This window comes from Streptomyces sp. NPDC043896 (genome assembly GCF_056435605.1).
In genome coordinates, this window is sequence record NZ_JBWKEE010000014.1 from 167,471 (window position 1) to 214,264 (window position 46,794).

At 69.6% G+C, this 46,794-nt stretch carries 48 protein-coding genes and 4 pseudogenes; 30 read left to right on the plus strand and 22 right to left on the minus strand.

Annotation, left to right across the window (positions count from 1 at the left end; genetic code table 11):
- The first annotated feature begins 129 nt into the window (after positions 1-129).
- Complete coding sequence (locus AC069X_RS21735) at positions 130-765, plus strand: alpha/beta hydrolase family protein (protein ID WP_478730409.1); 636 nt, start codon at positions 130-132, stop codon at positions 763-765.
- Positions 766-1,041: 276 nt separating this feature from the next.
- Here AC069X_RS21735 and AC069X_RS21740 read toward each other — a convergent pair whose 3' ends face one another.
- Complete coding sequence (locus tag AC069X_RS21740; RefSeq protein ID WP_478730502.1) at positions 1,042-1,926, minus strand: aminoglycoside phosphotransferase family protein; 885 nt, start codon at positions 1,924-1,926, stop codon at positions 1,042-1,044.
- A 1,214-nt stretch (positions 1,927-3,140) separates the two neighbouring features.
- On the opposite strand from AC069X_RS21740, the gene AC069X_RS21745 reads away from it, so the two are divergent.
- On the plus strand, positions 3,141-3,686 hold the full coding sequence (locus AC069X_RS21745; protein WP_478730411.1) for a hypothetical protein: 546 nt from the start codon (positions 3,141-3,143) through the stop codon (positions 3,684-3,686).
- Positions 3,687-3,783: 97 nt separating this feature from the next.
- On the opposite strand, the gene AC069X_RS21750 is transcribed toward AC069X_RS21745, so the two are convergent.
- The gene (locus AC069X_RS21750) at positions 3,784-4,551 is read right to left on the minus strand and encodes an FG-GAP repeat domain-containing protein (RefSeq protein ID WP_478730413.1); all 768 of its coding nucleotides are present in this window, start codon (positions 4,549-4,551) and stop codon (positions 3,784-3,786) included.
- 68 nt (positions 4,552-4,619) lie between these two features.
- Here AC069X_RS21750 and AC069X_RS21755 point away from each other — a divergent pair, with 68 nt between their 5' ends.
- The 8 genes and pseudogenes from AC069X_RS21755 to AC069X_RS21790 all read left to right on the plus strand — a co-directional run bounded on the left by AC069X_RS21755 (position 4,620) and on the right by AC069X_RS21790 (position 9,416).
- On the plus strand, positions 4,620-5,453 hold the full coding sequence (locus AC069X_RS21755) for a hypothetical protein (protein WP_478730415.1): 834 nt from the start codon (positions 4,620-4,622) through the stop codon (positions 5,451-5,453).
- On the plus strand, positions 5,360-6,589 hold the full coding sequence (locus AC069X_RS21760; RefSeq protein WP_478730417.1) for a tyrosine-type recombinase/integrase: 1,230 nt from the start codon (positions 5,360-5,362) through the stop codon (positions 6,587-6,589). The genes AC069X_RS21755 and AC069X_RS21760 overlap by 94 nt, the downstream gene beginning before the upstream one ends.
- A gap of 7 nt (positions 6,590-6,596) precedes the next feature.
- Positions 6,597-7,085 carry a DUF4265 domain-containing protein gene (locus AC069X_RS21765; protein WP_478730504.1) on the plus strand — a complete coding sequence of 163 codons (489 nt, stop codon included), beginning with the start codon at positions 6,597-6,599 and terminating at the stop codon, positions 7,083-7,085.
- A gap of 42 nt (positions 7,086-7,127) precedes the next feature.
- On the plus strand, positions 7,128-7,394 hold the full coding sequence (locus AC069X_RS21770) for a hypothetical protein (protein WP_478730419.1): 267 nt from the start codon (positions 7,128-7,130) through the stop codon (positions 7,392-7,394).
- A 15-nt stretch (positions 7,395-7,409) separates the two neighbouring features.
- Complete coding sequence (locus AC069X_RS21775; protein ID WP_478730421.1) at positions 7,410-7,961, plus strand: hypothetical protein; 552 nt, start codon at positions 7,410-7,412, stop codon at positions 7,959-7,961.
- Between the two features lie 41 nt (positions 7,962-8,002).
- Positions 8,003-8,089: pseudogene (locus AC069X_RS21780) on the plus strand (DUF6192 family protein); the annotation flags it as partial.
- A gap of 2 nt (positions 8,090-8,091) precedes the next feature.
- Complete coding sequence (locus tag AC069X_RS21785; protein WP_478730423.1) at positions 8,092-8,511, plus strand: RacP protein; 420 nt, start codon at positions 8,092-8,094, stop codon at positions 8,509-8,511.
- Between the two features lie 68 nt (positions 8,512-8,579).
- Positions 8,580-9,416: an IS5 family transposase gene (locus AC069X_RS21790; RefSeq protein WP_478730425.1), complete on the plus strand. Its 837-nt coding sequence runs from the start codon at positions 8,580-8,582 to the stop codon at positions 9,414-9,416.
- Positions 9,417-9,446: 30 nt separating this feature from the next.
- On the opposite strand, the gene AC069X_RS21795 is transcribed toward AC069X_RS21790, so the two are convergent.
- The 3 genes from AC069X_RS21795 to ku form a co-directional block, all read right to left on the minus strand.
- On the minus strand, positions 9,447-10,139 hold the full coding sequence (locus AC069X_RS21795; protein ID WP_478730427.1) for a hypothetical protein: 693 nt from the start codon (positions 10,137-10,139) through the stop codon (positions 9,447-9,449).
- A gap of 88 nt (positions 10,140-10,227) precedes the next feature.
- Complete coding sequence (locus AC069X_RS21800) at positions 10,228-10,719, minus strand: hypothetical protein (protein ID WP_478730429.1); 492 nt, start codon at positions 10,717-10,719, stop codon at positions 10,228-10,230.
- Positions 10,720-10,864: 145 nt separating this feature from the next.
- Entirely contained in the window at positions 10,865-11,872 is a 1,008-nt protein-coding gene (gene ku / locus AC069X_RS21805) for a non-homologous end joining protein Ku (RefSeq protein WP_478730506.1), read from the minus strand.
- 643 nt (positions 11,873-12,515) lie between these two features.
- Here ku and AC069X_RS21810 point away from each other — a divergent pair.
- Positions 12,516-12,617 carry a DUF6233 domain-containing protein gene (locus tag AC069X_RS21810; protein ID WP_478730508.1) on the plus strand — a complete coding sequence of 34 codons (102 nt, stop codon included), beginning with the start codon at positions 12,516-12,518 and terminating at the stop codon, positions 12,615-12,617.
- Positions 12,618-13,022: 405 nt separating this feature from the next.
- Here the strand turns inward: AC069X_RS21810 and AC069X_RS21815 are convergent, their stop codons facing one another.
- The 3 genes from AC069X_RS21815 to AC069X_RS21825 form a co-directional block, all read right to left on the minus strand.
- A complete protein-coding gene (locus tag AC069X_RS21815; protein ID WP_478730431.1) occupies positions 13,023-13,232 on the minus strand; it encodes a hypothetical protein in 210 nt (69 codons plus the stop codon).
- A gap of 489 nt (positions 13,233-13,721) precedes the next feature.
- Entirely contained in the window at positions 13,722-14,411 is a 690-nt protein-coding gene (locus AC069X_RS21820) for a hypothetical protein (RefSeq protein WP_478730433.1), read from the minus strand.
- Positions 14,412-14,513: 102 nt separating this feature from the next.
- Positions 14,514-14,714: a hypothetical protein gene (locus AC069X_RS21825; protein WP_478730435.1), complete on the minus strand. Its 201-nt coding sequence runs from the start codon at positions 14,712-14,714 to the stop codon at positions 14,514-14,516.
- Positions 14,715-15,014: 300 nt separating this feature from the next.
- Between AC069X_RS21825 and AC069X_RS21830 the strand changes: the two genes are divergently transcribed.
- The 9 genes from AC069X_RS21830 (at position 15,015) to AC069X_RS21870 (ending at position 21,167) form a co-directional block, all read left to right on the plus strand.
- Positions 15,015-15,281, plus strand: coding sequence for an ATP-binding protein (locus AC069X_RS21830; protein ID WP_478730437.1), 267 nt, complete (start codon positions 15,015-15,017; stop codon positions 15,279-15,281).
- A gap of 56 nt (positions 15,282-15,337) precedes the next feature.
- Positions 15,338-15,814, plus strand: coding sequence for a DUF6924 domain-containing protein (locus tag AC069X_RS21835; RefSeq protein WP_478730439.1), 477 nt, complete (start codon positions 15,338-15,340; stop codon positions 15,812-15,814).
- A gap of 340 nt (positions 15,815-16,154) precedes the next feature.
- Positions 16,155-16,286, plus strand: a complete 132-nt coding sequence (locus AC069X_RS21840; RefSeq protein WP_478730440.1) for a hypothetical protein — start codon at positions 16,155-16,157, stop codon at positions 16,284-16,286.
- Between the two features lie 577 nt (positions 16,287-16,863).
- A complete protein-coding gene (locus AC069X_RS21845; protein ID WP_478730442.1) occupies positions 16,864-18,105 on the plus strand; it encodes a helix-turn-helix domain-containing protein in 1,242 nt (413 codons plus the stop codon).
- A gap of 122 nt (positions 18,106-18,227) precedes the next feature.
- Positions 18,228-18,821 carry a hypothetical protein gene (locus tag AC069X_RS21850; RefSeq protein ID WP_478730444.1) on the plus strand — a complete coding sequence of 198 codons (594 nt, stop codon included), beginning with the start codon at positions 18,228-18,230 and terminating at the stop codon, positions 18,819-18,821.
- Positions 18,818-19,132 carry a hypothetical protein gene (locus AC069X_RS21855; protein ID WP_478730446.1) on the plus strand — a complete coding sequence of 105 codons (315 nt, stop codon included), beginning with the start codon at positions 18,818-18,820 and terminating at the stop codon, positions 19,130-19,132. The genes AC069X_RS21850 and AC069X_RS21855 overlap by 4 nt, the downstream gene beginning before the upstream one ends.
- A gap of 201 nt (positions 19,133-19,333) precedes the next feature.
- On the plus strand, positions 19,334-19,609 hold the full coding sequence (locus tag AC069X_RS21860) for a hypothetical protein (protein ID WP_478730448.1): 276 nt from the start codon (positions 19,334-19,336) through the stop codon (positions 19,607-19,609).
- Positions 19,599-20,423 carry a recombinase family protein gene (locus tag AC069X_RS21865; protein ID WP_478730449.1) on the plus strand — a complete coding sequence of 275 codons (825 nt, stop codon included), beginning with the start codon at positions 19,599-19,601 and terminating at the stop codon, positions 20,421-20,423. Before AC069X_RS21860 ends, AC069X_RS21865 begins: the two co-directional genes overlap by 11 nt.
- 195 nt (positions 20,424-20,618) lie before the next feature.
- On the plus strand, positions 20,619-21,167 hold the full coding sequence (locus AC069X_RS21870) for a hypothetical protein (protein WP_470800796.1): 549 nt from the start codon (positions 20,619-20,621) through the stop codon (positions 21,165-21,167).
- A 384-nt stretch (positions 21,168-21,551) separates the two neighbouring features.
- Here AC069X_RS21870 and AC069X_RS21875 read toward each other — a convergent pair.
- Positions 21,552-21,917, minus strand: a pseudogene (locus tag AC069X_RS21875) (NF041680 family putative transposase); the annotation flags it as partial.
- 55 nt (positions 21,918-21,972) lie between these two features.
- Here AC069X_RS21875 and AC069X_RS21880 point away from each other — a divergent pair.
- Complete coding sequence (locus tag AC069X_RS21880; RefSeq protein WP_478730452.1) at positions 21,973-23,994, plus strand: polymorphic toxin-type HINT domain-containing protein; 2,022 nt, start codon at positions 21,973-21,975, stop codon at positions 23,992-23,994.
- A 52-nt stretch (positions 23,995-24,046) separates the two neighbouring features.
- Positions 24,047-24,520 carry a hypothetical protein gene (locus AC069X_RS21885; RefSeq protein WP_478730454.1) on the plus strand — a complete coding sequence of 158 codons (474 nt, stop codon included), beginning with the start codon at positions 24,047-24,049 and terminating at the stop codon, positions 24,518-24,520.
- Between the two features lie 256 nt (positions 24,521-24,776).
- Here the strand turns inward: AC069X_RS21885 and AC069X_RS21890 are convergent, their stop codons facing one another.
- The 3 genes and pseudogenes from AC069X_RS21890 to AC069X_RS21900 form a co-directional block, all read right to left on the minus strand.
- Positions 24,777-25,403 (minus strand): hypothetical protein, encoded by a 627-nt coding sequence (locus tag AC069X_RS21890; RefSeq protein ID WP_478730456.1) that lies wholly within the window; start codon positions 25,401-25,403, stop codon positions 24,777-24,779.
- Positions 25,404-25,712: 309 nt separating this feature from the next.
- Positions 25,713-26,845: pseudogene (locus AC069X_RS21895) on the minus strand (IS630 family transposase).
- 144 nt (positions 26,846-26,989) lie between these two features.
- A complete protein-coding gene (locus AC069X_RS21900) occupies positions 26,990-27,424 on the minus strand; it encodes a nucleotidyltransferase domain-containing protein (RefSeq protein ID WP_478730510.1) in 435 nt (144 codons plus the stop codon).
- A gap of 115 nt (positions 27,425-27,539) precedes the next feature.
- On the opposite strand from AC069X_RS21900, the gene AC069X_RS21905 reads away from it, so the two are divergent.
- Positions 27,540-28,432 (plus strand): IS5 family transposase gene (locus tag AC069X_RS21905; RefSeq protein WP_478730458.1). Its coding sequence is split into 2 segments (ribosomal slippage): positions 27,540-27,887 and positions 27,890-28,432, totalling 891 coding nucleotides; the frame shifts between segments, so codons are not numbered across the junction.
- 46 nt (positions 28,433-28,478) lie between these two features.
- On the opposite strand, the gene AC069X_RS21910 is transcribed toward AC069X_RS21905, so the two are convergent.
- Positions 28,479-28,805, minus strand: a complete 327-nt coding sequence (locus AC069X_RS21910; RefSeq protein WP_478730460.1) for a TfoX/Sxy family protein — start codon at positions 28,803-28,805, stop codon at positions 28,479-28,481.
- Positions 28,806-29,108: 303 nt separating this feature from the next.
- Between AC069X_RS21910 and AC069X_RS21915 the strand changes: the two genes are divergently transcribed.
- Positions 29,109-30,395, plus strand: a complete 1,287-nt coding sequence (locus AC069X_RS21915; RefSeq protein WP_478730462.1) for an aminotransferase class V-fold PLP-dependent enzyme — start codon at positions 29,109-29,111, stop codon at positions 30,393-30,395.
- A gap of 78 nt (positions 30,396-30,473) precedes the next feature.
- Here the strand turns inward: AC069X_RS21915 and AC069X_RS21920 are convergent, their stop codons facing one another.
- The 4 genes from AC069X_RS21920 to AC069X_RS21935 form a co-directional block, all read right to left on the minus strand.
- The gene (locus AC069X_RS21920) at positions 30,474-31,073 is read right to left on the minus strand and encodes a dihydrofolate reductase family protein (RefSeq protein WP_478730464.1); all 600 of its coding nucleotides are present in this window, start codon (positions 31,071-31,073) and stop codon (positions 30,474-30,476) included.
- Positions 31,074-31,172: 99 nt separating this feature from the next.
- Positions 31,173-31,850, minus strand: a complete 678-nt coding sequence (locus tag AC069X_RS21925; RefSeq protein WP_478730466.1) for a DUF5701 family protein — start codon at positions 31,848-31,850, stop codon at positions 31,173-31,175.
- Between the two features lie 76 nt (positions 31,851-31,926).
- Complete coding sequence (locus AC069X_RS21930) at positions 31,927-32,298, minus strand: cupin domain-containing protein (RefSeq protein ID WP_478730468.1); 372 nt, start codon at positions 32,296-32,298, stop codon at positions 31,927-31,929.
- A gap of 111 nt (positions 32,299-32,409) precedes the next feature.
- Positions 32,410-33,462, minus strand: a complete 1,053-nt coding sequence (locus AC069X_RS21935; RefSeq protein ID WP_478730470.1) for a GNAT family N-acetyltransferase — start codon at positions 33,460-33,462, stop codon at positions 32,410-32,412.
- A 96-nt stretch (positions 33,463-33,558) separates the two neighbouring features.
- On the opposite strand from AC069X_RS21935, the gene AC069X_RS21940 reads away from it, so the two are divergent.
- Positions 33,559-36,273 (plus strand): helix-turn-helix transcriptional regulator, encoded by a 2,715-nt coding sequence (locus AC069X_RS21940; RefSeq protein ID WP_478730472.1) that lies wholly within the window; start codon positions 33,559-33,561, stop codon positions 36,271-36,273.
- A 56-nt stretch (positions 36,274-36,329) separates the two neighbouring features.
- Here AC069X_RS21940 and AC069X_RS21945 read toward each other — a convergent pair whose 3' ends face one another.
- Positions 36,330-37,151 (minus strand): SDR family oxidoreductase, encoded by an 822-nt coding sequence (locus AC069X_RS21945; RefSeq protein WP_478730474.1) that lies wholly within the window; start codon positions 37,149-37,151, stop codon positions 36,330-36,332.
- A 92-nt stretch (positions 37,152-37,243) separates the two neighbouring features.
- Here AC069X_RS21945 and AC069X_RS21950 point away from each other — a divergent pair, with 92 nt between their 5' ends.
- Positions 37,244-37,408 carry a hypothetical protein gene (locus tag AC069X_RS21950; protein ID WP_478730476.1) on the plus strand — a complete coding sequence of 55 codons (165 nt, stop codon included), beginning with the start codon at positions 37,244-37,246 and terminating at the stop codon, positions 37,406-37,408.
- A gap of 139 nt (positions 37,409-37,547) precedes the next feature.
- Here the strand turns inward: AC069X_RS21950 and AC069X_RS21955 are convergent, their stop codons facing one another.
- The 3 genes from AC069X_RS21955 to AC069X_RS21965 form a co-directional block, all read right to left on the minus strand.
- Positions 37,548-39,056, minus strand: a complete 1,509-nt coding sequence (locus AC069X_RS21955) for an FAD-binding oxidoreductase (RefSeq protein WP_478730478.1) — start codon at positions 39,054-39,056, stop codon at positions 37,548-37,550.
- A 397-nt stretch (positions 39,057-39,453) separates the two neighbouring features.
- A complete protein-coding gene (locus tag AC069X_RS21960; RefSeq protein WP_478730480.1) occupies positions 39,454-40,095 on the minus strand; it encodes a carbonic anhydrase in 642 nt (213 codons plus the stop codon).
- 231 nt (positions 40,096-40,326) lie between these two features.
- Positions 40,327-41,295 (minus strand): SDR family NAD(P)-dependent oxidoreductase, encoded by a 969-nt coding sequence (locus AC069X_RS21965; protein WP_478730482.1) that lies wholly within the window; start codon positions 41,293-41,295, stop codon positions 40,327-40,329.
- A 769-nt stretch (positions 41,296-42,064) separates the two neighbouring features.
- Between AC069X_RS21965 and AC069X_RS21970 the strand changes: the two genes are divergently transcribed.
- Positions 42,065-42,538 carry a nuclear transport factor 2 family protein gene (locus AC069X_RS21970; RefSeq protein WP_478730484.1) on the plus strand — a complete coding sequence of 158 codons (474 nt, stop codon included), beginning with the start codon at positions 42,065-42,067 and terminating at the stop codon, positions 42,536-42,538.
- A gap of 122 nt (positions 42,539-42,660) precedes the next feature.
- Here AC069X_RS21970 and AC069X_RS21975 read toward each other — a convergent pair whose 3' ends face one another.
- Positions 42,661-43,098 carry a DUF4259 domain-containing protein gene (locus tag AC069X_RS21975; RefSeq protein WP_478730486.1) on the minus strand — a complete coding sequence of 146 codons (438 nt, stop codon included), beginning with the start codon at positions 43,096-43,098 and terminating at the stop codon, positions 42,661-42,663.
- Positions 43,099-43,451: 353 nt separating this feature from the next.
- On the opposite strand from AC069X_RS21975, the pseudogene AC069X_RS21980 reads away from it, so the two are divergent.
- The 3 genes and pseudogenes from AC069X_RS21980 (at position 43,452) to AC069X_RS21990 (ending at position 46,341) form a co-directional block, all read left to right on the plus strand.
- A pseudogene (locus tag AC069X_RS21980) lies at positions 43,452-44,738 on the plus strand (IS256 family transposase).
- Between the two features lie 148 nt (positions 44,739-44,886).
- Positions 44,887-45,750 (plus strand): hypothetical protein, encoded by an 864-nt coding sequence (locus AC069X_RS21985; RefSeq protein ID WP_478730488.1) that lies wholly within the window; start codon positions 44,887-44,889, stop codon positions 45,748-45,750.
- Between the two features lie 174 nt (positions 45,751-45,924).
- On the plus strand, positions 45,925-46,341 hold the full coding sequence (locus AC069X_RS21990) for a hypothetical protein (protein WP_478730490.1): 417 nt from the start codon (positions 45,925-45,927) through the stop codon (positions 46,339-46,341).
- Positions 46,342-46,794 lie beyond the last annotated feature (453 nt).

Genomic DNA, 46,794 nt, shown 5'->3' on the forward strand with positions numbered 1-46,794 from the left:
TGGACGGACGGGGCACATCAGGGAGGAGCAAGGACTTCCACGAAGCCTCCTACGGCCGCCTTGCCGACCACGTCGCGGCGCTGCGGCAGCTGGCAGAGGACCGGCCGTGGATGGACGGACCGGGCGGGAGTGTTCGGCCACTCCGGAGGGGGGTTCGCGGCGGCCCGCGCGATGCTGGACCACCCCGAGGCGTTCAAGACCGGGGTCGCCCTCTCCGGCTCGCACGACGCCCGCCACTTCAACGCCGGCTTCGTGGAGAGCTACGACGGCGCGGACGACCCCGAGGCTTGGGCCCGCACCTCCAGCGTGGACCTCGCCGACCGCCTGGCGGGCAAGCTCCTGCTGATCCACGGCGAAATGGACGACCAGGTCCACCCGGACCAGACCCTCCGCTTGACGATCCCCAGCTCCTCCAGCTCGGCGGCCCGCTCCCCGTTCATCTGTCCGGCGCGGGTCGCAGAGCCACCGCCCGAGGGTCGGGCGGTTGAGAACCACATCGAGGGCGGGATCCCCACCGCGTGGACCGGGGAAGACGGATCCCGTCGGCTGGTCCGCGACGCCAGGGAGGCGGTCGAGAGGCTGAACAACGTGTTCCTGCACGACGCGGCGACGCTGTTGGGGCCGGAGGTGTCCGCGACGGTGCAGGTGTTGAAGGAGCTGGTGGAGGGTCTGCCGCAGCCCTTCGACCAGCCGGCCGCCGTCATCGAGCTGCTGGGCGGCCGGGAGCGGGTGGTGATGGACACCGGGCAGGAGGCCGGGCCTTGAGGGAACCGGAGTCCGAGCTGCACGCACTCGGTGTCTTGCTGTTCATCGTCGGCGCGGGCGGCCGCGATTTCGATCTCGGGACGCTTCGCCGGTGGATCGACTGGCGCGACGGGACGAACGCGTGAGCACCAATGGACATGCTCCAACGGAGGATGCGGCTCCGCTGGCAGCTGGTCCGGCGGGAGCCGATCTTCCCCAGGCGGCACCAGCAGACGCCGAAGAGGGGCCCTCCGCTGGGAGGGCCCCTCTTCGGCGTACGCGTCGTGCCGGCCGGGGTCAGGCGGAGGACCCGAGGACCTCCCGGATGACGTGCCGGGCGTTGGCCGAGATGACGGGATTGGTCCTCCGGTAGTACGGCAGCTGGATGACCGCCATGGACAGCGCCCAGCCGCGGCTGCGGGCCCACGTCGCGTCGTCCACATCCACCGCGTCGCGGTACGCCTGCCGTGCCGAGGCGGGCAGCAGGTTCCAGGCCGGGATGAGGTCGGTGGCCGGTTCGCCCATGCCCACAGTGCCGAAGTCGATGACCGCGCCCATGCGGTCGCCGGCCAGCAGCAGGTTGCTCGGCATCAGGTCGGAGTGCGTCCAGCAGGCCGGGCCCGTCCACAGGGGGGCGGCGAGCGCCTCCTCCCAGGCCGCGGTGATCTCGTCGGCATCGAAGGGTTCGTCGGTGCGCCGCAGGGCCTCGATCGCAGCCCGCATCTCGCGGTCCTCGGCGATCAGCGGTTCACCGCGGTGTGCGGGCGGGCCGCCGGGGAGGTCGAGCGTGCGGATGGCGACGGCGAACTCCGCGAGGTCGCGGGCCACCCGCTCGGGCTCGGCCAGGTCGCCCTCAACCGGGGTGCGGCCTTCGATCCACCGGTGCACCGCCCAAGCCAGGGGGTAGCCCTCGCCCGGGTTGCCGGTCGCGACCACCTCGGGGATCGGCAGCGGCAGCAGCGGCGCCAGCCGGGGGAGCAGTCCCGCCTCCATGGCGATGGCTTCGGCGCCTCCGGGGCGCAGCGGCAGCCGGACGGTCAGGTCCTCGCCGAGCCGGTAGATCGCGTTGACCGTGCCGCCGGAGGCGAGCCGGGTGACCGGCAGGTCCGCCCACTGGGGGAACTGTGCGCGCAGCAGCCGCCGGACCAGGCCGGGGTCGGTCTCCGCTTCGTCGGCGTGCATCGTGCCCATGTACCCATCAGCCTTTCGATAGCTGTCCCGATCGTCGCACATTCGGATCGCGACCCGGAGTTGAGAAAGCGGCCGGCCCCAGGGGCCGGCCGCAGGGGACCCCGCATCAGCCGGGTGACCACAGGTGGGAATGGGCCGCCGCCGACCGCAGCCACGGTTTCCATTCACGGCCCAGCCGGTCCACCGCCCGCAGGCCGGTTGGTCAATAGGGCCTATGCCACGAGCTGAATACTTCGTCTCAATTCACGCGACGGCCCAAACTCTGATTGGGTTTGAGCCTCGGCGGGTCCTGACTGTGTGTTACCAAGTGCCAATAGAGGAGTGGGGCACGACCGGCCCCCTGGCACCCGCCCTCGTAGCCAGCGCCCGCGAAGCGGGGCCCCGGCCCGCCCCGAGCGAAGCGCGGGGTCGGCCTCACACTCCGTCACATGGCGGCGCAGCGGCCGCTATCCCTACCCAGCGCGCAGCGCTTGGGGACCCGCTCCGGGCCGTCGCCCGGAGCGGCCCGCCTATCCCGTCCGGGTCGACGGTTTCGGCGTGCGCGACGCCGGACAGGACGGCGAGGGTGGTGACCACGAACAGGGCGGGCAGGAGGAGCGTCCGGCCGCGCGGCAGGCGCCGGCTCATCCGACCTCCCGGCCCCGTTCGATCCTGGCCCGGCCGCCACGCTCGTTCCCGAGGAGCACCGGGCCGCCTGGTCGGCGCTGTGGGCCGTCCACGCGGCCAAGACGCGCCCACCGCGGTCCTCGCGCACCGCCTGGAGACGCAGCTCGAAGCGGAGTACGGGCCGACCCACCCGGATACCATCACCGTCCTGACGGCCCGAGCCTGGCCGACCTTGATCCAGCGCACCGAACCCCGCGCCACCGCCGAACTTCTGATCACCACCGCGCTGCGCAGCCAGGGGGTGCGGGCCCGGCCGGAGGCGGACACGGTGCGCGCGGCCCGCAACGCGCACGCCGTGTGGCGGGTGCTCGTTGCCGAGGACCCGGCCGGCGCCCGTGAACTGGCCGAGCCTCTGGCGGGCATGCTCGCCAGAGGCTCGGCGAGGACGTCCGCCGCCGTGACGTCCTCGACTGGACCGCGGTGGCGCCCGCCGGCTGACCGGCGGCCCGTGTCCGGACGCCTGGGGGAGAAGGTCCCTCATCAGGGGCGGTTTCAAGACCGGGCGGTGTCGCCCCCGGCGGTACCGGCATTGACCGGGCATGAACATCATCAAGCGCGCGGCGGTGACCGCGCTGGCCGTCGCGGCGGTGGCGGCGCCCACAGCGCCCAGCGCCACGGCCGCGCCGGCCTACAAGTGCGCGTCAGCACGCAGGATCGACGACAGCAACTATGACGGGCCCTGGTCGGACAACTGGAAGATTGCGATCAAGACGTGCGCCGGCCCGCTCCGGGAACACCGTGTACGCCACGCCGAAGCGAAGTGGGACGGCACCGCGTTCCGCGAAGTGGACGATGTGGCGATCTTCGACGGGGCCAAACTGCGGTTGCAGATCAAGCAGTCCCGCGACGGCACCGACCCCGTGGTGATCGAACAGCCGTGGCTGTGGCTGTGGCTGTGGCTCCGGCGGCCGCGGCGGCCAGGTGGGGTGCGGGGTCGGGCAGGGGCTGGACCACGGCTTCGCCCGGTGTCTGGTCGAGGGAGCGCAGATGCCGCAGCGGCGGGGACACAGACCCGGGCGCTCTGTCGTGGGCGGTCGGCCGGTCGGGGGCGGGGATGGCGGGCGCCGGCACCAGAACCAGGCTAATGCGGCCACCAGCTGCCGGCCTGGTTCGAGGCATTGAAGGAACGCGTGCCCGCCCGGGAGCTCCGGCCGGGCACGCGTTTGCGGTGTGGGTGTCGGTTCAGCCGATGGTGCGGGTGGTGTTCCAGTCGTCTTCTTCGACGCGCCAGCTGGCAGCGGCTGCCGTTCGGCCTCCGTTGATGAGGTGGAGGGTGCCGTCGTTGCGGGTGGCGTAGAAGTCGGGGATCTGGTCGTTGTTGATGTCGGGGGTGCCGTGCAGGAGGGGCCAGGTGGTGCTGTCCCAGCCGGTGGTGGCGTAGGTGAGGTCTTTGCCGTCGGCAGAGTTGATGGCGAGGGCGAGGGAGTTGATGTCGGCTCCGCCGCCGGTGCCGGGCTTGCCGCGGCGTAGGGCGAGGCCCCGGTCGGGCGTGGCGTCGTCGCGGAACAGCAGGTCGGGTACTGTGTCGCCGGTGATGTCGCGGACGTCGATGATGTCGCGCTTGGTCCAGCTGGTGGCGGCGAGCTGACGGGCTTCGGTGATGGTGGCGCCGTTGTAGCCGGTGAGGATCCACAGGCTGTCGCCCGCGGTGGCGAAGATGTCCTCCATCTTGTCTCCGTTCATGTCGGGGACGACGACGATCTGGGAGAACGTGGCCGGGGCGGGCGCACCAGGCGGCAGAAGGACCTCGGTGCGGCGGCTGATGTCGAAGCGGGCGTTGCCGTCGCCCTGGTAGACGTAGAGCTTGCCGTCGGGCATGCGGGCGATCAGGTCCGTGACGCCGTCGCCGGGGTACCAGTCGTGGGAGTGCGCGATCAGTGCGGACTTGCCGCTGGCGTCCTTCCAGTAGCCGGCCGGTACGGGCTTGCCGTTGTCGGTGGCTGCCGGCATCCAGGCGTCCACGTCACCGATCCGGTCCCGAGGCCCGCGACCCCGACGGGTTCGGCCAACTGGCGCACATGGCCGCCGCTCAGCCGCATTCCAGCAAGGACGCCCAGATCGCCGCGACCCGGATCGCGATCATCCTGGCCTGCAAGGGCGGGCTGATCCGGGACATCACCGTCGGAGACTGCGTGGAACTGTTCGACACCCAACGCCGCGTCCACGTCCGCGGCGGTCAGCACAAGGTCGACTTCTACCTGCGGCTGCGGACAATGGGCGTCTTCTCCGACGACGCCCCGGCCACGATCCGGGCGTTCGGCCAGGCCCTGGGCCAGCTGAGCATCGAAGAGCTCGTGGACCGCTATCCGATCCGGTGCCGCCCGATTCGGGACCTGCTGGTGGAGTACCTTCGCGAGCGGCAGCCGTCGCTGGACTTCGCCAGCTTGGACGCGGTCTCACGGACTCTGGCGGGGCTGTTCTGGGCGCGGATCGAAGCGCTCTCACCGGGCATCGACACGTTGCTGTTGCCACCTGCGCTGGCCCGCGCCGGGAAGGAAGACTTGAGCACCAAGCGGCGCACCATCACCGGTCCCGACGGGGCCGCGATCGAGATCACTGGCCCCCGGCTGAATGCCAAGGGCGAGTTGATGCGGGTCCGGGCGTTCTACCTCACCTCGCCCACTGGGCCGCGGAGGAACCGGGTCGCTGGGGACCGTGGGTGGTTCGCTGCCCGATCAGCGACGACGAGATCCGCAAGGTCAAGGAACGCAAGCACCGCAAGGCACGGATGGATCAGCGCACCCGAGAGCGTCTTCCCGTGCTTCCCGTCCTGGTCAACACGGCCAACCGTCGCAGGCTCACGGCCGCCGAGCTGCTCCGGTCCGCACAGGCCACCGGGCCCGGGGCGGTGATCCCCGGCACCGAGGGATTGCTGCGCCGAGCCGTCACGACCAAGGCCGCAGGGCACCTCACCTGGGCCGAGGAGACCTTCACCGGGCGTCGACGGAACCTGTCCTTCGAGGAGGAAGAAGCGTTCTGGGCGTTCGCCGCCGTCGAGGTTCTGCGCCTGACCGGCATCCGCAACGAGGAACTCCTGGAGCTGCGTCACCACAGCATCACCGAATACCGGCTGCCGACGACCGGGGAGGTCGTGCCGCTGCTACAGATCGCCCCGTCGAAGACCGACACCGAGCGGCTCTTGCTGGTCAGCCCAGAACTGGCGGACGTCCTGTCCTCCGTCGTCCGCCGACTGCGCGGCTCGGCTGGCGCAATCCCGCTGGCGCCGTTCTACGACGTCCGCGAGAAGGTCTGGAACCCGCCGATGCCACTGCTGTTCCAGCGGCAGATCGGCACCGAGCACCGGGCCTTCACCCCTACGTTCCTGCGCACGCTGCTAATCGGCGCGATCGCGTGCACCGGGCTCACTGACGCCGGCGGCGCACCACTCACGATCTCTCCGCACGACTTCAGGAGAATCTTCGTCACCGACGCCATCATGAACGGCCTGCCTCCGCACATCGCCCAAGTGATCTGCGGCCACAAGAACATTGATACGACGATGGGCTACAAGGCCGTCTACCCGGCCGAGACGATCGAGGCACACAGGGCGTTCATCGCCCGCCGCCGGGCCACTCGTCCCAGCAAAGAATACCGGACCCCCAGTGACGAGGAGTGGGACGCCTTCCTGGCGCACTTCGAGAAGCGCAAGGTGTCGGTCGGTACCTGCGGCCGCGCATTCTCAACCCCTTGTGTTCATGAGCACGCTTGTGTCAGATGTTCACTCCTCAGGCCAGACCCTGCGCAACGCCCCCGCCTCGAGGAGATCCGCGACAACCTCATCGCCCGCATCACCGAGGCCGAACGTGAGGGCTGGCTCGGCGAGGTCGAAGGGCTCCGCGTCAGCCTCGCCGGCGCCGAGGACAAGCTCGCCCAGCTCAACGCCCGGCACAACCGCAGCTCACCGACGGTCCTCCTCGGAACACCGCCTCCCGATCAGATCCGTGCTCGTGATGCTGGCGCTTCCGATCCTGCCGACTGCCAGCAATGATGGCGCGGTGACCAACATCAGCGACGACCACGTGAAGCTCCACTTCCGAATGGAGGTGGACGAGGACGGCTGGCCGCCCGCAAGCGTCGAAAGCCTGTGGGCGGTGGACCTGGGCGATGGAACCGTCCGCCTCGACAACACCCCGTGGTTCGTCCGAGGAGTCGCGAGCGACGACATCATCCGAGTGCAGGTCGACGAGGACGGCCTGTGGTGGGCTGGAGAGACGGTTCGGGCCTCGAACAACTGCACCATTCGGCTAATCGTGCTGAAGGACGGTGGATCAGAGGCTGCACGGCAGACCGTGCTGGAGACCTTCCACCGGCTCGGCACCACGGGTGAGGGAATCGAGCAGTTCAGAATGGTCGCGCTGGATGTCCCCCCGTCCGCGGACCTTCGCCGGATCCGCAAGCTGCTGGAACACGGCGAGGCCAAGGGATGGTGGCACTGGGAAGAAGGGTGCGTCACCGCCGGCTGGCATGCCACGGACCCAGACTGAGGTCACCTCCGCAGGTTCAGAGAAGCCTGCATCCGGTGCTCGATGCTCAGGCCCGACCCGGCACAGCGCGAGCGGCTCGTCGAGATCCGCGACAACCTCATCGCCCGGATCGCCGAGGCCGAGCGCGAAGGCTGGCTCGGCGAAGTCGAGGGTCTCCAGGTCAGCCTCGCCGGCGCCCAGGACAAGCTCACCCAGCTCGATACCGAAGCAACCCGCCGAACCACCACAGTCAGCCTTGGCATGCCGACGTTCGGCCAGATCGCCGCCCGCACTGAAAACCCGACCCCGATCCCTGGCCCAAGAGGCTGACCTTAGGCTTTGGCCATGCTGCTGATCTACGACGGCGAGACCACTGCCGACGCGCCCACGCCGCGCACCGGCGGAGTCCCGCTGGTCCCCGGTGAATTCGTCTGGCCGAGGTGCCGCGAGTGCGGTGGAGCCATGCAGTTCCTCGTCCACCTCCCCCTCGACATCGGCGTGGTCGCGGTGTTCTTCTGCCAGAACGATCCTGGGATGTGCGACGACTGGGACGCCACTGCCGGCGCCAACCGCGCCTACCTGTTCTCCGGTGAACTCACCCCGGCCGCTGTCCCGGCCGACGGCGAGACGCTCTTGGGCGCGGTCGCCGCTCTTGGCCTCCATCCCGCTGACGAACCCACGGAGGAGCCGGTCCTCGGACGGCTGGGCGGCGAGCCTGACTGGATCCAGGGTGACGAGACTCCCGACTGTCCCTCGTGCGCCACCCGCATGACGTTCACGGCCGAGCTGGAGGAGGGCCACGACTTCGCCACCTCCGCGAACTTCGGTGGCGGGGGCCGCGGCTACCTCTTCAACTGTCAACCCTGCCGTCAGGCCGCGTTCCTCTGGCAGCGCTGAGAGCCCTCCCAAGAGCCATGCCGCGTGCGTAGTTCAGAGAAGCCACCCTCGACTGGATCGAGAACGCCGTCGACACCGGCAAGGTCGACATGGACGACGAGCTCGCCGCTCTTCTCCGAGGCCAGTAGCCATGCCCCGCGCCTCACGGCGCCGGGGCGACGCCGCTCTGCGGCACGCCGACACCCTCCGGTTCGTGCTCTTCGAAGCACGCCCGGCCGGACTCCTCTTCCACCAGCTCACCCGCGCCAGCGACCTCACCCCCAGCCAGGTGAGGTCCGGGCTGGCCGCCCTGCGGGACGTCATCGCAGACCAGGGATGGCCCCCGCTGATCTGGACCAGGGCCGACGGCTACCAGCTCGGAGCCGAACGGGCCGCGCTGGAAGCCTACGAACGAAAGGTGATCAAGGAGAAGCTCACCGAGTTCCGCCGGTTCATCACCGGCACCGTCGCTCCCCACGCCGCCGCCCACCCGGGCGACAAGTGGGTCCGTCACATCACCGCCCAGCTCAACTCGATCGAGTCCACCCTCGACCTCGTCAACAGCTACTGACCCCTTCGCTGCCCGGGGCCCGGCCTTCGGCCGGGCCCCGGGCCGCACCGGTTCGAAGGCCAGCCGCCATGCGCCGACGCCGCTATGCCTCCGACACCACCGACGCCGAATGGGGCCTACTCGAACCCCTGCTGCCCGTCCCGGCATGCGAAACCACCGTCGGCGGCCGGCCCGAGAAACACGAGCGTCGCGAGATCGTCGACGCGATCCGCCACGTCGTCGACACCGGCTGCAAATGGCGGGCCCTGCCGGCGGACTACCCGCCCTGGCGTACCGTCTGGGGATTCATGGCCCGCTGGGCCGCCCGCGGCACCATCAACCAGATCCGCGACGTCCTCGCGCAACGGGTCCGCCGCGAGATGGGCAAAGGCCCCCGCGCGGTCGCCACCGTCATCGACTCCCAGTCCGTCAAGGCCGCCGAGACCGTCGGCAAGGACTCACGCGGCTACGACGCGGGCAAGAAAATCAACGGCCGCAAACGCCACATGGTCGTCGACACCCGCGGTCTTCCCCTGCTCGTCATGGTGACCCCCGCCGACCTCCACGACAGCCACGCGGCCAAGGAAGTCCTCTTCCGCCTCCGCCTCATGTACCCCGAGATCACCATCGTCTGGGCGGACTCCGCCTACGCGGGCAAGCTCGTGACCTGGGCAAAGAAGTACCTCAACCTGACGATCAAGACCGTCAGCAGACCCAAGGACGCCTCCGGCTTCGTCATCCTGCCCCGTCGCTGGGTCGTGGAACGGACCTGGTCCTGGATGATGCGGGCCCGCCGGCACGCACGCGACTACGAACGGCTCGTCCAGCACTCGGAAACCCTCATCACCTGGGCCGCCATCACCCTCATGACCCGCCGGATCACCAAGGCACGCAAGCCCCCAGAGCGGTTCTCACCCTCGCTCTGACCAGGAGCTCTTCGTTTCCTCGCGCTGCCGTCAGGAAGTTGTCAGTGCGGAGGCGACCTGGGCCAGGCGGGCGGTCGGCCAGGCGAAGCGGTTGGCAGGGTTACGGAAGGAGTAGCCACCGTCGTTGATCAGGTAGCCGCCCTCGGCCGTCGTCCACCGAGTGGGGCCACACTGCCCCTGATGCTCAAGGAGTGTCGCAGCAAGCCGCTCGGGCTCCTCGACACGGGTGCGGGCACGCAATGCGGCGGTCAGACGCTCGACGGCGTCACCCGGTACGGCATCGTCGCCGAATGCCGGGAGCAGGAGCAGCAGTCGGGCGTCGGGGTTAGTGGTGCTGCCGCCGGGCAGGCCGTTGTCGGCTGCGGCGATCAGCTCGGCCCAGGACAGACCCGGTCCCATGAAGTGCCCATCGTCTTGCGCCAAGGTCTCGGCCGCGTCCCAGCCAGGGTGGTGCACGAGGTAGTCGATGCCGGCCTCCCCCTCCAAGGCGCGATACACCACATACAGGCGGTGTTCACCGGCGAGCGGCACGGTGAACACGGGCCAGGTGTCGCCTCCCAGCAGCTGGGACAGCAACGCTCCCATTTCCTGATCCTGTGTGGTGCCTAGGGGCAAGTGGACCTGCCAGAACAGGTACTCGTCCAGAAGTTCGGGCTGGTGGCGGAAGGGGCCACCGTCATAGCCCGGGATTCGGGCCGGAGGTGTCTGCGAGCTGTTGGTCACGAGCTCATCATGTCCCCAGCTCCCTCACGACTGACCGATGGGGTGAGGCGGCCCGCTGAAGCCCTGGCTCCGAGATCAGAAAAGGCAGTCAGGTGTCGTACTCGCCGTTCCACGGAGCCGAGAAGCCCAATCGATCCGGATAGAGCTCAGCCCAGTCGTGCTCGCCCTCCTCGTCCTCGGCATGGCACTCCGTGATCAGGCCGAAGACCACACCATCAACGGTGAGCTGGAACGGCCGGATGGCAATGTCGCAGTACTCACGATCTGCGAGGCCAGCGAGGCCGGCGGCGAGCCACGCTTCCGCGCGGGCAACCACAGAATGCTCGCCACGCGGACGCTTCATCTGCTCTGCCCAAGTACCGGCACACCAGATATCGGACTCCTGGTGGTGCCCGTCGTGGTCGAACTCGTGGAGCACTGCGAAGAGCCGCTTCTGCTCCTCCCAGCCGTCCCCCATCGCGAACCCATCCGGGAAGGCATAGGTGACCGAAGCCAGAAACTGGCCGCCGCTGAACCGGCCGATGGAGTTCGTCCGATAGTCCGGCTCATGGGCGACAGGGATGATCTCAGGGACAGCCATGCCCGCACCTTAAACACCAGGTGAGCCCCACCTCTCACTGGGTCCGAGATCAGAAACAGGCACTGACGCGCGTGTAGAGCCGATGACGGCGCCGATCGCCGTCACCCGCCGCCTCGGGCAGGAGCCTCGAACCGAATCCCGTCGGTCACTTCCTGCGGCCCGGGCGGGAAAGGGCCTGCGCGAGCTCGTCGTGGTTCATGGACGAACGGCCTGGGATGCCCGCCGCTGCTGCCTTCTCGTACAGCTCCGCCTTCGTCAGCGCCATCAGCTCCCGGCCCTTGGCCGCCGGTGTGGAGCGCGCCCGCTTCTTCGCGGCCGGCGCCTTCTTCCCGCCCGCCGCCCGCGAGCCGGGCGAGGCGGCCTTCTCGCCGGTGTCCTTGGGGCTCCTGGCCCGCTCGACGCTGGCACGCAGGGCCTCCATGAGGTCGACAACGCCGGTCGGCTCCGCCGCCGGTTCGGCCTTCTCCACCGTCTCGCCGGAGGCCTTCGCCTGCACCAGGGCCTCGACCCTCGCGCGGAAGGAGTCGTGGAAGGCCTCCGGCTCCCACTCCATGGCCAGGGCGTCGATCAGCTGCATGGCCATCTTCACCTCCGCCGCCGTGGCCTCGACCTTCCCCGGCAGGTCGGGCACCTCGGCGTGCGGATCGCGCAGCTCATCGGCCCAATGCAGCGTGTGGAGCGTCAGGAGGCCCTCCGCCTCCTCCGCCTTCAGGGCGACCAGGTACTCCCGCCCGCGCATCACGAGGGTGGCGATGCCGGCCTTGTTCGACTCGGCCAGGGCACGCTCCAGGAGGGCGTACACCTTCCCGTACTGGGATCCCCGGGGCCCGAGGAAGTACGTCTTGTCGAAGAAGACCGGGTCGACGGTGTCCAGGTCGACGAAGCCGGCGACGTCGATCGACCGGGACCGGCCCGGGGCGATCTCATCGAGCTCCTGCGGCTCGACGATCACGTACTCGGCTCCGGTGTCGTAGCCCTTCACGATGTCCGCGAGGTCCACCTCGTCGCCGGTGCGCTCGTTCACGCGCCGGTTCCGGATCCGGTCCGCGGTCCCGCGCTGGAGCTGGTGGAAGCGGATCGTGTGGCTGTCGGTGGCCGTGTAGAGACCCACCGGCAGGGTGACCAGGCCGAAGGAGATCGCTCCGGACCAGATGGGACGTCACTTGGACCTCCAGCTCGCACGCCCCCTTCTCCAGGGTCGCACCGGCCCACTTCGCGGGTCGTGAGGTGCCGGGCTGGCCTGACCCTGGGGCGCGTGGCGGATCCGCTCCGGCCGTCTCGGCTCGTGGAGGACCGCGCTGCGGTGCGGCACTGTGACGGGCCTTGGACCAGGGAATCGAACGTGCCCTTTAATAGGTAGTCCCTCCGTACCCACCAGGGAGCCCGCCATGACCACCCCCACTGCCGCACCAGCCAGACCCCAGCCCGTGACCTGGGCGCCGAGCCAGACTGGACCTTGCGCGCGCTGCCACGCTCCCACCTGCCGATACGGGGTGGGAGCCTCCCCTCCCTGCGTGGCCTGCAAGGAGGCGAGGAAGGCCCAGTACGGCAACTGATCATGCGCGCCGAACTCCCCGGCCCGTCCAGGCTGGAGATGCTGCGGTTCCTGGAGAAGGTCCAGGTCCGCGACCTTCAGCGCACCCGGACTGGATAGCCGCCGAAGAGCAGCACGAGGCCGCGGAAGCCGCGCGCCGGCCCGCTCCGCCGCCCCCGGAGTGGCTGATCGAGCACGGGATCGGCAGCGGCCGGCCGGCCGTGCGGGTGCACGTCGGCGGGTGCTGGGACACCCGCTCCCGGTGCAACCCGCCGCCGCCGACCTCATCCGACGGGCGCTCGCCGAAGGTGTGCAGGCCTGCCCGCACTGCCGCCCCGACACCGCTCTCGGTGTGCTGGACTGAGAAGCACACGGGCGTAGCCGTGCAGGCGGTGTCGGTGGTCATTCTCCTGATGGCGATTCCTGGAAACGACCAGGGCTACTCCTCGCCCCACTTGATCCGGTTCTCAAGGGAGTGGGGAGGTTCGGATGAGCCGGGGCCGCCCGCTCGTTCAGTGTTCGGGCCGCGCCGGCCCGTCAAGGGCGCCTTCGGCGTCGCTCACGCGATGCGCTCCGCGCACCCTGGACAGGCCGCCGCGCCCCTGGTGCCGGCTGGCTATCGGGCGGCCCCTCCCTCCTGGCGCCCGGCCGCAGGTCGGCGTGGGTCTGCCTGGGGAATCAAGCCGAGCAACTCTGAGGCCACCCCGAGTACCGGGTGGGGAAATCCAAATAGCCCCATCACTCCTGCGCCGCCGGTGCCACCCCGTGGTCAGCCGCTGAGGCGCAGCTTCACGGAGGCCGAGGTCGTCCCAGGGAACTTGAAGTCGAAGTTCGTTCGCTCACCCATTCCGCGTGCGGCGACCAGGCGCCAGTGGTGGCCGCCTCCCGGCCACACCTCGACGAGCGCGTCCCGGCCGTCCATGCGGGTGTCCTCGACCCAGCCGTAGACCTTGAGCGTGCCGCTGGAGCAGCTCAGCACCCAATGGGCTCGTGCGCCGGGGATTTTCGGGGACGCGGACGAGGGGCAGCTTGCGGCGTGCGCCGGCGCGGCCGTGCCGAGACTGAGTCCTGCGGCAAGGACGGTGGCGGACACGGCAGAGGTGAGCGTCTTCCTGAGTGCGGGCACAGCGCCGCCTTCCTCTCGTGGAGGGGATAGTGACAAGGAGACGGTATGGGCGGCAATGGGCCAGGTAGTGCAGTTTTCCCGGATGGGTGAAGGGGCTCGGTGCAGGGTTGCCGACACGTGGGCCGGGGTACGGGGGCGCTGCGGAAGATCTTCAAGATGAGCCTGGCCCCTTGGGCTCATCTCGGCGATACCCCTTCTTCTTAGGCCTCGGTAGCCGTCGGGACGGTTGCTGCGGGCGCCCCGGCAATGGCGTCAGCCGAACTCGGTGAGTCAGGCGAGCTGACGCTCGACCGGCGTCATGCCCTCGGTGACGGCGGCAAGCAGGTGCGGGTGCCTCTTCGGCTATGGCGTCGTTGCGCCCCAGATCTCCCGTCGGCAGGCCGCCACGAACTGGGCCAGGGCCTCTTCATACTTGACGTTCCCCTCGTCGAAGCGGTGTTGTGCGAGCTGAACCTCCGCGGCGTACATGGCAACAGGCACTCCAGGTTCTACTTCCACTTCCTCGTACTCGGGGTGGGCGAACAGGGCGCGGGACAGCTGGGCGGCGTAGTAGGCGTTCTGCACTGAGGCGGCGCACACTCGGCGGGCCATGACGAACAGGTCGGGGGCAGAGGTCAGCCGGACATCCTCCAGCGCCCGGTTGGCGTCAACGGCCAGCCCCGACAGCTCTCGGGGCATGACCGTGATCAGGTCCGCCGTGTCGAAGGGGTTGTACGGGCGGAACGCGCGTTCCTGAACCTTGTCGCTGGGTGTCTGCGCGAACCGGCGCGCCGCAGAGACCAGGGCATGAACGGCCCTGACAAACGCCTGATGGTCGAGATGCTGAAGCCCCCGGTGCTGCGCAGTGCGCTCGTGCGCGGCCTTGAGGTCCAACTGCGCACCGTCATGTGCGGCCTTCAGTTCCAGCTGTGCGCGCTGCTCTTCGAGGGTCAGAGCGGTCAGCTTCCGTGTGGCGCGCAACTGGATCACGCCCATGATCAGAGTGGTCACGATCGTGGCGAGTGCGCCCACGATGAACGGCGTCGGGTTCATGCTGCGACGTTAGGGTCCACTCCCAACCTGGGCCCGGGAGTTGAGCTAGTTCAGAGGGTCCTGCCGAGGGCGGGGCTCACGCTTCCTACGGGCCGGCGCCTTCTACTTCCGTTCGCCGCCCGAGTGGGTGGCCTGGGTGAGCGGGGCGACCAACCGGGCCAGCTCGTGGAACCCGTCGCGGACGATCAGGTGGTCGGCGGCCGGGAGCCGGGCCCTGTGGCCGTCGCCGACCTCGACCTCCTGGTGTGCGGTCTCCTTCGCCAGCCGGATCGTGGCGGCCCGCCCACCTGCGAGCAGGTGCACTCCGCGAAGCCGCCGCCCCCGTACGGCCTGCCGTGCCGGGCATACCCGCTCGCCGTGATGACGGCCTGGACGTCACGGACGTTCACGCCGCCTCGTCCTCGTCGTCGTAGCAGGCGTTGGGGTCGTAACCGTCGTAGTTGCCGGTCGCGGCCCGCGTCTCCTCGTGCCGGAACCGCAATCGCGGAGGCTGGCCTGTCGGTCCGCTACATCACTACCTCGGCGAGTGAACGAGCTGGCCGAGGCAGAGGCTGGACGAAGACTGTCCTCCGTGATCGACCGCTACGGCAAGGTCGACCTTCTTTGTCTGGACGAGTTCGGCTACCTGAACCTGGACAAGAAGGGCTCTCCAAACTGCTGTCCCAGATCTTCACCGAGCGTGAGGAATGCAAGGCCGCCGCCGTCGCGACGAACTCCCCGTTCGCGGAATGGGACGAGACCTTTGGTGATCCCCGGCTCTGCGCGGCCATCGCGGACCGGGTGACCTTCCGCGGCACGCTGATCCAGACCGGCACAGAGTCCTACCGCTACCATGCCACCCACCGCGAGCGTCAGGCCCACGGGAACTGAGCGGAAGCCGGCGTGAGACAGTCGCAGGGCATATCGCCGAACTGGGGGCCACAGCCATGAGAAGTTTGCCGACCGGCACCGAGCGCGACGGGTTCCACGCTCTGGTCATCAGGACCGACTACGACAGCGAGCACTCATGGCAGGCCGTCACAGCGGAGCTGATGCAGCCGTGGGGCGACGCGGACTACGAGCCTCTCATCCACTTCGTCGATGATCCGGCCTGGGCCGGGGCGACCGTCGATGAGGTCCTTGAAGCCGCCCGCGCCGACCAAGAACTGAGTGTCATCTTCGTCGCCGACTCCGCGACCATGCACTCAGCACACCACGGGCTGCTGGCGGTGACCACCATCCCCAAGGACGAGTACGAGGTCTTCGAGGAATACGAGGGGATCCGCGAGTTCGGGCGGGAGTTCCGCACGATCCCGGTCAGGGTTCACGACATCCACGCCAACCTCTCCCTCGCCAACATGGACTTCGAGGAGTACGCGGCCGCCGCACACGAGGACCCCGACAGGCTGTTCCGGTCCTTCTGACAGCCCGCGCCTGGGATCCCTCACGCAAACGGAGCCGGGCCCTTCCAGACCGCGCCTGTCAGGGACACGGACCAGGAGGACCCGGGACTCCAAGCTATCGGCTGCCCATCTCCGACGCGTCACGGACACACCCGGCTCATCACCGACCCTGGGCAAAGTCACCCCATCGGGTTGGCTCCGGATCTCGCCGCCGATCACGAAGCACACCCGAGTCCATACTCTCCACGAGAGGACCAACTGGCTCCCCAAACCACCACCCCAGTGGCTCCAGTTCATCCCGCCAAAACACACCACTTGTGTGGCGGCGGTGACGGATCCGTCCACGGGCCGAATCCAAGTGATGTCCGAGCGCTGCGCCACCTGCGACTTCCGGCCCCGCAACCGCGGCAACCTCGCCCCCGGGCAACTGGCCACCCTCGTCCGCGAATGCCTGGCAGACGAGGGCCACATCGCCTGCCACGAGACCGGCTAGGACGACGCCCAGCCTGGAGCCGTCTGCGTCGGCTTCGCCGCCCACCCTGACGGACGCTCCCTCGCCCTGCGGATCGCTTCCCTCGGGTGCCTGGAGCGGCAGGATCCGGCGGCCGCCCGGGAGCCGCCCCGTACCGGGCACCGCCGATAGCGCGCTGCCCGGCGCCCCGCGGCGGCTGCCAGACGGTGTCAGGCAGACTCGAAAACCCACCTCCAGGTGCCGCCCATAGGTGTCCGCCAGGCGCGGCGCCGACCCGCCGGCACCCTCCGCCCATCTGCGCCGTCAGATCCGGCCGGGCGCTGGCGGCGACGGACCGACGCCGCACCCTGGCAGTACGTTCGAGACCGGCGAGCAGGCGGTCCGGCCAGTGGATACGGGTGCAGCCGCACCCCGGGTACTCCTCGCAGCGGGCGCCGACAGCCGCTGGGTCCCGGAGGCGTCGCCGAGAACGCAGAGGAGGCTGCCGCCTCCTCACCGTCCGGGTTCCACCTGCCCGTCCCTGTTGAGCAGTTGACATATCCGCAGCTCGACGCGGGGAGTACCGTCCCAGTGTGGAGTTCAGAACGGAGAGGCGGTCATGACCCAATCCCCTGACACCGGAATCGGAGCGCGCGTGCGCGTGGCCCGGATCGCGGCAGGCCTGACGCATGCGGAGATGGCAGGTCTGGTAGGCCGCTCCGAACGCTGGGCTGAGGAAGTTGAAGCCGGCCGCCTCCCGCTGGACCGCTACTCCCTGATCACTGCCGTGGCCACCGTGTGCGAAGTCGACGTCGTCTGGCTCCTCGGCCAGCCCTACCGGCTCCGCCGCGAACAGGGCTCCGCCCTCCCGCATGTGCCAGCCCTTCGGGCCGCACTGCGCCGCTCCTCCCTCATCCTCTGCGGCCACCCCGGTCTCGTACCCTCCGGGCCGGCCGCCGACGCGCAGCGCGTCCGGGAACAGGCGGCGGCCACCAACCGGCACCGCCAGGGCGCGAACCTCCCCGCGGTCGCAGGCCTCCTGCCCGGCCTGCTGGAAGAGCTCAACACCACCATCCTGCTCCACGAACGCGGCACCGCCGAGTGGGACGAGGCCCTGCGCCTGCTCGTCGACGCGGCACGCAACGCCCGCCAGACCCTGAACCAGACCGGGTTGCCCGACCTGGCGTGGGTGGCAGCGGAGGTCGCGGCCGGCGCCGCCACCCAGCTGGACGACCCGATCGTCAAGGCGGCGGTGGCCTGGGACCGGTGCGGAGCCCTGCTCCACCACGGCTCCGCGCGGGAGACCCAGGCGGTCGCGGACGCCGCCCTGCGCGACCTGGAGCCCCTGTCGGCGACGGGGGACACCGACGCCCTCGTCCTCGAAGGCGCCCTCGTCTTGCGCCAGGTTGTCGCCCGCGCCCGCGCTGGCGACGCCGACGGGGCCTGGGACCAGGCCACCCGCGCGGTGGAGATCTCCGAACGCCTTCCCGCAGGCCATCACGATCTGCGGTGGCAGACCGTCTTCTCCCGGGCGAACATCGTCGTGCACACGACGGAGGCCGGCGTCGAGGTGGACGCGCCCGACACCGGGCTCGCCTTCGTCGACGATGTCGACGTGACCGCGATGCCGAGCCGGGAGCGGGTCACCCACTACCGGATTGACGAAGCGCGGGCGATGCACCGCATGGGCCGCTCCGGCGACGCCGTCACGACGCTGCGCGCGGCCGCACAGCGCGCGCCGCACTACGTCCACGCCCACCCCATGGCCCGTGAACTCGTCGGGGACTTGGTCCGACGCGGCGTTCCTTCGCAGGCCACAGCCCTGTCCGCGCTGGTGCGGGGAATGGAACTCGTGTCCTGACCACCGGGGTGCATGTGCCATTTGGGCGGCCTGCAGAAATCCTGTGGGTCGTCCTTCCTCGTGAGCGAGACCCTCATGCCGTGACCATCACCTACGGTTTTCAGGAGGATACGGGGGGCGACATGGGTGACATCCTGCAGGCCCTGCATGGCCGCGACACGATCGAGAGCGCCGCCGCGTACCACCGGCTCGGCTGGCCCGTCGTGATCGGGCACCGCCACCGTACGGGTTCCGGCTGCACCTGCCAGGACGAGTCGGCGATCCCCTGCGTTACCCCGGGAGCCCACCCGGCGGGGGACGTTGCGAAGCCGCTCGATGCCGGCGACCTCGCCGCACGGTTCGAGGCCGCCCCCGGCGCCGGGGTCATCGTCCCGTGCACCCGCTTCGACGCGCTCGTCGTCGCCCACGCCATCGGCTTGGGCGTGATGGTCCGAGCCGACGGAAGCGGCCTTCACCTTCCGTGCCTGACGGCCGGACACAGCACGGCAACCCTGCTCGTCGAAGCTGGCACCGGCCATCTGCTGGCCAACTGCCCCCAGGTAGAGGTCCGCTCCCGGCCGACCGCGTGGGTGGCGATGCCTCCCTCCTACAGCGTGCGCTGGGACACCGTCCCGTACGAGGAGATGCCGCTCCCGCCCGCCCGGGCCGTGCGTCCGTACCTGGCCACGGTGCTCAAGCTCGCCATGGCCGTACACGCTCAGGGGTGGCCAGGGTGACCAGGGTGGCCCGCCGGCCCCGGAACCGTCCGGACGCCGTCACCGTCTCCAGCCTGTTCGGAGAGGGGACTGGCGGACCGGAGCGCGCGTTGTCGCCCTCTCCGCCACCGGGACGCGTCCCGGTCAAGCCGACCTCGCCGGAGGACACGGTGATCCATCGGCGCGACAGCGAGCAGCAACCGTTTTTCGCCCCGCCGCCGGAGCCGAGCCGCCAGCTGCTGGAGCGGGCCGATCACGGCCTGGAGATCTTCATGGCCAGCTGGGAAGAGTCCCGGGAGCAGGATGATGTTGCCGGCCCGGAGAGAGCGTGAGGACAGTCGCCCGCACACGACACGCGGCGAGCGCACCGCATGGGGTGCCGTGGGCGCCGCAGCGTGTCTCGCCGGCTCCGCTGAGGCCCGTGGGCGCCCCCGGAGCCCGTCCCTGGCACGCGAGGGCCCACCCGGGTCTGCGGCAGCCCGCCGAACTGGATGTAAATCCCACCGATGCCGGGACTGACCCGTGGAGAGGCCATGCTCGAACAAGACCCCTTGCAGCCTGTGGAGTACCCGACACGGCCGACGCTGATGGACGGCCTCGTTCTGCACGTCCTGCACGGCGGCAACGACATCCACTACGACCGCGAGACCGGCAGCGCCCTCCTTCCTGTGCGCGTCTGCTTCCGCGACGGAACCGCCGTACGCACCGCACTCCAGCTCCACCCCGGGCAGGTACAGCTTCTGTCCGCCCAACTGGAGCGCGCGCTCATGCTCAGGGCACGTCATGTCACAGAGGGCCTTGAGCCCTAGCCACGACGACCCCGCCACCTCCACCCGGCAGCTCTCCCTCGACCGCACCGGCTTCACCAAGCTGCTGCACGAAGCCGCCGTCGGCGACACCATCCGCATCGCCGACGCCGCCCGGCTCTTCCGCTCCGTGGCCGACATCCTCGCCCTGCGACCGGTGCTGATCCGCCGCGGCCTGCACCTGCGCGTCGAGTCCGGCCTGCTGTCCGGCATCGACCTCGCCTCGGACGACCCCGGCACCAAGATGATGGTCTCCGTCCTCGCCGCCGTGCTGGAGTTCCAGCGCGACATGATCTCGGAGAACACCCGCGAAGGCGTCGCCGCCGCCGAAGTCACCGGGAAGGTACTGGGCCGCCCGACCGCACTGGACGGGGATATGGCCGCCGACGTCGTGCAGGCGTACCAGCAGGGTGCCGCGGTCAAGGCGCTCGCCCGGCTGCACGGCGTAGACCCGAAGACCATCCGCCGAGTCCTGGACTCGGTCGGTGCCCGCCAGCTGCCCGAGCAGCTTGACGTCCTCCCGGACCCGCCCGCCGAGCAGCAGCCGGAGCCGGACCCGGAGATCACCCTCGACCTGCCCGGCCTGCTCGCCGACCACCTCACCGTCTTTGGTGACGAGACCGTCCGCGCGGCACTCGCCTCCGGCCGGACCATCCGCCGCGGCCAAGGCCACTCGCTTCGGATCACCGCACCACTCGGACATCACCGCGCCGCTCTGCAACAGAGCGCCGCCCTTGCAGCCGACACGGCAGGCTCGGCCGAACGCAAAGCGCACCGGGTCTACGCCACCCGAATCACAGCCGCCGAGAGGCCCTGAACTCGTTTGGGGCTCATGACACGGCTGTTAACGGCACCCCACTTTGACGCGGCTCGTTCCGGGCGAAGCCGCGTCCCTCCCTCCTCACCAAAATGACCGCGACGGGTGCATTCGACGCGGGTGTGAACTCCGCGAAGCCGCCCACCCAGAGGCTGAGGCCACAGGTGGGCAGGCCCTGCCGCAGACTGTGTCCCCATGGATGACAGATGGGATGTACGGCCCGACAGCGATCGGCCTCAGTGGGTCGTGGACCCGTATCTGGGTGTGGGACCGTTGCGCTTCGGTATGAACCCTGACGAAGTATCGGCGGTGCTGGCCGACGTGACAGCAGAGGCCCAACAGTGCATTACCACGCACCTCCGTGACGGTCGGCAGGCCAGGGAAGAGGGCCAGTACTGGAAGTCCGGACTGTTCCTCTTCTACAGTCGCGACGAGCAGCTGGAGGGACTCGCTGTTGACGGCCTGCGGGGACCACAGGTCCTCGCCGAAGGGGTACCTCTGACGGGCCGCGCGCCCTCCGAGGTGGAACGGTGGATGACCGCCCGTGCCGCAGAACGGTTCCCCGAAGACGACTTCGAGTTCGGTTACCTGGGAACCGGGATCCCATGCTCGTGGAGCCTCGGATTGGTGGTCAGCGTCCAACGAATGGCTGACCAGCTGGTCACACGCCCGGTGATCTTCGCTGAGCACGTACTGGATGACCCTCGCCACATCCTTCCCCAGCAGGCATGGATCATCTACTAGCTGAGAGCCCCCACTCGTCTTCGCCGAGTCACCGGCCACGGCACGCCGTGTCATGCGCGGCTCAGGAACAGGTACAGCTTGCCGTTTAACCTCGGCGCGAGATGAGTCGGGCGAGCGCCTCCGTGGGCCGGCAGAGCCATCCGAGAAGTGGGCTCATGACCACGAACCAGTGGACGCTGATTCGGCCCTGCTCCTTGTCCAGGATCGCTGGGGCCCCATCCCGGTAGACGTAGCGGAGGTATCGGCGGCGGATGGGTGCTCCGGCTATCAGCAGGACTGGTGAGGTGAGGAGGATGGCTGCCGGGACCAGGGCTCTCGCGGCGGTGAGCTTGGCCTTCTCCTCGTATCGCATGCGCTCAGTGTGCTAATCCTCGATGCCGCTTGTCAGCCTGTTCTGCGGGGTTTGGTGCCGACGCTGTGGTGGGCGGGTCGGGCATACGCCTCGCCGGTGGCGAGGACGCGTCCGACGTCGTAGCGGATAGCGGGCCGCCGATTCTTTGAGCCGGGCGGCCTGCCGGGGCCGGGGCGGGTGGGTTTCGGTGCACCGGCTGGCGTGCCGGTCTTCGCGCGCAGGTTCCTAAACCCGCGGCGGACCCGAGCAGGGGTGAGTCTGTTCGGCTCCGCCGGCCTCTCCCACGGGCGGCGGAGATCACGCGTGAGGGGGCGGGCGAGGCGGAGCTGAGCGTGCGCGGCCAGGACAAGCCATGTCCAGCGGTCGGCGGCCTGCGAGTCCCGAAGCTTGGGCCGGGTCAAGGTTCTGCAGCTGAGTGTCACCAGCCCGCACCCCTCTATCCGTCAGGGTGCGGTGGAGGTGCTGAAGGGCACTCCGCAGCAGATTGCCGACTACTACGCGAAGGGTCAGTACGAGGCGGGCAAGGACGATCTGGCTGTTGCCGTCTCGAAGGTCAACAACATGGGCGGGCCCAGCGTCAAGGAGGCCTCCAAGGTCGCTCTGGCCAGTGGGAACGCCAAGGATCTAGCCTCGTTCCTGGAGATCGGCCAGTACAAGGCCCGTCGGATCGACGAGGAGGTCATCGCTTCCAAGCTCGTGAACGACGGCGGTGGCGAGGTGAAGGCCGCAGCCAAGGCAGCCCTGGACGGAACCCCCGAGAAGCTGCACGAATTCGTCACCGTCGGCCAGTACACGGCCACCCGCAAGGACGACCTCACAGACCATCACCGCTCCCAGATCGACCGCCTCCTCGCCGAAGGCGAGATCATCTCGGCCAAGGCCCAGGCCAACCGCTGGCGAGCCGCCGAAGCCGCCGCCAAGGCCAGGCAGGCCGCCGGAGAAGCCGCCACCGCGGCCGGTGAAGCCAAGAAGTCCGCCGACGCCGCAGCAGGTCACGCGGCCAACGCCAGGAAGTCCGCCGAGGCCGCCGAGGCCAGCTCGGCTAAGGCCAAGCAGTCGGCCACCACCGCACGCAACGCCGCGACGTCGGCGAACCGTGACGCGGATGCCGCCGAGGCCTCCGCAGCCCAGGCAGACTTCTCCGCCAACTACGCCCGCGATTCGGCGCGCAAGGCCGACGACGCAGCCACGCAGTCCTATTCCTCTGCTCGTGCCGCTGGCAAGAGCAAGGACGAGGCCGCGTCCTATGCTGCCCAGGCCTGGGACGACGTCAGGCGCAAGCGGGAGGCGGAGATCGCCGAACTCGCGCGACAGGCCCAAGAGGAATGGAAGAAGCAAGCCGAAGCCGCGAAGAAGAAGCGGCCGAAGTGCATCGTCCCCTCCAACCGGGACAGCCTGCCCCCCTGCGTGATGGGCGCCGATGCCGACGAGATCGTCTTCCCCTACATACCCAACTGGGAAGAAACGAAGCAGCTCGCCGAGATCGCCTGGAAGCTCACATGGGAGATTTCTGGCGGCGCCGACATCGAAAAGTGCATCAAGGAACCCGCCTGGGGCGACTGCGCCATGGCCATTGCGGGTGTCCTGCCCGTCGGCAAGCTCAAGCTTGTCAAGAAGGTGGCCGACGGCGTCGAAGACGCCGTGAAGAGCTCACGCGTCGGGAAGAATCTGCCGGACTGCCCCGTGGTGCCGAAGCACAGCTTCCCCGCCGGTACCCATGTCCTGATGGGCGATTACAGCACTCGTCCGATCGAACAGCTCGCAGTGGGCGACCAGGTACTGGCCGGTGACCCTGAAGCGGGGGTCACCGGAATCCGTCGCGTTGACGCGACCATTTACACTCCGGACGACCGCGAGTTCACGACTCTCACCCTCGAAAAGAAGCGAGGGGGAGGCTCTCTCACAGCCACCGACCACCACCCCTTCTGGTCCAAAAACGACAAGAGGTGGAAGAACGCGGCCGACCTCACCCCACAGGACACGCTCCGTCTCCCCGATGGTGGTGGGGTGGGGATTGCTGACGTCTCCCACTGGACGGGGCTTCGGCCGGCTTACAACCTCACCGTCAACGAACTCCACACGTACTATGTGATGGCCGGATCCACACCAGTCCTGGTTCACAACGCAAGTTGTGGGGTTGGGGATGCCCTCAAGAAATGGAAAAGTCGGAGCTTTTCGTACGGAGACAACTCCTTCGTTCTGAGGAAGCAAGACCTCACGCACATTCTCGAAGGTCATCATCCTGCTTATCTTCGAGGAAACAACGGAGCGAACACCTTGTTCGACGAGCGGATGAGTATCCAGGATGTCCAGGATGCGGTAGAGGCGGTAATGAGGCAGAACCAGAGGAAGCTGAGCAGCCCGGAATACGCGCAAGGGAAGTGGGACAAGATCGAAGGGGAGTATCACGGGCGCCGATACAAACTTGGCTTTGGGGATGGCGTAGTGGGCCAGTTCTATCCACTCCCGCAGTAGGGTATTAAATGGTAGGTGTAATGTGACTCGCGGTAAAGCGGGGAGGGTCGAAGTGAAGACCTTCGTTGCTCCTGAATCTGGTGGGTTGGTGCCGGTGGAAACCTGCGGGATCAGTTTCTCTCGAGATCGGCGAATCCAAGGCGGTATTGAGCTCCGCGTCGGCAATTCTCTGATTATCGGGAGGGGTGATGGTGATACGATCGATGCTCTCTGGTCCTTGATCCTCACCTATCTCGAGAGTTTCATGGAAGGAAGGGGTGGGGTTGGGGTTCTCGGTTTTCCGGAGCGCAGGTTCACTCTTTCGCTCGAGAAGGTGGCGCGCGGAAATGTCCTGGTGAAATTTGTGGACCTGGGGGAGGGGCGTGTGGCCGTGAGCGGCGAAAAAGATATTCTGGGCGCTCTGGTTTCAGGAGCCGTGGAGTTCTTCAGCGCGGTGCTAGAATTCTCGCCCAAGGATGAATGGAGTTACAGAAGAGATCTTAATGCTGCGCTGCGTTTGCGTGAGGAGTGCTTGGCCTTGGGCTGATCGCGTCACTGCTGGCCATCTTTGTCCGGATTAGCGTGAAATGGTGACGCTTTTTAAGGATGTGCTTGCAGGAAGCAGCAGAAGAACGATGTCCCCACCGTGCAGGGCCCGGTGGGGACATCGGTAATGTGAGTTGGGGGTGGTGGCGGGGCTTGGGCGTCACCGGTGAGTGATGGCTGCTGAACTTGAACCCGTGATGTCGCTCGGATCGGGGCAGCGTTACGGCCCGGGCCCCCCAGATGCTGCTGGCTCGGGTTCACGAGGGTGGCTGGAGCCAGCGGCGCGCCGCGGCGAGGAGCCCGATCAACTCGCTCACCCCGCCGTCGGCATTCGAGAAGGCGTAGAAGAGGCTCCCGCCCATCTCGACGCGCAGCGGCAGTTCGGCGCGCAGCCGGTCGCCGAGGGCGACGAGGGCGTCGAGGTCCTCGGCCGACAACCGGCTCTGGTCGGGGTACTGCACCCGGACGACCGCGATCCGCCCGTCGGCCGAGACGAGGCCGCCGCGCACGGCGGTGTCCCCGCCCCCGCCGAGCGCCCCCGCCGGGTCACTCGTCCCCAGCACGTGCGGCAGCCGCCCCACCTCGGCCCGCAGCCGCGTGAGAGCGGTGCGCGCGCCGCCGTCGCCGAGGAACGTCACACCGCCGTCGAGGGGCGTGACGACCACATGGGCGGTCATCCCCTCCTGGCCGGTGCCTGCCCGCTCGATCAGTGCCGCGGCCCGCTGCGAGTCCAGCCCCGGAGCGGTCATCGAGTCCGCGGTACGCCCGCCGAAGGCGACGGCGGCGAGCACGGCGAGCGCGGCGGCGATCAGCCATCCCGCGATCACCCGCCAGGGATGGCGCGCGGCGCTCGCGCCCACCCGCAACAAAACCTTCGAGAGCATCGGGTCCTCCAACCACCTCGCCGGCCGTCCACGTACGGCCGCCGATGCCGAGGCTCGCCGCCACGGCGCTCCACGGCATCGGCCCGCCGGCCGCCGATCCGTCGGCCCCAAGTCGGAGTGCCGGCCCGTCCTTTCGGCCTGTGAGTGGGTGGGGTGGTGGCAGCGGTTGGGCGTCAGCGGGTGTGCGGGGGCTGGCCGGTGTGGGGGCTTGTTGTAGCTCGGTGTTTTCGTGGCAGTGGTCGTCTCGGGTTGTTGATCTTGGCTGTCGTGAGGTGACCAAGCGGCTGCCATGGGGTGGCTAGTGCCGGGTCAGGCAACGTTTGCCCTGTCGACGACGGCGCGTAGGCGCCGGTCGTCGGCGTGGCGGTTTGCCAGATGATGTAGCGGCGGATCATGCTGCCCTGTTCTTTGTGGTCGGCGTGGTCCGTGCCGTCGAGGGCGAAGTAGCGCAGTGCCGTGAACTGGGCCTTGATGCGGTTGAGCCAGGAGCTGTTGGTCGGGGTGTAGGCCATCTCGACGTTGTTCGCTGCAGCCCAGGTGCCGACGCGCTGGCACTTCTTTGTGGTCAGGTGCGGGGAGAAGTTGTCACTGACGATTGCGATCCGGACCTCGGGCGGGTACAGGCTACGCAGGTAGCGGCAGAACTCCAGGAATTGCGTCCGCCTCTTGATCGGCTTGATGTGGCCGTACAGCTTGTCCTTGGCCAGGTCCAAGGCGGCGAACAGGTGCCGCACCCCGCCGTGGCGGTTGTAAGTCGCCCGGCGCCGTCGGCGGGGCTCACGGTCGGGATCCTTGTGCTTGCCTCCGCGTTCGGCCCACTGCCGGCCCGGGTGCGGCATCAGATTGAGGGGTCCGAACTCGTCCATGCAGAAGATGACTTCGGGTTCGCCGTCCTCGGGTAGGACCTCGCCGTCGGAGATCGCGTAGAGGTGCTCGACGCGGGCCTTCTTGGCCGCGTAGTCCGGATCACGGGAGGTCTTCCAGGTCTTCAGGCGTTGAAAGGAGACGCCTTCCTCGCGGAGCAGAATGCGCAGGCCCTCGTGGCTGATGTCGTCGACCACCCCCTCGGCGACCAGGAAGTCCGCCAGCTTGGTCAGGCTCCAGGTCGAGAACGGCAGGTCGTGTTCGGTCGGCTTGGACTTGGCGATCTTCTTGATCTCGCGGCGTTCAGGCAGCGTGAACGTCTTCGGCCGGCCGCCCTTGTACTTCGGATACAGCGAGTCGAAGCCGTCCGCATCGAAGTTGTGGATCACGTCTCTGACTCGATCGTCGCTGGTGAACGACACCTCGGCGATCCTTGCCACCGGCATGCCCTGCGCGGACAGCAGCCCCATCTGGGCCCGCCGCCATGTCACCACCGACCCGGTGCCCCTGCGGATGATCCGCAGTAGCCGCCGCCCCTCGTCGTCATCGATCTCACGGACGCGTACTCGTTCTGCCACTGCCCGACGGTAACGGACGACGGACGGTCGACGCCCAAGAACCTCATTCAGGCCGCTTGCCGCGTGCGCGGAGAGCCGCCTCCAGCCGGGCGATGTCCTCGGCGTCCTTGGTCCGTCGAGGCCGGGAGGGATCCCAGATGGGCATCATCCGTTTGATTTCGATCTGCGCCTGCGGACTGACGATCGCACATTGCAGACCACCGATACGGCCCGGCCCGGCATCGAGCATTCCCTCAGGCCAGGGCGCACCGGCCCAGGGCCCCCGGCGACCACCACACGGCCGGCCGTATCCCGGTCCAGGAGCGTAAAGCTGTTGACCAGACCGTCCTTGGCGAAATCGAGCTGCAGCTCAGGCGGCGGCCCTGGGGCCGGTTGATAACCGTGCAGCAGCAAGCCTTCCGCCAGGGACCCTGCATCGTCCGCCCACGCGAACCAGTCGATGTCTTCGTGGTCTCGCGTGATCTCGCCGAGGAAGAAATCCATGGCCCATCCACCGCGAAGCCACACCGCGACCCCAAGAGCCCCGGCGACCTCCATGGCCTCGGCGATCAGGCGGAGCTGTCGATCAGCACGTCCCATATTCACAGCCAGGCAGGTTACGCGGCAACCGCTTTGCCCAGCACATCATTTGTCCCCCACAGAGCGGGCGAACGTTGTCTGATGCGGCACTAGGCACTGTCTGATAATTGATCTTGTGGTGGGTCGTGGTGAGCTGACGGATGTGGCGTGGGAGCGGATAGCGCCCCTGCTGCCTGGTGTTGACGGGCGTGGGCGGCCGTGGCGGGATCACCGGCAGGTCATCAACGGGGTGTTGTGGCGGTTGCGGACCGGTGCCCCGTGGCGTGACCTGCCGGAACGCTATGGACCGTGGCAGACGGCCTATGAACGGTTCGCCCGCTGGGAGGCGGATGGAACCTGGGCCCGCCTGCTCGAACAGGCCCAGGTCCGCGACGACTCCGCCGGAGCCGTGGAGTGGACGGTGTCGGTCGACTCCACGATCAGCCGGGTTCATCAGCACGCCGCCGGTGCCCGTAAAAAGGGGCGGCGGGGGACGAACTGGAAGATCCGGCACGTCCGTCGGCCGGCCAGGCGCTGGGCCGGTCCCGCGGCGGGCTGACCACGAAGATCCACCTCGCCTGCGACGGCCGGGGCCTGCCCCTGGCCGTGGACCTCACGCCCGGCAACGTGAACGACTCCACAGTCTTCGGCACAGTCATGGACGAGCTGAGAGTGCCCCGGGCCGGCGCCGGGCGTCCCCGCCTGAGGCCTGACGCGGTCATCGCGGACAAGGCGTACTCGTCCCGGGCGATCCGCCAGGCCCTGCGCAGGCGGGGCGTCCGGGCGGTGATCCCGGAGCGAGCGGACCAGAAGGCCAACCGTCGGCGGCGCGGCCAGGCCGGCGGCAGACCGCCAGCCTTTGACCGCGAGCTGTACAAGGCCCGCAACGTGGTCGAACGCTGCTTCAACCGCCTCAAGCAGTTCCGCGCGATCGCCACCCGCTACGACAAACCAGTCACCCGCTACAAGGCCGGCGTCCACCTTGCCGCACTCATCCTCTGGCTCCGCGCCACCACGAGGAACCGCTGACGGGCCACCCGCGTCGCTCCGGGGGCGTCCACCGCCGACCGTCCGGTCACTTGGGCGGCAGCTCGGCCGTCGCGTCCAGGGCCACCCGCAGCCACTCCTCCAGCGCGTCGTCGTCCAGGTCCTCCCCGGCCACGTACACCCAGCCCTTCGACACCCGCCCCTTGACCTCGAACGGCCGCGCCCCGGGCCGGGCCAGCGCGTCGGCCATGTCCTCCTGCGCCACCCGCACGAACAGGTCGTCGCCCTCCACACCGCCCACCGTATTGCCCTGCAGCGGGAACGTGAGCGCACCGAACATCTTCTTCTCGGTCACAGCCCCGTCCGCCTCCAGCCGCTCCCGGACCCGCTCCGCCAACGCCTCGTCGTACGCCATGAACCGACGCTAACGCCACCCGCCGGCCCGCGCCCGCTCCGGACCGCGAGAAGGGCCGGCCCTTCCAGGGCGGACGAGTCGCGGGAGAAGGCGGGGAGAAGGGTGGGGGAGGCGTCCCAGGCCATCGCCCGCATGGTCCGTTCCTGAGGGCGCGCCCGCGTCCGGCTCGTACGATGACCTCATGACCGCCGTCCAGCGCCCGATCGGCCGTCGCTCTGCTGAGCGGGGGTTCGGGCTGCGGCAGAAGGACACCGGACAGCTGTTGCGCCACCGTTTGTCGGTCGCGAGGCAAAGGGGTGCGGGATGTCGATGACGAGTCGACGCGGTCTGCTGGCGAAATCCGCGGGAGCGGTGGCGGTCACCCTCGCGTCCAGCTCCGGCGCGGCACGGCTGAACCCACCGCCGGAGCGGCCGGTCACCACGACGGACGGCCGGGTGGACTGGGACGCCCTGCGGGCGCAGTTCAGGCTGGAGCCGGGGTGGGTGAACCTGGCGTTGTTCTATCTGGCCTCGCATCCGAAGGCGGTGCGGGACGCGGTGGAGCATCTGGCGGCGCAGGTCGACGCCAATCCCCTCGCGGTGCCGGCGGGGCTGACGCTGCCCGACGGCCCCACCGGATGGCTCCGGGTACGCCGGGCACTGGCGGCCTGTCTGGGAGGCCGGGCCGAGGACATCGCGCTGACGGCGAGCACGAGCATCGGGCTCGGTGTCGTCTACAACGGAGTCGTGACCCGTCCGGGTCAGGAGTTCCTGCTGACCGTGCACGACCACATCGCTCACCGCACCGCCGCCCGGCTGGCCGCGGAGAAGCACGGCGGCACGCTTCGGCTGGGCTCCTGGTTCGCCGATCCGGCCACCGCGACGGCGGACGGCATCGCAGCGGCGGTCGGCCGGGCGATGCGGCCGAACACCCGGGTCGTGGGCATCACCTGGGTGCAGTCGAGCACCGGGCTGCGGATGCCGGTGCGGGCGGTGGCCGAGGTGGTGCGCCGGGCCAACGAAGGCCGGCGTCCCGCCGACCGGTGCCTGCTGGTCGTCGACGGCGTCCACGGGCTGGCGGCGGTCGACGAGGACGCCGCCGGACTGGGCGCGGACGTGGTGGTCGCCGGAACGCACAAATGGCTGTTCGGCCCCAGGGGAACGGGGCTGATCTGGGTGGCACCGGACGTCCTCGACCAGCTGCGGCCCACCTTCGTGACCTTCATCAGCGGCGGGGGAGCAGCACCCTTGTCGCCCGGCGGGTTTCTGGCGTTCGAGCACGCCTTCGCCCTCCCGGTGGCGGTGGCCCTGCACGACCAGCTGGGCCGGGCACGCGTCGCCGCCCGCATCACCCAGCTGTCGACGCGGGTGAAACAGGGCCTGGACCGCATCCCCGGCGTCACCGTGCACACTCCCGCCGACCCGGGGCTGTCAGCGGGCATCACCTGTTTCAGCGTGGCCGGACACACCCACCAGCAGGTCGTCGACCACGCCGCCACCCGCCGCGTGCGACTGTCCACCTCGACCTACACCCGGATCGGTACCGCCGCCATCAATACGCCGGCCGAGATCGACACCGCGTTGAACACCCTGGCCGACCTCGCCCGCTGAACGTTCGCCCTCGCCCTCGCCCTCTCCGTGGCGATGCCCGGATCCGCCGCGACCGCCCCGACGGGTCGGTCCAGCCGCTCAGCCGGTGACGCGCGTGTAGGTGAGGAAGAGGGTGCCGCTCGTTTCGAGGACCGTGTGGCCGGTGAGGGTCCAGGTCCTGGGGTCGAAGGCGGCGTCGTGGGAGAAGAGGGGGATCCCGCTGCCGGTGGTCAACGGGGCCACCTTGAGGACGATCCTGTCGATCTCCGAGTAGAGGCTGCGGGCGAGATCCGCTCCGCCGATGAGCCAGATGCCCTTGCCTTCCTGTCGTTTGAGCTCGTGGACCGTGGCCGACGGGTCGCCGGCGAGGATCTCGACGCCCAGGTCTGGGCTGGCGGCCAGGGTCCGTGAGAAGACGAGGTGGCGCAGGTGGGGGAAGGCATTGGTGGTTCCGGCCGCCAGGCCGATCTCGTAGCTGCGTCGGCCTTCGATCACCGTGTCGAAGTGCGTGCCGGGGGCGGTGACCGACAGGGCCTGTCGGGCCTGCTCCGGCAGGGTCTCCGGGTACTCGGCGACGAGGTGCTCGACGTAGTCCGCGGGGATCGGCCAGAAGCCGTCCGGTCCGGTCGGGTCCCCGCCGTCCGGGCCGGCGATGAAGCCGTCCAGTGTCGTGGCGGCGAAGTAGGTGAGGTGGCGCAAGAGCGTAAGCCTTTCGACGGGCGAGTGGCGGGAGTGCGGGGAGTACGGAGGTTCGTCCCCGGCGTTGGAGGAGAGGCGGGCGGGGCGGGACGTCCCCGCTCAGGCGCGGCGGCCGGTGGCGGAGGCGAAGCCGAGCCAGGTGTGGCGGTTGTTCCACCAGCACCAGCCGACCTTGGGGGCGTCGCGGCGTTCGCGGCCGTCCCTTCCGGTGCCGTTGCTGATCCAGATCGCCGGGGTGCGGGCGTCCAGGGTGCCGTTGGCCTTGCGCAGCCGGGAGCCGATGGTCATGAAGCAGTGGTTGCGGTCCAGTACGGCGGGCTGCTGGAGCAGCCAGTGGATGCCCTCGGTGAGCAGGAGCGGGGTGCGGCCCTCCTGGGCGAGGACGGGCAGGGCCTCCTCCGGGCTCCAGTTGGCCATGCGGTCGCCCCGATCGGGTGCGCTGACGAGGTAGAGGGGCCCATCGGGCAGCCGCAGGTCGTGGGGGGTGAACCGGTCGACGTCGTGCATGTCGGTGACGACGAAGCCGGGCTTGTCCCGGCGCCGGAGCATGGGAGCGAGGGCGGACGCGGGGGCCCGGTCCGGGTGGACGGCGAGCAGGACGTCCTCTCCGCCGCGGCGGGCGAAGGCCCGCACCTCGGCGGCGGAGATCCCGGCGATCTGGGGTACCCCGAGCTCGATCAGGCGCTCGGCCTGGACGGCGAGCGGCGGAAGCGGGGGCACGGCCTCACCGGAAGCGGAAGCGGATTCGGTCCAGGGCGTGGGCACGGGGTCGGTCACGGTACTCCCTTGGTTCACGGACGAAGCAGTGGACGGTTCGGGCCCCTGAGGGCGCGCTGCTGTGTGGCAGCAGCGGCTACCGCGCCCAGGGAATCTCTCGGGTTCCCTCGGTTCCCGGAACGGAAGCGACGCCGTCGGAACGCATCGCGACGTGGGCCTCGGCCTGTTCCGGGGCGTGGATCCGGCGGACGCGGTCGGGCGGCAGGACGAACGTCTCCCCGGCCGCAACCACGCGGGTACGGCCGTCGCAGGTCACCTCCAGTGCGCCAGCGGTGACCGTCCAGACCTGTTCACGGCTGATGGAGTGCTCGGGGCCGGTCGCGCCGGCAACCATCGTGACGGTCCAGGTGCTCAGTTCGGTGCTGCCCCGGCTGGGTGCCGCCAGGCCGGTCATGGTGGCGTTGGGGGAGACGGTGACATGGTCGTTCGACGGAGAGATGACGCGCACGAGGACTCCAGGATGGATGCCGCACAAGGGCGGGGGGAGGAGGAGGGAGGAGGAGAGAGGAGGGAGGAGAGAGGAGGGAGGAGGGAGACTGGGGAGGGTGTACCGGGGTGATCAGGACGTGGGCACGTCGAGCTGGAACTCGCGCGTGCGCCGGTAGGAGCGGAACCCCAACGCGTGATTGACCGCCAGCATGTGGACGTTGTCCTCGGCGTTGTCCGTCTCGATCTCGACCACCCCGGGGTGCTCGGCGCGCAGCCGGTACACCATGGCCGCCTTGAGCCAGAGGCCCAGCCCGCCCCCGCGGTGCCGGGGCACGACCGCGGTGTCGTACTGCTGGGCACGCGACGGTGCCCCCTGGGGGAGTACGACTTCGGTGTATCCGGCCATGGTGCCGTCGTCGTGGAGGGCCGCGAGGGTCAGGAGCGTGTCACCGCGTCCGGCGATCACGCGGCCCATGTCGCGGACCCGGTCCGCGTCCCACTCCATGTGGCCGTAGTCGATGTCCCCCATGGGCATGTCGTTCATGGCGTTCTTGGCCGAGGCGAAGGCCCCGGCGAGCTCGTCGGGGACGGTGCCGGTCCAGCCTGTGAGCCGGTAGCCGGCATGCTCGGTGCCGGCGATCCGCCGGACAGCGTCCTGATCCATCCCTTCGAGGTCCAGGATCAGGTGGTTCAGGGTCAGGGCGGGCTTGAAGTGCCACCGTTCCGCGAAGGCTTCGCCCGGGCCCTCGGCGGCGGTCGCGGCGATGAGGCTGCGCCGGCCCTCCGTACGGCAGGCCGCGACGACCGCCGACAGCAGACGGGAGCCGGTGCCTTGGCGACGGTGTTCGGGGGTGACGTGCAGCTCCAGCTCCGCGAGGTGCTCCTGGCCGGACTGGGTGAACAGGCGCAAGGCGGCGACGGCGACCGTGGCACCAACGTCGTCCGTGGCCACCCACATCAGCCGCTCGCTGCCCAGGGCGGGCTTGGTGAGCTGGGCGTGGACATGTCCGGGGCCCGGAGGCGGCACTCCCGGTAGGTCGTGGGCCATCGCGGCCGCGACGACCTGATGCCAGGCGGCGGTCTCTGTGACGCTGATCCGGCGGAGCGGGGTGATGTGCGTGGGTCCGGTCATGGCGGTGGTGACTCCGTGTTCGAGGGCGGTCCGGGCGGTCGGGACGTTCAACCTGCCCCGAAGGTATGCCGGTTGACGAACCGGCACATCGGTCGGTCCGACGTAACGCGACCGATCGGATCCGCACGCGTTAGGTAGGTTGATCGCATGTTGTACGGACGGGGAACCGAACAGGACCGGATCGACCAGTTGCTTCTGCGTGCCCGTGAGGCCGAGAGCAGCGCACTGGTGATCCACGGCGAGGCCGGCATAGGCAAGACGGCACTGCTGGCGTACGCGGCCGAGACCGCCGGCACGGTACGTGTCCTGCGAACGGTGGGCCTCGAATCGGAGATGGAGCTGCCGTTCGGTGGCCTGCACCAGCTCCTGTGGCCTGTGACCGACTGCATCGACCGGCTCCGCGGCCCCCAGGCGTCCGCCCTGAAGGCCGCTTTGGGACTGGCGGGGGAGCCGGTGAGCGACCGCTTCACCGTCGGGAACGCCGTGCTCGCGACCCTGACGGAGGCGGCGGGCGACGGCCCGGCCCTGTGCCTGATCGACGACGCGCAATGGCTGGACCAGGCGTCCTTGGACGCCCTGACCTTCGCGGCACGCCGGCTCCACTCGGAGGGCGTGGTGATGCTGTTCGCCGTCCGCGACGGAGTTCCGGGCCGACGGATCACCGGCCTGCCGACTCTGCCGCTGAACGGGCTCGACGCCGAGGCCGTCGAAGCCCTCCTCGCCGGCCGCGTCGCCGGCCTTCCCCCCTACGCACGGGAACGAATCGTCGAGCAGGCACAGGGCAATCCGCTGGCGCTGCTCGAACTGCCCGCCGCGCTCACCGAGGAACAGCGTGCGGGTCGGCCGAATCCCCTCACACTCCCGGCCGGCCTGTCGTCACCCGCCGGCCGTATCCAGGAGTCCTTCCAGGAGACCATCCGACGCCTGCCCGAAGCCACCCGGGCGATGCTGTTGGTGGCCGCGGCCGACGACACGGGCGACCTCGACCTCGTCCTGCGGGCCTCCGCGGGCTTCGGCGCACGCCTTGAGGACCTGGAGCCCGCTGAACACGCCACGCTCGTCGTACTGACCGAGCACACCCTGTCCTTCCGACACCCCCTCATCCGATCGGCCACGTACCAGGACGCCGCCCTGGCACGGCGCCTCGCCGCCCATCGTGCGCTGGCCGACGTGCTCGAAGACGCCTTCGGCGGCGACCGGCACGCCGACCGCCGTGCCTGGCACCTCGCCGCCGCCACCACGGGGACGGACGAGCGGGTGGCGGACGAGATGGCGGCCGCCGCCCAGCGGGCCGGAGGCCGGCAGGGCACCGCCGCCGCCTCGGTGGCGTACGAGCGCGCCGCACAGCTCACGGCGGACCCGGGCAGGCGCAGTCGGCTGCTGGCCGCGGCCACCTTTACATCGGCGGAGGCCGGGCAGTTCGCCCGTACGGCGGCCCTGACCGACCGGATCAACGCGCTCGCCCTCGATCCGGAGACGCTCTCGGACTTCGCCAGGGTCCGGGCCATCGTCGAGCTGGACCGCGGGTCACCGGGCGAGGCCACCCGCATCCTGCTCTCCTGCGCGGATCGGATCGGCCCCAGCGGGGACCTCCCGGCCCTTCTCGCCGAAGCCGTCCAGGCGGCGCAGTCCTCCGGTGACCGGGAGCTGCTCGCCGAAGTGGCGGCGCGGATCCCCGACGCCCCGGAGTACGCGGTGACGCGGGCGATGACGGGAGCCCTCACCCACGGCGCGGTGGCCGCCCCGGCCCCGACGGCCGACTTCGCCGAGCGGATGGCCGCCGGAGCCCACGCCCTGCTGCTCGCCGAACACGGCAGCGCCTACGAGATCGCCGCCGCCTGCGTACGGGACTGCCGGGCCCAGGACGTGCCCGGATGGCTCCACACCGCGTTGCACCTGGTCGCCGAGGCCCAGCTGGCCCTGGGCCGCTACACCGAGGCGGAAGCGGCCGCCGAGGAGGGCCTCGCGGTCGCCGAAGAATACGGCCGCGACCACCGGGCCACCTACCTGCGCGCGACCCTGGCGACGCTCGCAGCGCTGCGCGGCGACCAGGACCGCTGCGCCGGCCTCGCCGAGGCGGCACTGGACCACGCCGTGCCCCACGGCATCGCACTGGCCGCCGCCCGCGCACACCGTGCCCTCGGCCTGCTCGACCTCGGGCTCGGCCACGCCGAGAACGCGCTCGCCCATCTGGAGGCGGCCCGTGCCCGGGTCGGCCATCCGACGCTGACGCCCTGGTTGCTTCCGGATCTCGTCGAAGCCGCGGTACGCGCCGGACGACCGGATCGGGCTGACGAACCGATGGCCCGTCTCGCGGACTGGGCGACGGCCTCGGCCGGCCCGCAGGCCACCGCCCTGCTCCACCGCTGCCGGGCGCTGACCGGCCCCGACGACGAACCGGGCGAGGCCGAACGGCACTTCACCGAAGCCCTGCGCCACCACGCCGAGGGCCCGCCCTTCGAACGAGCCCGTACCGCATTGCTGTACGGCACGTGGCTGCGCCGCGAGCGCCGTCGCACCGAAGCACGCCGACACCTCCGAGCCGCCCTGGAGACCTTCGAGGCCCTGGACACCCATCCGTGGGCCGCGCGAGCCCGCACCGAACTGCAGGCCACTGGCGAGCAACTCGGCCCGGACGAACGGGCGGACGCCCCTCTGGCCGGGCTCAGCCCCCAGGAACGCGAGGTCGTCCGGCTGGCAGCCGCCGGAGCGACCAACCGCGAGATCGCCACCCAGCTCTTCCTCAGCCCCCGCACGGTAGGACACCACCTCTACCGCGCCTTCCCCAAGCTCGGCATCAGCTCGCGCAACGAACTCCCCCGGTTGCTCGACCAGGGCACGGACGCCGCTCCCCGCGGGTGATCTCAGGCCTCTCACCCGCTGCCGACCTGCAACCGTTCAGGATGAAGACGGCTCGGTCACGCGAATGCGGCGGCGTTGCGCTTGGCCCAGTCGGCGAAGGTGGTGGCGGGGCGGCCGAGGATCCTCTCGGTGTCGGGGCTGACGGCCTGTTCGCGCGGGGTGGGGGTGCCGATGATGTCGAGGGTGGTGTCGGCGACCGGGGCGGGCATGAAGGCGAGCATCTGGGCGCAGGCCTCCTCCCGGGTCTGGCCGATGAAGGTGACCGGCTCGCCGATGGCGGCGGCGCGCTGGAGCGGGGTGGTCGGGGCGGGGCCGGTGAGTTCGTAACCGGCCTCGGTGTGGCCGGGCCGGGTCAGGACGGTGGCGGACACGGCGGCGATGTCGTCGGGGTCGACGACCGGGAGGCCGACGTCTCCGAAGGGTGCGGCGACCGTCCGGCTCGCCTTGACCGACGGAGCCCAGGCGTAGGCGTTGGAGGCGAAGCCGCCCGGGCGCAGGATGGTCCAGTCGGCTCCGGAGTCCATGACGGCCTGTTCATAGGCGGCGAAGGCCCGGCCGTGCGAGAGGGAGTCCGGGCGGGTGACCACGCCCTGGGAGGACAGCAGGACGATCTTGCCGTAGTCCGCGAACGGAGCGACGACGGCTGTGGGGTCGCCGGTCATCATGAGGTCGCCGCCGACGAGCAGGAAGACCGCGTCCGCGGTGGCGGGCAGGTCGGCGACCGGCTGGGAGAGGTCGGCGGTGACGGCGCGCACGCCGGGCGGGACGTCGGCCCGGGTGATGCGGCGCGAGACGGCGGTCACCTCGTGTCCCTCTTCGGCGAGCAGGCGGACGAGCGTACGGCCGACATTTCCGGTGGCACCGGTGACAACGATCATGAAGGTCCTCGCATGCATCTCAGCTGGGAAAGCGCGACCAGGGTGGCCTGGACGTCGAAGCAGGCAGGGTCGTCCGGCTCCTGCTGACCTGGGTGGAGAGTCAGTTCCGCGAGCTCGGCCAGCCGGCGCCGGACGGCCTGGCCCTCACCCTGGTGGGCGCCTATCAGGGCATGTCCTTGCTCGCCAACGCCCTGCGAGACCCGGGGGTCATGGAACGGGAGGGTGCTCGCCTGATCGCCTGGATCGACTCCCTCTGAGACAGCGGCGGGCCGCCGAACTCGCCGGACCCAAGCCGGACCCGGCGGCTTGATCGCCGTGTTCCGTTCGCTGCGCCTGGTCGGAGAAGTCCGTACGTCCCTGGGGCCGGCGCCCGAATGCGGCAGGGCGTGGTCGGCGTCAGTGCGTGCCGACGGACTGGGGGTGGCGGAAGAGGCGGGTGGGGTCGTAGCGCCTCTTGATGTGGAGCAGGCGCCGGTAGTTGGCCCCGTAGTAGGCGGTATGCCAGTCGCGCAGCTCGGGGTCGGGGAAGTTGGCGTAGGCGGCGTCGGTGCCCAGGCGACGGCTCAGGAGGCGGTGCGCCGCGCGGGTCTGGTCGAGCAGGTGCTCCACCTGGGCAGAGGGTGTGCCGGGCTCCCAGTGGGTGCCGATGTCGATGACGAACGTCGCGTTCCGGTGCGGGTAGGCGGTCTCGTCGGGACGCGGCCCGGCACTGGCGCCGCCCATGGCGAAGAGGGTGATGTAACCGGTGGCTCGCGAGGGGCCGCGCTGCCAGGTACGGGTCCACTCGGTGAGGTGCTCGACGTCCGCCGGCGTCAGCCACCGCTGCGGTACCAGGGAGCGGGAGGCGTAGCAGTCCTTCGCTCCGGGGGTTTCCATCAGGTAGTCCTGCGCTGACCAGAAGCCCCGCTCTTCGATGAAGGCGCTGGCGGGGCGCAGGCGCAGGATGGGCGTGAGGAGCCGGCGCAGGGCGTCCTCGTCGCCCAGGCGCTGGCCGAGGACGGCGACCGTGGTGGTGCCGTCGCCCGCGTGTTTGAAGGAGATGCGTACGTCGAGGTCGTCGGTGCGGTCGGCGGCCAGGAGGTGCTGGAGTTCGGCGGTGACGGCCGGTCCGGAGGCGAGGGGGAAGGTGAGATCGAAGACGGTGGCACGCTGCCGGTCGACGGGGACCGCGTCGAAGACGAAGGCGGTGTTGATGCCGAAGTTGCCGCCGGCGCCGCCGCGGCACGCCCAGTACAGATCGGGGTTCTCATCGTCGGCGGCGCGCACCAGCGTGCCGTCGGCCAGGACGAGACGGGTCTCGGCAAGGCGGTCGCAGGTCAGGCCCCACTTGCGGTCGTTGAAGCCGAGTCCGCCGCCCAGGGCGAGGCCGGCGACTCCGACGCCGGGGCAGCGGCCGCCGGGAAAGTACAGACCCGCGGACCGGGCCGCGTACACGTCGGAGTTGGTGGCACCGCCGCCCAGGTGCAGACGGCGTCCCACGGGCCGGACATCGTGCATCGGCCGCAGGCTGATGACCAGGCCGCTGGTGGTGGAGTGTCCGGCGTAGCTGTGGCCGCCGGAGCGAACCGCGAAGGGCATCGCCTGCTGCGTGCACCAGCGCAGCGCCGCCCGGACATCCCGTTCGACGGCGCAGGCCACGACCCCGGCCGGGCGAACGGTGGCGTAGCGCTGGTTGTCCGCGCTGGCCTGGGACGGGTAGCCCTGATCTCCCGGACGGTACAGGCGGGCGCCGGGGCTCAGGCTCCGGGCCAGCGCCCGCCAGGCGGCGGGCTCGCGGTCGGGTGGCGCCGTGGCCGCCACGGCCGTCGCCGTTCCCGGGAGCAGAGCTGCCAGGGGGGAGAGGGCCGCGCTGGCCAGGGCCGCGGTGGCCGCCGTCTGCAGGACTGCTCGCCGGTTGGAGGGCACAGCGCCTCTTCTCTGAGCCCGTGACGGGCGGCCGGGATCGGTGGACGGACCACCTACTCCACCCGGGCTGCAGTTTCGGCGACGCTGTGACACACCGGGAAACGATCGTGGTTCACGCGAATACCCGCGCCCGAACGCGGACGGGGGTCGCTGGGCACGGCAGGGAGACGGCCTGGGGGTTGCCGGCGACGACCTCACCGGGCAGCCCTCGCCGCAGGACTGCGATGCCGCGCAGAAGTTGCTCGGTGGGTCTACCCGGATGCCCCGGACGCGGTGCCGTCCTCGACCGTGGACATCACCGGCATGGCTCTGCGGCCGCTGCCGGTCGGCGCACTCAGGCGCCGACCGGCAGCGCGAGGTCGTACCGGATCTGCGGCAGCGCTGAACGGTACCGGGGTCAGGACGCCAGACCGTCCCGCAGGTCCAGACCGCGATCGGTGACCACGTGTGCGGTTCCGTCGGCCAGCCGGTAGGAGAGGCCGACCACAGCCGTCCGGCCCTCCTTGACGGCCTCCGCGAGGGTGCGGGAGCGGTCCAGCAGAAGGTCGACGGTGTGCCGGATGTGCTCGGCGATGAACTCGCCGTCTTCGGTGTGCCCGGTCGCGCGGGCCGCCAGCACGCTGGGGGTGACCCGCTCGATCACATCCCGTACGTAGCCTCCCGCGGCCGCACCGTCCTCGACGGCCGAGCGGGTGGCCGCGACCGCGCCGCACGCGTCGTGGCCCAGTACGACCACCAGCGGGGCGCCGAGCACGCTCACCCCGTACTCGATGCTGCCCAGTACCTCCGAGCCGGCGACGTGACCGGCGGTACGGACGACGAACAGGTCGCCCAGCCCGCGGTCGAAGATGATCTCGGCAGCCAGGCGGGAGTCGGAACAACCGAAGATCACGGCGAACGGGTTCTGCGCCGGCAGGGTCTCGGCACGCCGGGCGGCGTCCTGGTTCGGGTGCTCCACCGAACCGGCGACGAACCGCCGGTTCCCCGCGAGCAGCATCTCGAAGGCCTCAACGGGCGAAGGGGAGTGGATATCGGTCATGGCCGCAGGTTAAGGCCTCCCCCTTCCCACGACGTGGACCGCCCCCCACCGGCGAAGACCGGATCGCCGCCGACGCTGTACGCCAGGCTGCCGGGCCGTGTGGTGCGGTGTATGAGCCAGTCCTCCACGTGGGAAGGTGCGCAGCCGGTGGGGGCGGCGGCCGATCAGGTCTCCGGGTCCGGCGCCGTCGGCGTCGCCACCTGCGGCGGCGCGCAGGGGCGGGCGGGTTCATCACGTGATCGGCGTGGCGCCGGTAACGGCGAGAGACAGGTCCCAGAGCCGGGCTGCCTCGTTGGGGTCGACGGCGTATGCGCGGACGCCGCCGTCGTCCATAGAGGTGCCGGGAGCGGAGACGTGGGCGACGTCGCAGTCCTCCAGATAGAGACCGCCCCGGCCGTCGAGGAGCGGTGAGGTGGCGGCCCACAGGCCGGTGGCGGCCCCCCGGGAGGGGGACTTGAAGCCATCGCCGATGATTCGGCCGTTTTCGTCCACCCAGCCGCGATCGATTTGTGCTTGCAGCGTCATCTCCCGCTGCAGTCCGGTGATGATCTTGCCGGGATGGAGGGCGAAGGCCCGGACGCCGTCGCTCTTCCCGAGGGCGTCGAGGTGCACGGCGAACAGGGCGTTGGCTGTCTTCGCCTGGCCGTAGGCCAGCCACTTGTCGTAGCCGGTACGAAAGTGCGGATCGTGCCAGCGGATGCCGGTCAGGGTGTGTCCGGCCGAGCTGTTGACGACGACGCGCGCCCCGTCTGCGGCGGCCAGGAGCGGGTACAGCTCGCAGGCGAGGGCGAAGTGCCCGAAGTGGTTGGCGGTGAGCTGGCCTTCCCATCCGGGCCCGACGCGCCGCTCCGGGGTGGCCATGACGCCAGCGACAGCCATCAGGAGTTCGAGACGGTCGAGATGGCCGCTGATGTGCGCGCAGGCCGAACGAACGCTGTCGAGGTCGGCCAGATCCATGGGGATGACCTCACAGTTCTCCACGTCCTTCAGAGCGGCACGGGCAACGTCGGGGCGCCGGGCGGGAACGACGACCCGGGCTCCGGCGGCAGTCAGGGCCCGGGTGGTCTCCAGGCCCAGCCCGGAGTAGCCCCCGGTCACCACAGCCGTCTTCCCGGAGAGATCGAGGCCGGCCAGGATGTCCTCGGCGGTGGTGTCGGCGGAGAAGGGCGAGCCGAGCGGCCGCTGATCAGTAATGGTCATGCCTCGGACGCTACGAGCTAGAGCAAGGTCTAGATCAAGTCCAGGGGCGAGCGCCATGACGACCGCATCGGCGCGGGTGCCGGGCGGACCGGGTTGAGCGTGCACGCCCTGAGCTGCTACGAGCGCGAGGGCCTGCTCGCTCCACAGCCACAGTGGAGCCGGGCGGCCTCGCCAGCCGACCTCTCCGAGAAGGCCGCCGCCGCCCCCGGCCGCTCTCACACGACACGCGACGACCTCGTCAAGGTCCTGCCTCCCGCCAGTGAGCCCCGGCCCGCCCAGACGGACACCCCACGTTGCCGCGCAGCGCAACGTCAGCGCCGACATCACCGTCGACGGCCCGCCCATCCCTGTTGACGGCCGGTCCTCCCTCACCGCGGCCCACGTGACCGGCCAGGACATCCGCGCTGCCGCCGCCCTCCCCGCCCCTGCCGGAATGTGGGTGCGGGCGGCGCGGCGCAGCTCGATCCCGGGACGCCGGCCGGGGCGGCCAGACCAGTAGGGGGTGTACAGGGCGGACAGCACGATCAGCCGACTGCCAGATGACGCCGGTATTCACGCTCCGAAGCTGCGCAATCGAACAGCACCAGGTGGTGGTGCCTCCCGAAGTGGGGTTCTGGCTCAGGTCCTGCGGACCGGCCACGCTGCGTCACGGATCGGCTTATGGGGGCCGCTCCCGGAGACGGGCGCGGCTCCGGAGCACATGAGCCTGGAACCGGGGCGCAGCTCGGGTGAGGCTCCCTCAGCCGGGACGAGCTGATATGAGTGGATCATGAATGCCGAAACTCTTGACCCAATGGAACGCCTGCTCGCAGAGCGGGCTTGTGAGCGGCTGGTCGTCGAGTTCGTCCACCGGCTCGACCTCGGGGCCCCGGGCTCGGTGGCGGACCTGTTCACGCGGGACGGCACGTGGGAATGGCCCGCCGGCGACCGCCGCATCGCGGGTCACGACGCCCTGCGCACCTACTTCGGCAACCGGCCCGCAGACCGGCTGTCACGCCGTATATGCACCAACATCCTGGTCACCGTGACCTCTGCGGATACCGCCTCCGCCACCACCTACTTCACCACGTACCGTGTCGACGGCTACAGAGAGGGCCTCGTACCGCCACGGCCCCCGGTCCAAGTGGGGCACTACGAAGACACATTCCGCAAGGTGGACGACACCTGGCTGCTCACCACGCGGGTTCTCTTCCTCTCCTTCGCCGGTCCCACGGAACGCCTCGACGAGCCCGGCCAGTCATGAGCCCGGCTGCCGGTCGCCCGCCAAGGCGCCTGCACCACGGGGAGTGACACTCCACAGAACCTGAGCCAGAGCCAGAACGGGTTCTGGCACAACTTTTGTGGTCCGTGACTGGGGGTAACCATTTAGATCTCGAAGAGGGCTTCCTCTTGTGGCGGGATCGGAGGGTCAAGGAGGTCGCGGAGGCGGGTGATCTCCTGACGCCACTGCGGCCAGTTCGCAGCTTCGGCCCACTGTTCGGCGAGTTCAGACCGGTCGGAGACCACGTGGTCCAGGGCGTCGACGGCGAGCATTCGAAGGTCTGCGGGCAACTCCGGTAGCGGCTCTGATGGGCCATAGTTCAAGCACGCTGCCTCGCCGTCAGGATGCTGGGCGACGACCAGGGCAACTGCGGCCACTGCCCGCTCGCCCTCGTAGATACCCAGGAAGTCCACGGGGCTCGCGGCGCGTATGAGCACGCCGCGGATCATGGGTTCGCGTTCTTCCCGCGCTGCCTCGTCCAGGTCACCGCCGAAGTCGGCGGCGGTGTCGTTGTCGAAGGGGCCGGTATCCCAGGTGCCCATGTCTCTCCTTGCGTGGCCGTCTGGAGGATCGTCGCACTGGCCACCGGCAACGTGGTCACGAGGCAAGCAACCCGCTTGCGCAGGAGCTTGAAGCCAGCGCGTCCGTACATCTGTCGCTTGATCATTTTGATGCGGTTCACGTGGCCTTCCACGACGCCTGAGCTCCAGGGCAGGGTCAGGCCTGTGCATGAGTGCGGTGGTGGCAGCGGATGGGCGGCAGCTATGACGGGGTGACTGTCTCAGGTCAAGCGGAAACCTGGTGGTGATCATGGCTGCCATGGTGTGACCAAACTGCTGCCAGTAGGGGGACTGTAAATCGTTCGGTGTAACTCCCGATCATGGAGGATGCACCGATGACCAGTGAGAACGTGACCGAGGCTGCCGAGCCGTCTGAGGCGAAGCCGTCGAAGGCGGTGGATGACCGGCTGATCGATGAGCTGGTCTCCCGGGCCCAGGCTGAGGGTCTGCAGCTGACCGGCGAGGGCGGGCTGCTCCAGCAGCTGACGAAGCGGCTGCTGGAGTCCGCCCTGGAGGGTGAGATCACCGACCACCTCGGCTATGACAAGCACGATCCGGCCGGGAAGAACGGCGGGAACAGTCGCAACGGAACTCGTGCGAAGACCGTGCTGACGGATGTAGGTCCGGTGGAGATATCCGTGCCCCGGGACCGGGACGGCTCGTTCGAGCCGAAGATCGTCCGTAAACGGCAGAAGCGGCTGTCCGGGGTGGACGAGATGGTCATCTCGTTGTCGGCGAAGGGTCTGACGACCGGCGAGGTCCAGGCCCACCTGGCCGAGGTCTATGGCGCCGAGGTCTCCCGCCAGACGATCTCCACGATCACAGACAAGGTCATGGACGGCATGGCCGAGTAGCAGAACCGGCCCCTGGACCCTGTCTATCCGGTGGTCTTCATAGACGCGATCCACGTGAAGATCCGCGACGGCGCCGTCGCCAACCGGCCGATCTACGTTGCCCTGGCCGTCACGACCGAAGGCCGACGGGACATCCTGGGGCTGTGGGCCGGCGACGGCGGCGAGGGCGCCAAGCACTGGATGCACATCCTCACCGAGATCAAGAACCGCGGCGTGAACGACGTCCTCATGCTCGTCTGCGACGGGCTCAAGGGCCTGCCCGACGCGGTCGAGACCGTCTGGCCCCGCACCACCGTCCAGACCTGCGTGGTCCACCTGCTGCGGAACTCGTTCCGGTATGCCGCCCGCCAGGACTGGGACAAGATCGCAAAACTCCTCAAGCCCGTCTACACCGCGGCGACCGAAGAAGCCGCACTCGAGCGGTTCGCCGAGTTCGCCGACGCCTGGGGCAAGAAATACCCGGCGATCGTCCGGCTCTGGGAGAACGCATGGGAGGAGTCCACCCCATTCCTCCGCTTCGACACCGAGATCCGCCGCATGGTCTGCACCACCAACGCGATCGAGTCCGTGAACGCCAGGATCCGACAGGCGGTCACGGCCCGCGGACACTTCCCGAACGAGACCGCCGCACTAAAGTGCGTCTACATGGCCATCATGTCCCTGGACCCCACCGGCCGAGGTCAGGCCCGCTGGATCATGCGCTGGAAGACCGCCCTGAACGCCTCCGACATCACCTTCGACGGCCGACTCTCCGCAGCCCGTCAGTAACCCCAACCACCCTCGTTTCACCGTTCGATTGACAGACCCACTCTCGGCTCTGCTACCGCCTCGCCCTACGGGCCCGCCAGAGCGGAGCGGAGACGGCCACCAACCTCGTGCGCGGATCGTTGTCACAAGGGGGAGGCACAATCGGCGCATGTCTGAGATCTTCGTCGACCTGGGGAAAGTCAATGCGCCGTCGGGTGCGCTGGTGCTTGATATGGCCGGTTGGATCGATCAGTGGCGGGAGCTGGGCCAGCCCCTGTCCGAGCGCGCCAGGGCGGCCACGGCGAAGGGAGGGGGCCATCTCCGTGAAGGGTTGTGCGAGGCGGTCGCGGTTCCAGCAGCTGCTGACCGGTCGTTGAAGGTGCGGGCGAGTACCTCGCCGTCTCCGTTCGACCGTGAGCCGACGATCGCGACCCTAGAGATCGGTCTCGGGCTTCCGTGGCCCGAGACCGCGGACCGGGCGGTATCGGTCTGGCTGGGGGACCTGCCCGTCGATCGGTGCGGCATGGTTGTCGGCGACGCCGTGGGCCTGGATGGGTGGAGGGGATGGGACGACGAGCCGGCCGACGGGCTCGCCGATATCTTCTACTGGGGCTTGTACGCGGACGACGCTCATGCGCAGTTCGGCGGTGAGCGGATCGCTCAGCACGGCGTCGACGGGCCACACGGGTGGCTGGACCTCCCGGTGGTAGAGGCGGTTGCCTGTGCGGCCGAACTCGAAGCCTGGCGCGATCGCCTCCACGGCAAGGGCCTCATGGTTTCGGTCGACGAGCACACGGATGTCCACCGATTCCAGCGGGCCGGGTGGCAGCATCCGCTCCATGTGGGTGCGATCGATGTCGGTGGCTGCCAGGTGCTGGGCATCGAATGGGACCAGGGTGACCACTCGATGAGGCACCGTGGTGAGCGGGCCGCCGGCCAGGTGTATCCGGTCACGCTCGACGCCGATAAGGCGGGAGAGATGGTGCTGCGATGGGCCATCCCGCCCTACGACTTCGATGACGAAGCCGAGTGACGAGCCCAGCCCTGGTACCCCCAGTGCGAATCACCCGCACGACAAGGTTCACTGGCAGTCGACAGCATGACTGTCGGCGGGGAGGACCCGGAGCGCACCATGCCATCACTTCCCGTATCAAGCCGAGCTACATTTTGAAGCATCACCCGGGATACGAGCTGGCATGATCGGGCCATGCCTATTGCTGTTGAGTTCTTCGTGGCCCCGGATGACGGGGTGGCTTCCGAGATGGGACCACGACATCGACATCATGGTCTTCCGGCTTTCGCGTGCACGGACTTCTACCCCGACGATGCGGTGGGGGACTGGGAGGTCCTGCTGGTAGGGGATGCGGCCACAGAGCCGAGTGTTGTTGTGCCGATGAAGAATGACGGCTTCACGGTGTTCGAGCTCCCCGAGAGACTGTGTTCCACCCTGGCGCAGGCAAGCAGGAGCCGGCTCGCTGCGGCCGCTGGTGCCTGGGTCGGACTGGCCACCATGAAAGACGAGGGGGTCCCGGTGGAGGCGGCGGTCGAGGCCCTGACCGAAGTGGCAGATCTGGCCCGCACGGCGGCAGGCCTCCGTCACCCCTTGTACTGCTGGTACTTCTGAGGAAGGCCGGTCGGCCAGTGGCCACCCCATTGCTGCCGACAGCCCGCAGAGGGACTACGGGCCCCTGGAGGCGAAGCCGAAAGGGCCTGAGGGGAGCGAAACGAATACCCACGGGCCGAGCCGCAGGCAGTGTTCCTCTCTTCCCGGCCAGCCCCGAAAGCTCCGAGGCCAGGAGACCCGCCCCCGGCACGACTTTCCCCTCTGCTGCTGGCGCCCGCGATAGCGGGCTGGTCCTGTAGGTGGAGCCGGAAGGACCTGGGCGGGTGAGCCGAGCGGGCCCGCCCAACGGGCCGAAGGCCCAGACCCCGTGAAACGGGGTCACCCAGGCCTGCAGAGCAGGCCGTTCGGGACGGAGGGAAACGGAGCCCGAACCGTCCGGAGCGCAGCGCAGGACACCGGCCCGAAGGGCCGGCCCTGGCTCGGCGAAGCCGAGCACGCCGAGCGCAGCGAGGC

Coding starts and splice junctions, on each gene's coding strand:
- AC069X_RS21740 (WP_478730502.1), bottom strand. CDS start 1,926: ATGCACGCCGACGAAGCGGAGACCGACCCCGGCCTGGTCCGGCGGCTG.
- AC069X_RS21745 (WP_478730411.1), top strand. CDS start 3,141: ATGAACATCATCAAGCGCGCGGCGGTGACCGCGCTGGCCGTCGCGGCG.
- AC069X_RS21750 (WP_478730413.1), bottom strand. CDS start 4,551: ATGCCGGCAGCCACCGACAACGGCAAGCCCGTACCGGCCGGCTACTGG.
- AC069X_RS21755 (WP_478730415.1), top strand. CDS start 4,620: ATGGCCGCCGCTCAGCCGCATTCCAGCAAGGACGCCCAGATCGCCGCG.
- AC069X_RS21770 (WP_478730419.1), top strand. CDS start 7,128: ATGCTCAGGCCCGACCCGGCACAGCGCGAGCGGCTCGTCGAGATCCGC.
- AC069X_RS21775 (WP_478730421.1), top strand. CDS start 7,410: ATGCTGCTGATCTACGACGGCGAGACCACTGCCGACGCGCCCACGCCG.
- AC069X_RS21785 (WP_478730423.1), top strand. CDS start 8,092: ATGCCCCGCGCCTCACGGCGCCGGGGCGACGCCGCTCTGCGGCACGCC.
- AC069X_RS21790 (WP_478730425.1), top strand. CDS start 8,580: ATGCGCCGACGCCGCTATGCCTCCGACACCACCGACGCCGAATGGGGC.
- AC069X_RS21800 (WP_478730429.1), bottom strand. CDS start 10,719: ATGGCTGTCCCTGAGATCATCCCTGTCGCCCATGAGCCGGACTATCGG.
- AC069X_RS21820 (WP_478730433.1), bottom strand. CDS start 14,411: ATGAACCCGACGCCGTTCATCGTGGGCGCACTCGCCACGATCGTGACC.
- AC069X_RS21835 (WP_478730439.1), top strand. CDS start 15,338: ATGAGAAGTTTGCCGACCGGCACCGAGCGCGACGGGTTCCACGCTCTG.
- AC069X_RS21840 (WP_478730440.1), top strand. CDS start 16,155: ATGTCCGAGCGCTGCGCCACCTGCGACTTCCGGCCCCGCAACCGCGGC.
- AC069X_RS21845 (WP_478730442.1), top strand. CDS start 16,864: ATGACCCAATCCCCTGACACCGGAATCGGAGCGCGCGTGCGCGTGGCC.
- AC069X_RS21850 (WP_478730444.1), top strand. CDS start 18,228: ATGGGTGACATCCTGCAGGCCCTGCATGGCCGCGACACGATCGAGAGC.
- AC069X_RS21860 (WP_478730448.1), top strand. CDS start 19,334: ATGCTCGAACAAGACCCCTTGCAGCCTGTGGAGTACCCGACACGGCCG.
- AC069X_RS21870 (WP_470800796.1), top strand. CDS start 20,619: ATGGATGACAGATGGGATGTACGGCCCGACAGCGATCGGCCTCAGTGG.
- AC069X_RS21890 (WP_478730456.1), bottom strand. CDS start 25,403: ATGCTCTCGAAGGTTTTGTTGCGGGTGGGCGCGAGCGCCGCGCGCCAT.
- AC069X_RS21900 (WP_478730510.1), bottom strand. CDS start 27,424: ATGGGACGTGCTGATCGACAGCTCCGCCTGATCGCCGAGGCCATGGAG.
- AC069X_RS21910 (WP_478730460.1), bottom strand. CDS start 28,805: ATGGCGTACGACGAGGCGTTGGCGGAGCGGGTCCGGGAGCGGCTGGAG.
- AC069X_RS21915 (WP_478730462.1), top strand. CDS start 29,109: ATGTCGATGACGAGTCGACGCGGTCTGCTGGCGAAATCCGCGGGAGCG.
- AC069X_RS21940 (WP_478730472.1), top strand. CDS start 33,559: ATGTTGTACGGACGGGGAACCGAACAGGACCGGATCGACCAGTTGCTT.
- AC069X_RS21945 (WP_478730474.1), bottom strand. CDS start 37,151: ATGATCGTTGTCACCGGTGCCACCGGAAATGTCGGCCGTACGCTCGTC.
- AC069X_RS21960 (WP_478730480.1), bottom strand. CDS start 40,095: ATGACCGATATCCACTCCCCTTCGCCCGTTGAGGCCTTCGAGATGCTG.
- AC069X_RS21965 (WP_478730482.1), bottom strand. CDS start 41,295: ATGACCATTACTGATCAGCGGCCGCTCGGCTCGCCCTTCTCCGCCGAC.
- AC069X_RS21970 (WP_478730484.1), top strand. CDS start 42,065: ATGAATGCCGAAACTCTTGACCCAATGGAACGCCTGCTCGCAGAGCGG.
- AC069X_RS21975 (WP_478730486.1), bottom strand. CDS start 43,098: ATGGGCACCTGGGATACCGGCCCCTTCGACAACGACACCGCCGCCGAC.
- AC069X_RS21985 (WP_478730488.1), top strand. CDS start 44,887: ATGTCTGAGATCTTCGTCGACCTGGGGAAAGTCAATGCGCCGTCGGGT.
- AC069X_RS21990 (WP_478730490.1), top strand. CDS start 45,925: ATGCCTATTGCTGTTGAGTTCTTCGTGGCCCCGGATGACGGGGTGGCT.